This window comes from Phytomonospora sp. NPDC050363 (assembly GCF_040655735.1).
Classification (GTDB): domain Bacteria; phylum Actinomycetota; class Actinomycetes; order Mycobacteriales; family Micromonosporaceae; genus Phytomonospora.
Genome location: NZ_JBFAKK010000005.1, coordinates 54354 through 108551, shown reverse-complemented (window position 1 = coordinate 108551; position 54198 = coordinate 54354). Strand labels below are relative to the sequence as shown.

The following is a 54198-nucleotide window of genomic DNA, read 5'->3' as shown; positions in this document are numbered from 1 at the left end:
CTTTTCCCGGCACCGACTCCCGCGTGGCCTGTCCCACATCCACTGGACATCAACCTCGGTTGAGGCTGTTGGCTCACAACTCCAGCCGAGTCGCTCATCCCCGAGGAGAACCCATGCGCGCCGTCCGACTCCACGAATACGGCCCCGTCGAGAACCTCCGCCTTGAAGAGGTCCCCGACCCCGTACCGGGCGCCGGGCAGGTGCGCGTGGCGGTCACCGCCTCGGGGATGCAGTTGCTGGAGACCTGGCTGCGACAGGGGCGGCGCGTGGGTCCCCACCCCGCGCCGCCGCTGCCGGCCGTCCTCGGCGGCGAGATCGCCGGGGTCGTCGACGCCGTCGGCGAGGGCGTCGACGGACGGTGGCTCGGCCGGCGGGTCACCGCCTCGATCGAGGGCGGCGGCTACGCCGAACTGGCCCTCGCCGAGCTCGGCGACCTCCACCCGCTGCCCGACGGCCTCGGTGAGGCGGAGGCCGTCGCGATGATCAGCACCGGCGTCACCGCGCTGGCCGTGTGGGACCTCGCCGACGCCGGACCCGGCGACGTCGTGCTCGTGACCGCCGCGGCCGGCGGCATCGGCGGGATCCTCCTCCAGGTCGCCAAGGCCGCCGGGGCGACCGTCATCGGCCTGGCCGGCGGCGAGACGAAGACCCGCCTGGTCCGCGACGCCGGCGCCGACCTCGCCATCGACTACCTCGCGCCCGGCTGGCCCGGCGGCATCGAAGGGAAGGTGACCGTCGCGCTCGACGGCGTCGGCGGCGAGATCGCCCAGAAGGCGTGGAACCTCGCCGACAAGGGCGTCTCCTTCGGCGCGGCCGCCGACTCCGGCGACATCAGCCGCCCGCTGCCCCCGCACGTGACCTCACTGTTCACCAGCCCTCTCATGGCCGAGTTCGGCGACCCCGAAGGCCTGCGCCGCCACGTCGACCGCGCACTGCGCACCGCCGCCGACGGCGACATCCGCCCCGCCGTCACGACCTTCGCGCTCGCCGACACCGCCGCCGCGCAGCGGGCCCTGGCGAACCGCGAGACGACCGGCAAGGTCGTCCTGCTCCCCTGAGGCGACCGGCGACGCGGCCGGGGCCAGGACAAGCCCTAACGCCTTCCCCGCCGCTCCGCCCGCCGCTGCGCCTCCGAGGCCAGCCGGTCGGCGCGCGTGACCCGCTCGCCGACGGTCAGGCTGAGGTAGATCGCGCCCAGCGGACCCGCCACCCACAGCGGCCACGGGTACCAGGTACCCGCACCGGTCAGCAGCGTCAGCACCCACACCAGCGAGGTGATCGACACCGGGATCATCCACGAGATCCACAGCCACTTGATCCACTGCGGCGTCCCGGTCAGCAGCTCGCTCGGATCGACCGACACCATCCTCGGCCGCACGACCTCCACACCACCGTCGGCCACCCGCGGCAGGTCGGAGATGATCGGCGCGAGCTCCCCGACGGTCTTCGCCTCGTACGCCTGCCGCAGCCGCTCGTCGTACTCGCCGAGGGTCAGGCGGCCTTCGTCGATGGCGACCTTCAGCAGCTTGCTGACCAGTTCGCGGTCGGCGTCCGAGATCCGCAGCTTGTCGTTGCTCTCCACCATTGCTCCGAGGGGTTCAGTCATCGCTCTTGGCGACGTAGGCGATGGTGCGGACGATCATGACCAGCGAGACGATCCCCACCGGCCAGACGAACCAGAGATCACCGTCGCTCTCGAAGCCGTCGGCGGCGACGCCGATGAACCACAGGCCCGTGACCAGCACGGACATGCCGAGCCAGCCGGTCCAGCCCTTGCGGACCGCACGGCGCTCGCGCTCGCGGCGGCGGGCCTTCTTCTCCGCGCCGGGGTCGAGCGCGAGCAGCGGCGAGGGCGTGATGGCGGACTTCGCCGATGGGGCCGGCGGCGGCAGGTCGGACAGCAGCGGCTTGAGGTCGGCGTAGGTCTGGGCGCCGTAGGCCTGCGAGACGCGCTCGTCGAACTCGTCGAGATTGAGGCGGCCCTCGTTGAGCGCGGTCCGCAGACGTTCGACGACCTGTTCCCGGTCGGCGTTGGACGCGCGCATGCGCTCACTGTCCACTGTGTTCACCTCGTGCGTCTGTCCCATGGTGGGTCAAGAATGCCATCGGTGGGACGCCGGTTGCGAGCCCGGAGCCGAGATTGGGGGGTTACCCCTACCCACTATTTCGCGGCGGAGGTGACCAGGTCGCCGAGCCGCGCTACCCCGCCGTCGGTCGCGGTGAGCACCCACACACCGTCGGCGCACAGGCCGACCGAGTGCTCGACGTGCGCGGCGAAGGAACCGTCGGAGGTGACGACGGTCCAGGCGTCGTCCAGCTCGACGGTGTCGGGAGAGCCCAAGGTGATCATCGGCTCGATGGCCAGGGCCATGCCGGTCTTGAGCTTGGCGCCCTGACCGGGCTTGCCGTAGTTGAGGATGTGCGGGTCCTGGTGCATCTCGGTGCCGATGCCGTGCCCGCCGTAGCCCTCGACGATGCCGTAGGGGCCGGCCGCGCGGACCGAGGTCTCCACGGCGTGCGAGATGTCGGTGAGGCGTCCGCCGACGCGCGCCGCGGCGATGCCGGCCCACAGCGCGTCCTCGGCGGCGGCGACCATCGCCAGGAGTTCGGGGGCGACCTCGCCGACCGGCAACGTGATCGCCGCGTCGCCGTGCCACCCGTCGAGGATCGCGCCGACGTCGACGGAGATCAGGTCACCGTCGGTCAGCACCTGCTCGGCCGAGGGGATCGCGTGCACGACCTGCTCGTTCACCGAGGAGCAGATGGAGGCCGGGTAGGCCCCGTCGCCCAGGTCGTAGCCCAGGAACGACGGGACCGCGCCGTGGTCGCGGATCACGGTCTCGGCGATGGTGTCGAGATCCTTCGTGGAGACGCCCGGCTTCGTGGCCTCGCGCAGGGCGTCGTGGACGGCCGCTACGACCAGTCCCGCCTTGCGCATCAGCCCGATCTGCTCGGGCGTCTTGATCTCGATGTGCTCCCTGCGCCACCCCACCGTGAAATCCCCGTCTAACCGTCGTAGGAACGCAGGACGTCGAGGGCGCGGGTCGTCACGTCCTCGACCGGACCGGTCGCGTCGATACCGGCCAGCTTCGCCTGGGCGCTGTAGAAGCCGACCAGGGGAGCCGTCTTGTCGGCGTACTCGCGCAGCCGGTTGGCGACCGTCTCGGGCTTGTCGTCGTCGCGCTGGTAGAGCTCACCACCGCAGCGATCGCAGACGCCGTCGACGGTCGTCGGGTCGAACTCCAGGTGCCAGGTCTTGCCGCAACCGCGGCAGGTCCGGCGGCCCGAGAGCCGCCGGATGACCTCGTCGTCCTCGACGACCAGTTCGAGCACCAGGTCGAGCTGGGTGCCCAGGTCGGCCAGGAGCTTGTCGAGGGCCTGCGCCTGCGGGACGGTGCGCGGGAACCCGTCGAGGAGGAAGCCGTCGGCGGCGTCCTCTTCTGCCAGGCGGTCGGCCACCATGTTGATGGTGACCTCGTCGGGCACCAGGCCCCCGGCGTCCATGTAGCGCTTCGCCTCGATCCCCAGGGGCGTCTTCCCGGCCACATTGGCCCGGAAGATGTCGCCCGTGGAGATCTTCGGTACGGACAGCTGCGCGGCGATGAACTCCGCCTGCGTGCCCTTACCGGCGCCCGGGGGCCCTACGAGTACCAGTCGCATCCAACCACTCTCTCGGTCAACAACCCGCGCTAACGAAGGAAGCCCTCGTAGTTGCGCTGCATCAGCTGGCTCTCGATCTGCTTGACCGACTCCAGACCGACACCGACGATGATCAGCACGGAGGTGCCGCCGAACGGGAAGTTCTGCAGGACCTGGCCGCCGCCGAGCCAGATCAGCGCAAGGTTGGGCAGAATCGCAATGATGCCAAGGTAAAGGGACCCTGGCAATGTGATCCTGTTCAAGACGTACTCGAGGTACTGCGCGGTCGGCTTACCAGGGCGGATACCGGGAACGAACCCGCCGACCTTCTTCATGTTGTCGGCTACCTCGGTCGGGTTGAACGAGATGGCCACGTAGAAGAACGTGAAGAAGATGATCAGCAGGAAGTAGACCGTGATGTGCACCCAGCTGCTGGGCATCACCAGGTTGTCGTTGACCCACGTGGCGAACTTGCCGGGGGTGCTGTCGAGCTGCGTGATCAGCGACGGGATGTACAGCAGCGAGGAGGCGAAGATCACCGGGATGACCGAGGCCTGGTTCACCTTCAACGGAATGTAGGTGGACGTGCCGCCGTACATTCGCCGGCCGATCTGCCGCTTGGCGTACTGCACCGGAATGCGTCGCTGCGACTGCTCGACGAACACCACGAGGGCGATGATCGCGATACCGATGGCGATGATCGCACCGAAGACGAACCAGCCGGCCGACTCCTTGATGTTCATGCCCTCGGTTGGGAGGCGCGCGGCGATGTTGGTGAAGATCAGGATCGACATGCCGTTGCCGACGCCCCGATCGGTGATCAGCTCACCGAACCACATGATGACGGCGGTGCCGGCGGTCATCGTGGTGACCAGAACGGTCAGGGTGAGCCAGTCCGGGATCTGCTCGTTGACCGGGACGACCTCGCGCGGGCAGTCGGCGAACATCTGCCCACCGCGAGCCAGCGCGACGTAACCGGAGGCCTGGAGGACCGCCAGGCCCAGCGTCAGGTACCGGGTGTACTGGGTGATCTTCGCCTGGCCGGGCTGACCCTCCTTCTTGAGGGTCTCCAGCCGGGGGATCACCACCGTCAGGAGCTGAAGGATGATGCTCGCGGTGATGTAGGGCATGACGCCCAGCGCGAACACCGACAGCTGGAGGAGGGCGCCGCCGGAGAACAAGTTCAGGAGTGTGAACACATCCGTCGTCTTGTCCTCGGTGGCGAGGTTTAGGCAGTACTGGGCGTTCTCATACGACACGCCAGGACTGGGGAGCTGGGCCCCGAACCGGTACAGCGCGAGGATGAAGAGCGTGAACAGGATCTTCTTACGCAGATCGGGGGTCCGAAAGGCGCTGAAGAAGGCGGAGAGCAACTCATTCCTCCTGCGCGGCGGGGCCTGGGGGCCAGGCAGTGGCGTCGGTCACGGGCATTGGACGCAGCGGCCGCCGAAAACGGCCGAACATCCGCGAACTTGTGACGGGGTGCACAAGCCCGGCTTTACTGTCGCAGGACTTTAACAGCCCCGAGGTACGACCGGGGGCTCCCCTTCGTGTCAACGAAAGGGAACCCCCGGTGATTGTCTTCACTTCATCGTCGCTAGCTAGTTGTTCTTCTTGTCGACCACGGTGACCGAACCGCCGGCGGCGGCGATCTTGTCCTTGGCCGAGGTCGAGAACGCGTGCGCGCTGACCTGCAGGGTCACGCCGTCGAGCTCACCGGAGCCGAGCACCTTCACGGGCAGGCCCTTGCGGACCGCACCGGAGGCGACGAGCTCGTCGGGGCCGATCTGGCCGCCCTTGGGGAACAGCTCGGCCAGCTTGTCCAGGTTCACGACCTGGTAGGTGACCTTGAACTTGTTCTTGAAGCCCTTGAGCTTCGGCAGCCGCATGTGGAGGGGCATCTGCCCACCCTCGAAGGCGGCCGGGACGTTCTTGCGGGCCTTCGTACCCTTGGTACCGCGGCCGGCGGTCTTGCCCTTCGAACCCTCACCGCGACCCACGCGGGTCTTGGCGGTGTTCGAGCCCGGAGCCGGGCGCAGGTGGTGGATCTTGACCGTCATGGTTAGTCGACCTCCTCAACCGAGACGAGGTGCGTCACGGTCGCGATCATGCCCCGGATCTCCGGACGGTCTTCCTTGACGACCACGTCACGGATCCGCTTGAGGCCAAGGCTGCGCAGCGTGTGCCGCTGGTTCTGCTTGTTGCCGATCACCGAACGAAGCTGGGTGACTTTGAGTCGAGCCATCTCTTCCGCCTCCCCGCTACTGCTCGACGCCGGCCATGGCGCGCAGCATGGCGGCCGGGGCGACGTCCTCGAGCGGCAGGCCGCGGCGCTTGGCCACGTCCTCGGGCGATTCCAGGCTCTTCAGCGCCTTCACCGTGGCGTGCACGATGTTGATCGAGTTGCTCGACCCGAGGCTCTTGCTGAGGATGTCGTGGATACCGGCGCACTCCAGCACCGCGCGAACCGAACCACCGGCGATGACACCGGTACCGGCCGAGGCGGGCTTGAGCATGACGACGCCGGCGGCGTCCTCACCGATGATCGGGTGCGGGATCGTAGCGCCGATCCGCGGAACCTTGAAGAAGTTCTTCTTGGCCTCTTCGACACCCTTGGCGATCGCCGCGGGCACCTCCTTGGCCTTGCCGTAGCCGACACCCACGGTGCCGTTGCCGTCGCCCACCACGACCAGCGCGGTGAAGCTGAACCGGCGACCACCCTGGACGACCTTGGCGACGCGGTTGATCGAAACTACGCGCTCGATGTGCGGCGTTTTCTCCGCGGCACCGCCGCGACCGCCGTCGCGACGGTCACGGCGTCCGCGGCCTTCGCCGCCACCCGCCGTTCCGCCGCCCGTGCGCTGCTGAGCTGCCATCAGGCACTTACCTCTCTGCTACTCAAGTGCTATAACGCCAGCGAAGGTCGCTGACTCGCTTCCCTCGAAGAGGGATGTGGACGGCATTCGTGCCCCGTCCACGTGGCCGCGAAGACTCTACCGGCCACGCCGGAAGACGTGACAGCGGGTGCCGCCGCGATGGGCGGAGAGTCCCGGGCCGATCCGGATCCGGCCCGAAGGCCGCACCGGGAAGCCATGGGGTCCGCGGCGAACCGCGAACCATGCAGTTGTCGACGATCCTGCCCGACACCGCGAACCGAACTACCGTTCGGCACCCGGCCCTGAACCGGCCGAAGCGGATGGGGTGAGTCTCCACCCCATCCGCACACAGCCGAGGACGCGCGGCCCGAAGGCCGCACGCGACCTCTAGAAGCTCAGTCCACCCTCGCGGGCGGCGTCGGCCAGAGCCGCGATCCGGCCGTGGTAGCGGTTGCCGCCACGGTCGAAGACGGCCTTGTCGAAACCGGCCGACTTGGCGCGCTCGGCCAGCAGTTCGCCGACCTTCTTCGCCTGGGCGGTCTTGTCGCCGTCGAAGCCCTCGAACGTGTCGTCGAGCGACGAGGCCGAAGCCACCGTGTGGCCCTTCGAGTCGTCGATGAGCTGCGCGACGATGTGCCGGATGGACCGGGTGACCACCAGGCGCGGACGCTCGGCGGTACCGGACATGTTCTTACGGACCCGGAAGTGACGACGGTCGCGGGCAATGCGGCGAGTACCGCTGATGCCCCCGGAGTTGCGACGCTTGGCGAGCGTGGCCGACATTTACCTACCTGCCTTCCCCGCCTTGCGGCGGATGTGCTCGCCGACGTACTTGACGCCCTTGCCCTTGTACGGCTCCGGCGGCCGGATCTTGCGGATGTTGGCGGCGACCTCGCCGACCTGCTGCTTGTCGATGCCCTCGATGTGGAAGAGCGTCGGGCGCTCGACCGAGAAGGTGATGCCCGCGGGCGCCTTCACGAGGACGGGGTGCGAGAAGCCCAGGGCGAACTCGAGGTCCGACCCCTTCAACTGCACGCGGTAACCGGTGCCGTTGATCTCCAGGCTCTTCTTGTACCCCTCGGTCACACCGACGACCATGTTGGCCACCAGGGTGCGCGACAGACCGTGCAGGGCACGGGACTGGCGCTCGTCGTTGGGGCGCTCGACCTGCAGCTCGCCGTTGTCGGCCTTGCTGATGGTGATCGGCTGAGCCAGAGTGTGCGACAGCTCGCCCTTCGGGCCCTTGACCTTGACGAAGGCGCCTTCGATGGCGACGTCGACTCCGGAAGGGACCGGGATTGACTTACGTCCGATGCGCGACATGTGCTCGCAGCCTCCTTTACCAGACGTAGGCGAGGACTTCCCCGCCCACCCCACGCTTGCGAGCCTGCCGGTCGGTGAGGAGGCCGTCGGACGTGGACACGATGGCCACGCCCAGGCCGCCCAGCACGCGCGGCAGCTCAGTCGACTTGGCGTACACCCGAAGACCGGGCTTGGAAACACGGCGGATGCCGGCGAGGCTCCGCTCGCGGTTCTGGCCGAACTTCAGGTCGACGACCAGCGTCCTGCCAACCTTGCCCTCGGCCGGGTCCTCGACCTTCCAGCCCGCGATGTAACCCTCGGCCTTGAGGACCTCGGCGATGTTCGCCTTGATCTTCGAGTGGGGCATCAGGACCTGGTCGTGGTACGCCTGGTTGGCGTTGCGCAGACGCGTCAGCATGTCTGCGATCGGGTCGGTCATTGTCATTGCTGTACTTACCCTTCTCGCCCCGGTTCCCTCAGCCGTTCGAGACGGCGCTGTCGGGCCTGTGGTGAAGTGTGGTGTCGCCCGGAGTGATGAGCCACCCCGGATTGGGCCGCCCCGGGCCCGCCGCGCAGCTCCCGCCGAAGCGGTCGTGCGCGGCCGGGACCGAAGCGATGTCTTTCCTGGTTACCAGGAGGCCTTCCACACACCGGGCAGCTCGCCCCGGTGCGCCATGCTTCGCAGGCAAACCCGGCACAGGCCGAACTTGCGGTAGACGGCCTTCGGACGCCCGCACTTGGTGCAGCGGGTGTACGCGCGAACCGCGAACTTCGGCTTCTGCGCGGCCTTGTAGATCAGCGCCTTCTTCGCCATCGTCACTTCTCCTTGTACGGGAAGCCGAGCAGCTTGAGCAGCGCGCGGCCTTCGTCATCCGACTTGGCCGACGTCACGACGGTGATGTCCATGCCGCGAACCCGGTCGATCTTGTCCTGGTCGATCTCGTGGAACACCGACTGCTCGGTGAGCCCGAAGGTGTAGTTGCCGTTGCCGTCGAACTGCTGGTCCGACAGTCCGCGGAAGTCGCGGATACGGGGCAGCGAGATGGACAGCAGACGGTCCAGGAACTCCCACATCCGGTCGCCGCGGAGCGTGACCTTGGCACCGATCGGCATGCCCTCGCGCAGCTTGAACTGCGCGATGGACTTGCGCGCCCGGCGAAGCAGCGGCTTCTGGCCGGTGATGGTGGTGAGGTCGCGCACGGCGCCGTCGATGAGCTTGGAGTCGCGCGCGGCGTCGCCCACACCCATGTTGACGACGACCTTCACGACACCCGGGATCTGCATCGGGTTGGCGTAGCCGAACTGCTCCTTCAGCGAGCCCGCGATTTCCTCGCGGTAGCGCTGCTTGAGGCGCGGCAGTGTCTTCACGTCACTCATTAGAGGTCCTTACCCGTGCGACGGGAGATACGGACCTTGCGGCCGTCATCGCCACGGCGGTATCCGACGCGGGTCGGCTGGTTGTCGGCATCGAGCACCTGGACGTTCGAGACGTCGATGGCCGCTTCCTGCGTGATGATGCCGCCGGTCTTGGAGCCGCGCTGGGTCTGCGAGACCCGCTCGTGCTTCTTGACCCGGTTGACACCCTCGACGAGAACCTTGCCGGTCCGCGGGTAAGCCTCGATGACCTGACCCTCGGCGCCCTTGTCCTTGCCGGCGATGATCCGTACCCGGTCGCCCTTTTTGATCTTCATTGGTTACAGCACCTCCGGCGCGAGGGAGATGATCTTCATGAAGCGCTTGTCACGCAGCTCGCGGCCCACCGGGCCGAAGATGCGCGTCCCGCGCGGTTCCCCGTCGTCCTTGATGATGACGGCGGCGTTCTCGTCGAAGCGGATGTACGACCCGTCCGGGCGTCGCTTCTCCTTGGCGGTCCGAACGACGACGGCGCGAACGACGTCACCCTTCTTGACACCGGCACCCGGGATGGCGTCCTTGACGGTGGCCACGATGAGGTCGCCGATGCCCGCATAACGCCGGCCCGAACCACCGAGCACGCGGATGCACAGGATCTGCCTGGCACCGGTGTTGTCGGCGACGCGAAGTCGCGACTCCTGCTGAATCACGTCGGCTCCCTACTTGGCTTTCTCGAGGATCTCCACGACGCGCCAGCGCTTGGTGGCCGACAGCGGACGGGTCTCCATGATCTGGACCCGGTCGCCGACGCCGCACTGGTTGTGCTCGTCGTGTGCCTTGTACTTCTTGGTACGGCGAAGAACCTTGCCGTACAACGGGTGCTTGACCCGGTCCTCGACCTCGATGACCGCGGTCTTGTCCATCTTGTCGCTGACGACAAGGCCCTCGCGGACCTTGCGTCGCGCACGCGTTCCCTGCGTACTCATGAAGCCTCAACCTCCGTCGGCGCGACGGACAGGCCCAGCTCGCGCTCGCGCATGATCGTGTAGATCCGGGCGATGTTGTGGCGCACGACCTTCAACCCCCGGTTGTCGTCGAGCTGGCCGGTCGCGGCCTGCATCCGCAGGTTGAACAGCTCCTGCTTGCATTCCTTCAGCCGCGCGAGCAGCTCTTCGTCGGCGAGCTCTCGCAGCTCGCCGGCAGCGACAGTCGCCGCCATCAGACCTCACCCACTTCGCGCGTCACGATCCGGCACTTCATCGGGAGCTTGTGCATCGCACGGCGAAGTGCCTCGCGCGCGACCGTCTCGTTCGGGAACGACAGCTCGAACATGACCCGGCCCGGCTTCACGTTCGCGATCCACCACTCCGGAGTTCCCTTACCGGAACCCATGCGGGTCTCGGCGGGCTTCTTCGTGATCGACTGGTCCGGGAAGATGTTGATCCAGACCTTGCCGCCACGCTTGATGTGGCGGGTCATCGCGATACGGGCCGATTCGATCTGCCGGTTCGTCACGTACGCCGGGCTCAGAGCCTGGATGCCGTACTCACCGAAAGTGACCTTGGTGCCGCCCTTGCTCTTACCCGAACGCTTCGGGTTGTGCGGCTTACGGAAACCCTTCGGGGGCTTACGTGGCATAAGCATGGCTGCTCAGCCCTCCTGCTTCGTTTCACCGGAGGCGGCGCGGCCGGCCTCGGTGCCTGTTGCGGTCGTGCCCGACGCGCTCGAGCGCAGACGGCCCGGACGGTCGCCGCCGCCACCGCGACGCGCACCCCGCTCGGGACGCTCGCCGGCGCGGCGCTGCGGACGCTGCTGCTGGTCGCCATCGCGACCGGGAACACCCTCGCCCTTGTAGATCCACACCTTCACGCCGATCTGGCCGAAGTTGGTGCGGGCCTCGAACAGGCCGTAGTCGATGTTCGCGCGCAGCGTGTGCAGCGGAACGCGGCCTTCGCGGTAGAACTCGGAGCGAGACATCTCGGCGCCGCCGAGACGGCCACCGCACTGGACGCGGATGCCCTTCACCATCGGGTTGCGCATGGCCGACTGAATGGCCTTGCGCATCGCGCGGCGGAAGTTGACCCGGCTGGCGAGCTGTTCGGCGATGCCCTGCGCGACGAGCTGGGCGTCCGACTCGGGGTTCTTGACCTCGAGAATGTTCAGCTGCACCTGCTTGCCGCCGGTGAGCTTCTCCAGCTTGCCGCGGAGACGCTCGGCCTCGGCACCCTTGCGGCCGATGACGATGCCCGGACGCGCGGTGTGGATGTCGACGCGAACCTTTTCACGGGTGCGCTCGATGTCGACCTTGGCGATGCCGGCGCGCTCAAGTCCAGTCGACATGAGCTTGCGGATCTTGACATCCTCGGCCACATAGTCGCTGTAGAGCTTGTCGGCGTACCAGCGCGACGTCCAGTCGGCACTGATGCCGAGCCGGAACCCGTGCGGGTGAATCTTTTGGCCCATTACTCGGCCGCCTCCTTCTTAGACGCCTTCTTCTCGTCGGCGTCCTCGGCGGTCGCCTCGATCGTGTCGTTCTCAGTCGCCTCGGTGACCTCGGCGGCGGCCGGGGCCGCGCTCTCGGTCGCCGCACGACGCGGGCGGCGGGGAACGGTGACGGAGCCTTGGCCCGCCGCGACGCTCTCCACCACGATCGTGATGTGGCTGGTCCGCTTGCGGATCCGGTACGCACGCCCGTGGGCACGCGGCCGGTACCGCTTCATCGTCGGGCCCTCGTCAACGCGGGCCTCGGCGATGAGCAGCGACTCGGGGTCGAGCCGCTCGTTGTTCTCCGCGTTGGCGATCGCGCTGGCGACCACCTTGTACACGGGCTCACTCGCCGCCTGGGGGGCGAACTTCAGAACCGTCAGCGCCTCGGTCGCGGGAAGGCCACGAACGAGGTTGACGACACGACGCGCCTTGTTCGGCGAGACGCGGACGTGCCGTGCAACGGCCCGTGCGCCAGGCGCCGGAATGGCGTCATTGCTTGCCATCGAAATCCCCTTGCTCGTTACCCGCGCCTAGCGGCGGCGGCTCTTGCGGTCGTCTTTGTCGTGCGAGCGGAACGTCCGGGTCAGCGCGAACTCGCCGAGCTTGTGCCCGACCATCGACTCGCTGACGAAGACCGGTACGTGCTTGCGGCCGTCGTGGACGGCCAGGGTCAGACCGATCATCTCGGGGATGATCGTCGACCGGCGCGACCAGGTCTTGATGACGTTCTTGCTGTTCGTCTCGACGGCCTTCTCAACCTTCTTGAGAAGGTGGTCGTCGATGAACGGACCTTTCTTCAAGCTGCGTGGCATAACCTGCTACCTACCTCATCGCTTCCGGTTCACGTAGCGGCGCCGGACGATGAGCCGGTCGCTCGGCTTGCGCTTGGATCGCGTACGACCCTCCGGCTTACCCTGCGGGTTCACCGGGTGGCGGCCACCTGAGGTCTTACCCTCACCACCGCCGTGCGGGTGGTCGACCGGGTTCATGGCGACACCACGAACCGTGGGACGACGTCCCTTCCAGCGCATGCGGCCGGCCTTGCCCCAGTTGATGTTCGACTGCTCGGCGTTGCCGACCTCGCCGACCGTGGCGCGGCAGCGCGTGTCGACCAGGCGGATTTCACCGGACGGCATGCGAAGGTGCGCGTACTGGCCTTCACGGGCGAGCAGCTGGATCGAAGAACCCGCGGAGCGGGCCATCTTCGCGCCGCCGCCCGGGCGCAGCTCCACCGCGTGGATGGTGGTACCCACGGGGATGTTGCGCAGCGGGAGGTTGTTGCCCGGCTTGATGTCCGCGCCGGGGCCGTTCTCGATCTGCGCGCCCTGCTTCAGGTCCTTCGGCGCCAGGATGTAGCGCTTCTCACCGTCGGCGTAGTGCAGCAGCGCGATGCGCGCGGTCCGGTTCGGGTCGTACTCGATGTGCGCGACCTTGGCCGGGATGCCGTCCTTGTCGTGACGACGGAAGTCGATCAGACGGTACTGGCGCTTGTGTCCGCCACCGCGGTGCCGCGTGGTGATGCGGCCGTGCGAGTTGCGGCCACCGCTGGACGTCAGCGGACGCAGCAGCGACTTCTCGGGGGTGGAGCGGGTGACCTCGACGAAGTCGGCGACGCTCGACCCGCGACGACCGGGGGTCGTCGGCTTGTATTTGCGGATGCCCATTTCTGCGAAGCTCCCTAACCGGCCGCGGCGCCGAAGATTTCGGAGAGAGCAGTGCTGTCTCCGTCAACGGTCACGATCGCGCGCTTGGTGTCCTTGCGCTTGCCCCAGCCGGTGCGGGTGCGCTTGCGCTTGCCCTCACGGTTGAGAGTGTTCACGCTGGCGACCTTCACCTCGAAGATCTCCTGGATGGCGTTCTTGATGTGCGTCTTGTTCGCACCCGTGTGCACCAGGAACGTGAACTTGTTCAGCTCGGTGAGGCCGTAGCTCTTCTCCGAGATGACCGGCGCGAGGATGATGTCGCGCGGGTCCGAGGTGTCGATGCCACTCATGCCGCGGCCTCCTCGTCCTTCTCGTCGCCGTCGCCGGCGTCCTGCTTGCCCCTGTTGACGAAGCTGTCGTAAGCACCCTTGGTGAAGACCACGTCGTCGTTGACGAGCACGTCGTAGGTGTTCAGCTGGTCGACGACCAGGATGTGCACCGAGGGCTCGTTGCGCAGGCTCATCCAGGTGACCTCGTCGAAGCGGTCGAGGACGACCAGCACGCGACGGGACTCGGTGATCTTGCGCAGCGACGCGATCGCGGTCTTCGTCTTGGGGGTCTCACCCTCGACGAGCGCCGAGACGACGTGGACCTGGCCGTTGCGGGCCCGGTCCGACAGGGCGCTGCGCAGGGCGGCGGCCTTCATCTTCTTGGGCGTCCGCTGCGAGTAGTCGCGCGGCTGAGGGCCGTGCACGACGCCACCGCCGGCGAACTGCGGAGCGCGGGTCGAACCCTGACGGGCGCGGCCGGTGCCCTTCTGGCGGTACGGCTTCTTGCCACCGCCGGCCACCTCGCCGCGGGTCTTCGTCTTGTGCGTGCCCTGGCGGGCCGCCGCGAGCTGCGCGACGACGACCTGGTGCATCAGCGGGATGTTGACCTGGCGGTCGAACACCTCGGCGGGGAGATCCACGGTCTCGGTCGACTTCTTGTCACCGACCGGGTTCTTGACGTCTACCTGGAGGCTCACTTGCTAACACCACCCTTGGCGAGCGAGGTCTTCGCGGCCGTGCGGATCAGCACGAGGCCGCCCTTGGGACCGGGGAGCGCGCCCTTGATCAGCAGCAGGTTGTTCTCGGTGTCCACCGCGTGGATGGTCAGGTTCTGCACGGTCTGGCGAACGCCACCCATGCGGCCTGCCATGCGCATGCCCTTGAAGACACGGCCAGGGGTGGCGCATCCGCCGATCGAACCCGGCGAGCGGTGCTTGCGCTGCACGCCGTGTCCGGCGCCGAGGCCGCTGAAGCCGTGACGCTTCATGACACCGGCGTAGCCCTTGCCCTTGGTGGTTCCGGTGATGTCGACGAGTTTTGTCTCGGTGAACTTGTCCACCGTGATCTCGTCGCCCGCGGCGTAATCGCCGGCGTCGGAGGTGCGCATCTCCACCGCGTGGCGGCGGGGCGCGGTCTCGGACTTGGCGTAGTGGCCGCGCAGTGGCTGCGTGACCTTGCGGGGGTCGATCGCGCCGAAAGCGAGCTGCACCGCGGAGTACCCGTCCGTGTCGGGGGTGCGCACCTGCGTCACCACACACGGGCCGGCCTGCACGACGGTGACGGGGACGACGCGGTTGTTCTCGTCCCAGACCTGGGTCATGCCGAGCTTGGTGCCCAGGATGCCGTTGACTTGCCTATCCATCGCCTCTGGTCCCTACAGCTTGATCTCGATGTCGACACCAGCGGGGAGGTCGAGGCGCATCAGCGAGTCGACCGTCTTGGGTGTCGGGTCAAGGATGTCGATCAGGCGCTTGTGCGTGCGCATCTCGAAGTGCTCACGCGAGTCCTTGTACTTGTGCGGCGAACGGATCACGCAGAAGCGGTTGACCTCAGTCGGGAGCGGCACAGGCCCCGCGATGTTGGCACCGGTACGCGTAACCGTCTCGACGATCTTTCGCGCCGAGGAGTCCACGACCTCGTGGTCGTAGGCCTTGAGCCGAATGCGGATCTTCTGTCCCGCCATGGTTCCTTTACTCTCATCCCACTCGTTTCAGGGCCCTTGTCCGGTCCCCGAGGTCGGGCGTGTCGCGGTCTGCGGGCAGTCTCGTCCCTGGGCATGCCAGAGCCAGATGCCGCTTGTGCGTTTTCCTCAAGCCTCGCGCCAAGACGCGCGGTGCGGCTCGGACACGTGCGTTTTAAGCGCAGTGGTGCCCACCGCCCCGCAGGGCGCAACCTGTTCATTATGCCGTACGCCGGGGACCGCGCCCACTCCGGGGTGCGTTCCCCGGCGTACGTCACACCGAATCGTTGAATCCGGTGCGTGCGTCGTGCTGCCGAACTACTTCAGGATCTTCGTGACCCGGCCGGAACCGACCGTGCGGCCACCCTCGCGGATCGCGAAGAGGAGACCGTCCTCCATGGCGATCGGCTGGATCAGCTCGACCGTCATGGAGGTGTTGTCGCCGGGCATGACCATGTCGGTGCCCTCGGGGAGGGTGACGACGCCGGTCACGTCGGTGGTGCGGAAGTAGAACTGCGGGCGGTAGTTGTTGAAGAACGGCGTGTGACGGCCGCCCTCATCCTTTGAAAGGATGTAGACCTGACCCTCGAAGTTCGTGTGCGGGGTCGAGGTGCCGGGCTTGATGACGACCTGGCCGCGCTCGACGTCCTCACGCTTGATGCCGCGAAGCAGCAGGCCGACGTTCTCACCTGCGCGCGCGTCATCGAGGGTCTTGCGGAACATCTCGATGGCGGTGACCTTGGTGGTCAGCGCCTTCTCCTTGATGCCGATGATCTCGACGTCCTCGTTGGGGAGGAGCACACCGCGCTCGACACGACCGGTGACGACCGTACCGCGACCGGTGATCGTGAAGACGTCCTCGACGGGCATGAGGAACGGCTTCTCGGTCTCACGCGCCGGCGTCGGGATCGAGCTGTCGACGGCGTCCATGAGCTCGCCGACCGACTCGGCCCACTTCGCGTCGCCCTCGAGCGCCTTCAGCGCCGAGACCTTCACGACCGGGGCGTCGTCGCCGGGGAACTCGTAGGTGTCCAGCAGCTCGCGGACCTCCATCTCGACGAGCTCGAGGATCTCCTCGTCGTCGACCATGTCGGCCTTGTTCAGCGCCACGACGATGTACGGGACACCGACCTGGCGAGCAAGGAGCACGTGCTCCTTGGTCTGCGGCATCGGACCGTCGGTCGCCGAGACCACCAGGATCGCGCCGTCCATCTGCGCGGCACCGGTGATCATGTTCTTGATGTAGTCGGCGTGACCGGGGCAGTCAACGTGCGCGTAGTGCCGTTCCTCGGTCTGGTACTCCACGTGCGCGATGGAGATCGTGATGCCGCGCTGCTTCTCTTCAGGCGCCTTGTCGATCTCGTCGAACGGGGTGTACGGGTTGAGGTCCGGGAACTTGTCGTGCAGGACCTTGGTGATGGCCGCCGTCAGCGTCGTCTTACCGTGGTCGATGTGACCGATGGTGCCGATGTTGACGTGCGGCTTAGTCCGCTCGAACTTCGCCTTCGCCACTGTCGTCCTCCTGTGGACATCTTGTATCTACGTCGAATTACCTGAGGTCACAGCCCTTGGATCTGTTCGATCCGTGGCCGTGCGGGTTATGCAGTACTGCTCGCCGGTGAGCGGCGGCCGGTCGCCCGACCACCCCCACCACGCTTTCGGTGGTGACCCACCCGACTGCGACGCCGGGAAGGCCGCTGTTCGGTTTCTCCGCCCCGACCCTGCCAACAACCCGTTTCGGGGTCGTCACCGGGGTCGGGACGAAGTCACTCGAAAGCTCTGTTACTCGCCCGTCGCCTTGGCGATGATCTCCTTGGCCACGTTCGCCGGAACCTCGGCGTACGAGTCGAACTGCATGCTGTAGCTCGCCCGGCCCTGGGTCTTCGACCGCAGGTCGCCGACGTAGCCGAACATCTCGCTGAGGGGGACCAGGGCCTTGACGGTACGGGCGTTTCCACGCTCGCCCATCTCCTGGACCATCCCCCGGCGGGAGTTGAGGTCACCGATGACGTCACCCATGTTCTCCTCGGGAGTGGTGACCTCAACGGCGAACATGGGCTCGAGCAGCGCCGGGTCGGCCCTGCGGGCCGCTTCCTTCAGCACCTGCGCGCCGGCGATCTTGAAGGCCATCTCCGAGGAGTCGACCTCGTGGTACTGACCGTCGAGCAGCTCGAGCTTGATACCCACGAGGGGGTATCCGGCGAGGATGCCGTACTGCATCGAGTCCTGGGCGCCGGCGTCCACCGACGGGATGTACTCCCGCGGGATACGGCCACCGGTGACCTTGTTCTCGAACACGTACGTCGGTCCGTCGCTGGTCATCTTCAGGGGCTCGATCGCCACGATCACTCGCGCGAACTGACCCGAACCACCGGTCTGCTTCTTGTGCAGGTACTCCACCTTGTCGACCCGCTTGCGGATCGTCTCGCGGTAGGCCACCTGCGGCTTTCCGATGTTGGCCTCGACGTTGAACTCGCGGCGCATGCGGTCCACCAGGATGTCCAGGTGAAGCTCGCCCATGCCGGAGATGACCGTCTGGCCGGTCTCCTCGTCGGTCTTGACGCGGAAGGTCGGGTCCTCTTCGGCGAGCCGCTGGATCGCCGTCGAGAGCTTGTCCTGGTCGGCCTTCGACTTCGGCTCGATCGCCACCGAGATGACGGGCTCGGGGAACGTCATCGACTCCAGGATCACCGGGTTGGCGCTGTCGGACAGCGTGTCACCGGTGGTGGTGCCCTTGAGGCCCTGGACGGCGATGATGTCACCGGCCTGCGCGAACGTGCGCTCCTCGCGCTTGTTCGCGTGCATCTGGTAGATCTTGCCGACGCGCTCCTTGCGGTCCTTGGTCGAGTTGATGACCTGGGTGCCCGGCTCGACCCGGCCCGAGTAGACGCGAACGTACGTCAGCTTTCCGAGGTGCTTGTCCGTCTGGACCTTGAAGGCCAGGCCGGAGAAGGGCTCGGAGACGTCCGACTCACGCTTGTCGGGGGTCTCGCCGTCCATCTTCGTACCGGTGATCGCCGGGACGTCGATGGGCGCGGGGAGGTAGTCGATGACCGCGTCGAGCAGGGGCTGGACGCCCTTGTTCTTGAACGCGGTACCGGTCAGGACGGGGTTGGCGTTGCCGGCGATCGTGGCCTTGCGGATCGCGGCCTTGATCTCGGCGGTCGACAGCTCCTCACCCTCGAGGAACTTCTCGGCGATCTCGTCGTCGAGGTCCGCGAGGCCCTCAAGGAGCTTCTCGCGGTACTCGGCGGCCTGGTCGGCGAGCTCGGCCGGGATCGGCTCGATCTCGTAGTCCTCACCGATCTGGGTCTCGCCACGCCACACCAGGGCACGCATCTCGACCAGGTCGACGACCCCGATGAAGTCCGCCTCGTTGCCGATCGGCAGCTGGAGGACGAGCGGGTTCGCGCCGAGGCGCTCCACCATCATGTCGACGCAGCGGAAGAAGTTCGCACCGGTGCGGTCGAGCTTGTTGACGAAGCACATCCGCGGGACGTTGTACTTGTCCGCCTGACGCCAGACGTTCTCGGTCTGCGGTTCGACGCCGGCGACACCGTCGTACACGGCGATCGCACTGTCGAGGACGCGCAGCGACCGCTCGACCTCGACCGTGAAGTCGACGTGGCCGGGCGTGTCGATGATCTGGATGGTGTGGTCTTTCCAATGGCAGGTGATGGCGGCGGAGGTGATGGTGATACCACGCTCCTGCTCCTGCTCCATCCAGTCCATCGTCGCGGCGCCGTCGTGGACTTCGCCGATCTTGTACGTGATGCCGGTGTAGAACAGGATCCGCTCAGTCGTCGTCGTCTTACCGGCATCGATGTGCGCCATGATGCCGATGTTGCGGAGCTTCGCCAGGGCGCTGTCGGCCTTAGCCACTGTCTTGTCCTGATTCTCTAGTCGTGTAACTCACTGGCCGCCCACTACCAACGGCTCGGTCAAATTTCTGATCGCGCTCGCCGTTGGTGCGGGCCCTTCGTATGCACGAAGGTCGACACGAGTATGCCGCTCACGTGAGCGAGCGGCATTCCCTTTACCAGCGGTAGTGCGCGAAGGCCTTGTTGGACTCGGCCATCTTGTGGGTGTCCTCGCGACGCTTCACAGCGGCACCGAGGCCGTTGCTGGCGTCGAGCAGCTCGTTCATGAGGCGCTCGGTCATGGTCTTCTCCCGGCGGGCGCGGCTGAACTGAACCAGCCAGCGCAGCCCGAGGGTGGTCGCCCGGGACGGGCGGACGTCGACCGGCACCTGGTAGGTCGCGCCACCGACACGGCGGCTGCGGACCTCAAGGGCGGGCTTGACGTTGTCGAGGGCGCGCTTGAGCGTGACGACCGGGTCGGTCTCGCTCTTGGCGCGGGTGCCCTCGAGGGCGTTGTAGACGATGCGCTCGGCGAGCTGACGCTTGCCGCGCACCAGGACCTTGTTGATCAGCTGCGTGACCAGGACCGAGTGGTAAACCGGGTCGGCAGCGAGCGGACGGCGCGGAGCCGGGCCTTTACGAGGCATTGTTAGCTCTTCTCCTTCTTCGCGCCGTAGCGGCTGCGGGCCTGCTTGCGGTCACGAACACCCTGGGTGTCGAGCGATCCGCGGACGATCTTGTAGCGGACACCGGGAAGGTCCTTCACACGGCCGCCGCGCACGAGCACGATCGAGTGCTCCTGCAGGTTGTGTCCCACGCCGGGGATGTAGGCCGTGACCTCGAAACCGCTCATGAGTCGCACGCGGGCGACCTTGCGCAGCGCGGAGTTCGGCTTCTTGGGAGTGGTCGTGTACACGCGAGTGCACACGCCGCGACGCTGAGGACATCCCTTCAGCGCCGGGGTCTTGCTCTTACTGGCCTTGGCCTTGCGGCCCTTGCGGACCAGCTGCTGGATCGTTGGCACCGGGTTTCTCGTCTCCCTTCGGCTCCTCGTGGCATCCTGCCGGAGCCGAGCCGTCTTCTCCTGGTTGTTTCGATCTACCTGTGTTGCCCGGACTCACACCACCTTGTCGGTGCTTGTCCGCCCCCCGCGCTCGGGCGTGTCGCCGTCGCATACCCCGAGCCGCTCTCACATGCTCGGAGTCTGGGGTTACGCCGTCCCCCGCCTGAGTGGGGAACGCACGCGAACCTGGACGCAGGGCCCAGGCACAAGGGGAGAGCGTACCCACCTTAAGAGAGGCGGGTCAAAGCGGACCCGCAGACGCCGGGTGGAGTGCGATGACTCACCCCGGTGTCCGGGTGACCGCTCGTTCACCCTTGCCGTGCCGTTCCTGTTCTGCGGTACGCGCCCGTGTCGACACGAGAGCACACCGCAGAACAGCATAACTCCCCGGCCGTGCGCGCATCCACCAGGGGTCGCGCGGCCGTCACCGGCCGCGCTGCGTCTCGCTCGCGCTCGGCGCCGGTCCGACCGGCGGGTCGCCGGGGCCCGGGTCCCCGCCGGAGAAGGCCGCGACGGCGAGAATCATCACGACGGTCAGGAACAATCCCACCCCGCCCAGGATCATTCCGGTGATCGCCGTCCCCTTGCCGACGTACTCGCCGCCCGACGACCGCACCTGCCGCAGGCCCACCACGGCCAGCGCCAAGGACGCGCCGCAGAGGAAGACGGCCAGGACCGTGAAGGCGACGCCGAAGACGGTGTCGTAGACGATGCCGATGCAGCCGACGGCGATCGCGGCCAGAATGCCGGCCACCCCCGCCAGCACCCCGCCGAGCGCCGGGCCCGAGTGGATCGGCTTGATCTGCGGGAGCATCAGCTGGTAGCCGCCGCCGCTGGAGCCGGGCGCGATCTGGCCCGTGTAGCCGTAGGGCATCGTCGGGCGCCCGATGCGCGGCGGAACCGGCGTCGGGGCCCCCATGGGCTGCTTCACCGGTGGGACCGGGGGCAGCAGCGGGTCGTGCTGCTCGTGGGCGCGGTTGCCGCCGCCGAAGACCTCGGGCCCCGGCACCGCCGTGACCGGCGCCTCCTCCGGCTTCGCCCAGGTGCCGTCCTGCTCCGCCCGACGGGCCGCGAACCACTCCGGCGAGCCCGGCTCGGGCTGCGTCGGAGGAGGCGCGAAGGGGTAGGAACTCGGCTGCGGCGGCTGCTCGTCACGCCGCTCGGGTGTTTCGCTCACCGCATCAGTCCACATCGGAGGGGAAGTCGTTGCCGCCCGGGCCGCCGCCGGCGACTCCGATCCGGTCCACCAGCCACAACAGCAGGCCCAGCAGCACCACCGCGGCGGCGATCAGCAGCGCCAGCTGCGCCAGCCACCGCCCCCGCCGCACGCGGGCGCTGCCCGTCAGGAAGCCCTTCGAGGCGACGATCTCGCCCTCGGCCTGCCCCGCCAGCCGCAAGGCGATGAACGCCGGGATCACGCCGCCGATGAACGGCGCCGTGATCACCGCGACGACGGCGAGCGCCATCGCCGTCACGGCTTTGGTCGACGGCACCGGGTCGGGATCGCGGGGATCGCGGATCGCGGCGGGAGGCGGGTGTGGCTGCACTCCCCCATCATGCCCGGCTCGGACGACGGGGTTGAAGGGATGCCGGGAGTGGGGTGGGTTTGGGGGTGGGGGCGGGAAGGGGGAGGGCGGTGGGGTGGACGGCGACAGGGGTGGGGGTGGGACGGGAGGCGGTGGTGGGACGGCAGAAATGGATGGGACAGCGCAGTGAAGTGGGGACGTGCCGGCGAGGGCCACGGTGGGGTGGATGGCTCTGCCGATTCCGTCCGGCGCGGTGAGCGGCATGGTGGGGTGACCGGGCCCGGCGGCCGACCATCCCGGTCCAGCGGGACGGGGTGCTCCTGGAGAGACTGCGGAGGGCGGGAGGGCGGGTTCCGACGCACTTTCTCCGGCGCACTTCGGGGCAGCGGGAGGCGGCTGTGCGTCCGCATTGGCGGCGAGGTCGGCGAGTGCGTCCAGTCGACCGCGGGGCCGGCGGATGCGGAGTACTCGGAGCGTCGCGCGTCGGCCTGCGGGCGGGCGCCAGCGACAGGGGCCGGCCAGGGTGGCGTCCGTGCGGCGGGACAGCGAGGAGCCGAAGGCCTTGGGCCGAGCTTCGGCGGGGAACTCGCGGCGGGTTGACCGCAGCAAGGTCGGCAGGGGGCAGCGCCAGCCGCGACGCAGAGGCCCACCTCCTCGATCACCCGCAGGTGCCGCCGAACCACATGCCGACCGCCTTCCACGCCCCCTCCCGTGGCCGCAGCACGACGGTCACCAGCGTCGGTGGGGCGTCCATCCCGTCGGCGGTGGAGTCTTTCGGCGCGTTGCCCGGGGACGGTGTGGCGTCCGCCCCCGCCGACGGACCCACCTCGGTGCCCGGCCCCACCGCCCCCGCCGGAGCCTCCAACCCCTCCCCCTCCCCGCCGTCGAAGTCCACGCACGCCGCGAACGCCCAGCCGCTCCCCCGGGCCTCGACCCCCAGCACCTCGCGCTCGACGGTCCCCCAGTCCGATCCCCCGTACTCGGCTTGCTCGCGCAGGCCTTGGCGGAGGCTCGTCAGCAGCGGGTCGGCGGCAGCCTTGGGCAGCCGGTCGTCCTCGCCGTGGTGCTGGGCGTGCTCCCAGGCCGACCAGTAGGCCTCGTAGGCGGCGGTGACTTCCGCCGGGGGTTGGGGCGGGGGTGCCGGTGTGGCGTTGGGGGTCGCCGCGCAGCCGGCCAGCAGGAGCGCGCTCGCCAGTCCCAGTCGCGGCCATCTCATGGAGTCACCACGTCTCGGGCCCGCGCGCGTTCGGCGGCCAGGGCGTCCGCGACGGACTTGAGGGCGTCGGCGTTGTCGTCGGCCAGTTCGGCTTGGTAGCCGCTCAGCAGCTCGAACCAGACCTCACCCAGTCGCGACCGGGTCTTGCACGCCACGTCGGCGGTGGCGAGGGCGCGTTCGACGTCGGTGACCGTCCTCGGCCAGTACTGGTACTGCGCCTCGCCCGGCAGTTCGTACTCGTGGCCCTTCTCCGACATGCAGGTGCTCCATTCCCCCAGACTCTCCACGGCTCGGGGGTCGGTGGCGACGGCGTCTTCGGCGGCGGCTGTCAGCGACGCGACGAGTGAGAGGTCGGGGGGTGGGCCGAAGGCTTGGTCGGCTTCGGCGGCGCAGCCGCCGTAGGGGATACCGGGGGCGGGGGGTTCGCCGGGGAGGGGGCCGAGGTAGGCGAGGCGTTGGCCGTCGGGGGTGGGGGCCTCGGTGTTGCGGGTGTCGGCGGGGGCGCGGTAGCCGTGGGCGGCGGCGTGGTCGGCGTCGAGGAGGCCGATCGACATGCCGCTGTCCCAGGGCCGCGCGGTGGGCAGCGGGGGCGGCGTCCAGCCGGGGTGGCCGAGGCGGGTCATGCACTCGGCCGCGAGGGTGTCGCGGGCGCTCTCGACGAGGCGGAGCCCGGCGAGGTCGTGGCGGTAGGCGGCCAGGGGCAGCGCGGCGGCGGGGTCGGCCGGCACGGAGAGGCCCGACAGGGAGGGACCTGCCGGGGAGGGCCCGGGCGGAGCTGCGCAGCCGGTGAGGAGGGCGCATGAGGCGAGGAGTGCGGCGAGGGTGTTCGCCGCGCGTTCGGGCGCCGGTCGCAAGGGTTTTCACCTCCGTGCCGCGCGACGATTTATTCCGACGGTGGAAAGGTCGGCGGCGAGACCTTTCCCGCGCGAAAGAACTGTGCGCGAAGAATGCGCGAATGGACCGGCTCGGCGCCTTCGTGATCAGTGCAGACCGCTGAGCAGATACGACGGAAAAGGGTGCGCGCACGAGGCGCGCACCCCCTTGGTACTAGCAGTGCGGGATACCGCCGCTCCACCAGATCACCGAGTCGTGCGAGTAGCCCCGCACGCCCGTCGCCCGGTTGCGGTGGTAGTTCCATTCGCCGTTCCAGCAGTACACGTCGGCGCCCTGGCCGATGTAGCCCAGGCCCAGCGGACCGCCGCTACCGGGGTTCGCCCAGATCCGGGCGCCGTTGACGCTGTAGTCGCCCGACGCGGCCGAGGCCTGCCCGGCGATGCCGATCGACGCCACGGCGACGGCCCCGACGGCCAGTGCCTTGAGACCGACTTTGGACGGTAGAATCGCACGCAGTTTCCCCATTAGGCGCTCCTTGTGAGTAGGGGAACGACGGTCGCGGCGTCGCACCGCCGCGGCCGTTCTCTCTCGATGGGTTCCAAGCTACGTAACGACCGCGATCAATTCAAGGCCGTACCCGAGCTTGACGGATTCCCGCCATTGCTACGGCCCCCGGCAATGTGTCATCCTCCCAATGACAGCGATTTACACCCGAGGGGGTTTCCCAATGGCGGAAAGGGCAGGTCAGCGGCCGAACTCGCGGCAGCTCAGGATCTTGCTCCTGCTTCACGAAGGACATACCGACCAGCAGATCGCCGAGCAGCTCTACCTGGGGATACGCACCGTCGAGCGGGAAATCGGCCGGCTCATGGAGTTGGCCGGAACGCGCACGCGGTTCAGTCTCGGCGCCACCGCTTCCCGACTGGGCTGGCTGCATTCGCCCACGCCCGCGGTGACCGGTCGGTAAATGTGATGGACGTCATAGCCGCGGGGGCAAGTGTTCACCGGAGAACAATCGGCGGCTGAAACATCGGACAACGCACTCGGCCTCGCGCGAATTGCCGCGCGGGGCCCTTTTCTCGACTGGGCATCAATGCACGGGACAATTCCTCGACGAATGGCGCCCGGCATATCGCGGTCGCGGGCCGCCCTCAAGGCGCCTCATACCCGCCGGCCTGCCAAGCGCCCGCACCTCGCCCCTGCCCCGGCCGGGACAACGCGCCCGGGCCGGCGGGCCGCCGCACGAAGGAGGGGCCCGCGGCGCCCCTCCCCGCCGTCGCGGACCCCTGACCTCGCCGGTCGCCCGCCCGATCAGGATGGCACCGGCGACCCGCGGCACCAGATTATGCGCGCCCCCGCGCCCGGGCGCGGGTTCGAAACCTCGTGGCGCATAGCCGCCAGAGGCCCGGCCCACATCACATTTAAATGCATCGATGCTGACGGGTAGTTGACTGTTTCCCGTGCCGCCCGTGTGGCATTCACCGTTGTGCGGGGACATCCGGCATGGAATTATCCGCCTCGGCGGGGCGCAATTGCCGGTCCGAACGCGATGATGGGGTCGGTGGATCGCGGGATACGGGGTGAGAAGGATGCGGGGAGTCAGTTCGGCGGCCGCGGTGGTCGGTACGGAACCGCTCGACGACCGGCGGGGCTTCACAGAGGGGGTACGGCTCAACGACAGGCAGCGCCTCATCGTCGGCATGCTCGCCGAAGGCGCGTCCGACACGCAGATCGCGCGCCGGCTCTACATCGGCCAGCGGACGGTTCAGCGCGAGGTCGCCGCCCTGATGGCGGTGGTGGGGGCGGCGTCGAGGTTCGCGCTCGGCGCGGAGGCCGCCCGGCGCGGCTGGCTGTAGAAACGCCTCAGGGCGCCCCTCCCGAAGGAGGAGCGCCCTGAGGCGTTGACCAGGAGGACCTAGAACGTCCCGCCCGTCGCAGCGGATTCACACCCACCGCGCCGAACGATCGGCTCCGGCCTCGGGGACCTAGAACGTCCCGCCCGTCGCAGCGGATTCACACCCACCGCGCCGAACGATCGGCTCCGGCCTCGGGGACCTAGAACGTCCCGCCAATGTCGAAGTCGTCCAGCGGAACCGCGGCGCCGCCGCCCGGACCGAACCCGAAGCTGCTGGGCTCGTCGTAGCCGGACATCGAGTAGACGCGGGCCTTGGCCTCCTCGGTCGGCTCGACCCGGACGTTGCGGTACTTGGCGATGCCCGTACCGGCCGGGATGAGCTTACCGATGATGACGTTCTCCTTGAGACCGATGAGGTTGTCGCCCTTGGCGTTCATCGCGGCCTCGGTGAGCACTCGGGTGGTCTCCTGGAAGGAGGCCGCCGACAGCCACGAGTCGGTCGCGAGCGACGCCTTGGTGATCCCCATCAGGACCGGACGGCCGGAGGCCGGCTCCTGTCCCTCGGCGACGATGCGGCGGTTCTCGGTCTCGAACCGCGCGCGGTCGGTCAGCGAGCCCGGCAGGAACTCGGTCGCGCCGGAGTCGATGACGGTGACGCGCTTGAGCATCTGCCGCACGATGATCTCGATGTGCTTGTCGTGGATGAGCACACCCTGCGACCGGTACACGTGCTGCACCTGGTCCACGAGGTGCATCTGCACCTGACGCGGGCCGAGGATGCGGAGCAGCTCGTGCGGGTCGATGGTGCCCTCGTGGAGCTTCTCGCCGACCGCGACGGGGCCGCCGTCGTGGACGCGCATGCGCACACGGCGGGAGACCTTGTCGTAGACGACCTCTTCGCCACCGTCGTCCGGCACGATGATGATCTTCCGCGACTTGTCGCTGTCCTCGATGCGGATCCGGCCGGCGACCTCGGCGATCGAGGTCTTGCCCTTCGGAACACGCGCCTCGAAGATCTCCTGAACACGCGGCAGACCCTGCGTGATGTCGTCACCGGCCACACCACCGGTGTGGAAGGTGCGCATCGTCAGCTGGGTACCGGGCTCACCGATCGACTGAGCGGCGATGATGCCGACGGCCTCACCGATGTCGACCTGCTTGCCGGTCGGCATCGAACGGCCGTAGCAGAGGCCGCAGACGCCCAGCGCCGACTCGCAGGTCAGCACGGAGCGCACCCGGACGTCCTTGACGCCGTTGGCGACGAGTTCCTCGATCATCGGCGCCGACAGGTCGGTGCCCTCGGCGACGATGACCCGGCCCTTGGCGTCGGTGACGTCCTCGGCGATCGTGCGCGCGTAGACGGAGGTCTCCGCGTGCTCGTGCTTGATGATCGAGCCGTCCTCGTGGACCTCGGCGATCGGCAGGCGGATCGCCCGGTCGGTGCCGCAGTCCTCTTCGCGGACGATGACGTCCTGCGACACGTCCACCAGACGACGGGTCAGGTAACCCGAGTCGGCGGTACGCAGCGCGGTGTCGGCCAGGCCCTTGCGGGAACCGTGGGTCGAGATGAAGTACTCCAGCACCGACAGGCCCTCACGCAGCGAGGACTTGATGGGGCGCGGGATGATCTCGCCCTTCGGGTTGGCCACCAGACCACGGATCGCGGCGATCTGGCGCAGCTGAAGCATGTTGCCTCGGGCGCCGGAGTTGATCATCTTCCACAGGGGGTTCTCCTGCGGGAGCGAGTGGTCGAGCTCCTTGGCGATCTCGTTGGTCGCCTTCGTCCAGATCTCGATCAGCTCGCCGCGGCGCTCCTCGGCGGTCATCAGACCACGCTGGTACTGCTTCTCGATCCGCTCGGCGTCCTTCTCGTAGCGCTCCAGGATCTCCTGCTTGCGCGCCGGGGGGACGACGTCCTCGATGCCGATGGTCACGCCCGACCAGGTGGCCCAGTGGAAACCGGCCTCCTTGAGCGCGTCCAGCGACGCCGCGAGCTGCACCTTGGGGTACCGCTCGGCGAGGTCGTTGACGATGTCGGACAGCTGGCCCTTGCGCACCTCGTAGTTCACGAAGCGGTAGTCGACCGGCAGGGTCTCGTTGAACAGGACCCGGCCCAGCGTGCTGTCGAGCAGCAGCGGCGAGCCCGGCTCCCAGTCCTCGGGGGCCTCGAAGGGCTTGTTGCCCGGACCGTTGTCCACGGTGAAGACACCGTCGAGCAGGATCCGGATCGGCGACTGGAGGTGCACCGCGCCCGCGTCGTGCGCCATGAGCGCCTCGGCGAGGGAGCTGAAGATCCGGCCCTTGCCCGCGACGTCTTCACGGCCGTGGGTCAGGTGGTACAGACCGATGATCATGTCCTGGGTGGGCATGGTCACCGGGCGGCCGTCGGACGGCTTGAGGATGTTGTTGCTCGACAGCATCAGGATCCGGGCCTCGGCCTGGGCCTCGGCCGACAGCGGCACGTGGACCGCCATCTGGTCACCGTCGAAGTCGGCGTTGAAGGCGGTGCAGACCAGCGGGTGGATCTGGATGGCCTTGCCCTCGACCAGCTGCGGCTCGAAGGCCTGGATGCCCAGACGGTGCAGCGTGGGCGCACGGTTCAGCATGACCGGGTGCTCGGTGATGACCTCTTCAAGGACGTCCCACACGACCGGACGGGCACGCTCGACCATGCGCTTGGCCGACTTGATGTTCTGCGCGTGGTTGAGGTCCACCAGGCGCTTCATCACGAAGGGCTTGAACAGCTCCAGGGCCATCTGCTTCGGCAGGCCGCACTGGTGCAGCTTCAGGCGCGGGCCGACGACGATGACCGAACGGCCCGAGTAGTCGACGCGCTTGCCGAGGAGGTTCTGACGGAAGCGGCCCTGCTTGCCCTTGAGCATGTCGGACAGCGACTTGAGGGGACGGTTGCCGGGACCGGTGACCGGGCGACCGCGCCGGCCGTTGTCGAACAGCGCGTCCACGGACTCCTGGAGCATCCGCTTCTCGTTGTTGACGATGATCTCGGGCGCGCCGAGGTCGATCAGCCTCTTGAGACGGTTGTTCCGGTTGATGACCCGGCGGTACAGGTCGTTGAGGTCGGAGGTCGCGAAGCGGCCACCGTCCAGCTGCACCATCGGCCGCAGCTCCGGCGGGATCACCGGAACGCAGTCGAGGACCATGCCCATCGGCGAGTTGCCGGTGGTCGAGAAGGCCGCGACGACCTTGAGGCGCTTGAGGGCGCGGACCTTCTTCTGGCCCTTGCCGCTGCGGATCGTCTCGCGCAGGGACTCCGACTCGTCGTTCAGGTCGAGGTTGGCCAGAAGCTCCTTGATCGCCTCGGCACCCATCCCGCCCTTGAAGTAGTCGCCGAAGCGGTCGTAGAGCTCGCGGTAGAGCAGCTCGTCACCGATGAGCTGCTTGGAGTCGAGCTTGCGGAAGGTGTCCATCACCTCTTCGAGGCGGTCGATCTCCCGCTGGGCCTTGTCGCGCAGCTGGCGCATCTCGCGCTCGCCGCCCTCCTTGACCTTGCGGCGGACGTCGCTGCGGGCGCCCTCGGCCTCAAGTTCGGCGAGGTCGGCCTCCAGCTTCGAGGCGCGCTTCTCCAGCTCGGAGTCGCGCAGGTTCTCCAGCTGGCGCTTCTCGGCGGCGATCTCGTTCTCGATCGTCGACATGTCGCGCGTGCGCGCCTCGGCGTCGACCGAGGTGATCACGTACGCGGCGAAGTAGATGATCTTCTCGAGGTCCTTCGGCGCGATGTCGAGCAGGTAGCCCAACCGCGACGGGACGCCCTTGAAGTACCAGATGTGGGTGACGGCGGCGGCCAGCTCGATGTGGCCCATCCGCTCACGGCGAACCTTCGCACGCGTCACCTCGACGCCGCAGCGCTCGCAGATGATGCCCTTGAAGCGGACGCGCTTGTACTTGCCGCAGTAGCACTCCCAGTCACGGGTCGGGCCGAAGATCTTCTCGCAGAAGAGTCCGTCCTTTTCCGGCTTCAGGGTGCGGTAGTTGATCGTCTCCGGCTTCTTGACCTCACCGTGCGACCACTGACGGATGTCCTCTGCTGTGGCCAGACCGATCCGAAGCTCATCGAAGAAGTTCACGTCGAGCACTAGGTTTCAATCCCCTTGTTGTTGCTCTTGCTGTGATTAGGGTCTTGGGTGGGGCCGGGGGTTGAACCCGGCCCCATCGATCTGGCCGCCTAGGCGCCTTCCAGGTCGACGCTGCTCGGCTCGTGCCGGGACAGGTCGATGCCGAGCTCCTCCGCCGCGCGGAAGATCTCGTCGTCGGTGTCGCGCATTTCGAGCGCGACGCCGTCACTGGAGAGCACCTCGACGTTCAGGCACAGCGACTGGAGTTCCTTCAGCAGAACCTTGAACGACTCCGGCACACCCGGCTCGGGGATGTTCTCACCCTTCACCACGGCCTCGTAGACCTTCACGCGCCCGACGACGTCGTCGGACTTGATGGTCAGCAGCTCCTGCAGGGCGTAGGCGGCGCCGTAGGCCTGCATCGCCCAGCACTCCATCTCACCGAAGCGCTGGCCGCCGAACTGGGCCTTACCGCCCAGCGGCTGCTGCGTGATCATCGAGTACGGACCGGTCGAACGCGCGTGGATCTTGTCGTCGACGAGGTGGTTGAGCTTGAGGATGTACATGTAGCCCACCGCGATGGCGTCCGGGATCATCTCGCCGGAGCGGCCGTCGAACAGGCGCGCCTTGCCGTTTCCGCCGACCATGCGCTGGCCGTCGCGGTTGGGCAGGGTGTTCTCCAGAAGCCCGACGATCTCGTCTTCCTTGACACCGTCGAAGACCGGGGTACCGACGTTGCTGTTGGCCGGGGCCTCGCTGGCCCCGATCGCGTGCAGCGCCTTCTTCCAGTCGGCGTCGTCGCCCTCGATCTTCCAGCCGCGCGTGGCGATCCACCCGAGGTGGACCTCCAGGACCTGGCCGATGTTCATTCGGCCGGGCACGCCCAGCGGGTTGAGGACAACGTCGACCGGGGTCCCGTCCTCAAGGAACGGCATGTCCTCGGCGGGCACGATCTTGGAGATCACGCCCTTGTTGCCGTGGCGGCCGGCGAGCTTGTCACCGTCGGAGATCTTGCGCTTCTGGGCCACGTACACGCGCACCAGTTCGTTGACGCCCGGGGACAGCTCGTCGCCGTCGTCGCGGGAGAAGGTGCGAACGCCGATGACCGTGCCGGTCTCGCCGTGCGGAACCTTCAGCGAGGTGTCGCGCACCTCGCGCGCCTTCTCGCCGAAGATCGCGCGCAGCAGACGCTCCTCGGGGGTCAGCTCGGTCTCGCCCTTGGGCGTGACCTTGCCGACGAGGATGTCGCCGTCGCGGACCTCGGCGCCGATGCGGATGATCCCGCGCTCGTCGAGGTCGGCGAGCATCTCCTCGGAGACGTTCGGGATGTCCCGGGTGATCTCCTCGGGGCCGAGCTTGGTGTCACGGGCGTCGACCTCGTGCTCCTCGATGTGCACCGAGGTGAGCTCGTCCTCCTGCACGAGGCGCTGCGACAGGATGATCGCGTCCTCGTAGTTGTGACCCTCCCACGACATGAACGCCACGAGGAGGTTCTTGCCGAGCGCCATCTCACCCTTTTCGGTGGACGGGCCATCGGCCAGGACCTGACCGCGCTCGACGCGGTCGCCCTCGTTGACGACGGGGATCTGGTTGACGCAGGTGCCCGCGTTCGACCGGCGGAACTTGTGCAGCAGGTAGGTACGGCGGTGGCCGTCGTCCTGGTGCACGGTCACGTAGTCGGCGCACAGGTCCTCGACGACACCGGCCTCTTCGGCGACGACGACGTCACCGGCGTCGACGGCGGCACGGTATTCCATGCCGGTACCGACGACCGGGGACTTCGGCCTGATGAGCGGCACGGCCTGCCGCTGCATGTTCGCGCCCATGAGGGCACGGTTGGCGTCGTCGTGCTCAAGGAACGGGATCATCGCGGTGGCGACCGAGGTCATCTGCCGCGGCGAGACGTCCATGTAGTCGACCACTTCGGCCGTGACCAGGTCGGCCTCACCGCCCTTACGGCGGACGAGGATCCGGTCGTCGGCGAAGGAACCGTCGGCGCGCAGCGGCGTGTTCGCCTGCGCCTTGATGTAGCGGTCCTCCTCGTCGGCGGTCAGGTAGTCGATCTGCTCGGTGACCTTGCCGTCGACGACCTTGCGGTAGGGCGTCTCGATGAAGCCGAACGGGTTGACCCGCGCGAACGACGAGAGCGCGCCGATGAGGCCGATGTTCGGGCCCTCGGGCGTCTCGATCGGGCACATGCGGCCGTAGTGCGACGGGTGGACGTCACGGACCTCCATGCCGGCGCGGTCACGCGAAAGGCCACCGGGGCCGAGCGCGGACAGGCGGCGACGGTGGGTCATGCCCGCGAGCGGGTTGACCTGGTCCATGAACTGCGAGAGCTGCGAGGTTCCGAAGAACTCCTTGATCGCCGCCACGACGGGACGGATGTTGATCAGGGTCTGCGGCGTGATGGCCTCGACGTCCTGCGTCGTCATGCGCTCGCGGACGACGCGCTCCATCCGGGACAGGCCGACGCGGACCTGGTTCTGGATGAGCTCGCCGACGGTGCGCAGGCGGCGGTTGCCGAAGTGGTCGATGTCGTCGGCCTCGTAGCCCTCTTCGCCGTTGTGCAGGCGAACGAGGTACTCGATGGTGGCGACCAGGTCCTCTTCGGTCAGCGTGTTCGTCTGGACCGGGTTCTCGGAGTGGAACTTCTTGTTCAGCTTGTACCGGCCGACCTTGGCCATGTCGTAGCGCTTGGGGTTGAAGAACAGGTTCTCCAGCAGCGCCTGCGCGTTGTCCTTGGTCGGCGGCTCGCCCGGACGGAGCTTGCGGTAGATGTCCAGCAATGCCTCGTCCGTGCCGGCGACGTGGTCCTTCTCGAGCGTCGCCATCATGATCTCGGACCAGCCGAAGCGCTCGCGGATCTGCTCGCCGCTCCAGCCGATGGCCTTCAGCAGGACCGTGACGGCCTGCCGGCGCTTGCGGTCGATGCGGACACCGACGGTCTCGCGCTTGTCGACGTCGAACTCGAGCCAGGCGCCGCGGCCCGGGATGACCTTGACCAGCGACAGGTCGCGGTCACTGGTCTTGTCGGGCTGCTTGTCGAAGTACACGCCCGGAGAACGGACAAGCTGGGAGACGACGACACGCTCGGTGCCGTTGATGATGAACGTCCCCTTCGGGGTCATCATCGGGAAGTCGCCCATGAACACCGTCTGGCTCTTGATCTCACCGGTGTTGTGGTTGATGAACTCCGCGGTGACGAACAGCGGGGCGCAATAGGTGAGGTCCTTCTCCTTGCACTCCTCGGTGGAGGCTTTCACCTCGTCGAAGCGAGGATTCGAGAAGGAGAGGGACATTGTGCCCGAGAAGTCCTCAATCGGACTGATTTCTTCGAGGATCTCGTCAAGACCGCACTTGGGCGAGGTCTCTTCGGAGACCCTGGAGCGCCAAGCCTCATTGCCGACGAGCCAGTCGAAAGACTCGTTTTGGATGGCGAGGAGGTTGGGTACCTCTAGGGTCTCTTTGATCCTCCCGAATGAAATCCGACGAGGAGCGAGTGCGCTCGTAGTGAGATTGGTCTTCGCAGGGCGGGAAGCTGCCAAGATGCGTCCTTCCGAGGACCTGTGTTGCAACGGCCGTTTAGCGCGCACCCCACACGGCCCGTGTCAAACTCCCATAACCGGACATTTAGCCGATTAAAGGGCAGTTACCCACGGGTTCAAGAGTGAGAGGGCAGCGCAAACTAGCAGTGTAGCCGAAGCACAGACGACTGTCCAAGCGCCCTCTTCAACCCCCCGGCCGGACGCCTCTTGGAACCAGTATGGCCACGCGTGAGTGGCGTTGTCTGCGCATAGCTTGCCTTGACGGAGGTCACGTCGTCAAGGGGACGGCCGGATTTGGTCACGAAGCAGTCACGGGCACTGGAGTTGCGCGAGTGGCGGGAGTGAGAGCGCCCGGCCGGTCCGCACCGAAAGTCCGCGCCGGTCAGGGGCGGGATCGTTGATTCGAACAGGTGATCGCCGCCTTTGCGGCCCCTCCCTCAAGGGCTATACGGACACCGGCGCCGACTCGGTCGCACGGGAATCGAAAGGGCGCCGATGACGCATTCGGGCCTGCCCCATCGTGCCGACGGCCGGGCCTTGGTGACCCCCGACACCTTGCGTACGTTGGCCTGACCGGGCGGCCCGTCGCCCGATCGTCACGCCGAGTGGACCCGGCGGCGTGCCACACCCCCGCTCGACTCGACGGTGACCCCGTTGTCGGCCGGATATGTTGATTTGTGCCTTTTCATGCGCTTCTTCGCTCTCGTGAGGAGAGAACGTGGACAACGCCGTCCCTCCACCGCCCCCGCCGCCCGCCTTCGGCCCGCCCGTCCCCCAGCCGCCGCGCAAGAAGCCGGTGTTCCAGCAGTGGTGGTTCATCGTCGGAGCCGTGGTGCTCCTGCTCTGCGTGTGCGGCGGAGGCATCGCCGCCCTCAACTCCGGCGACGGGAAGGACGACTCCTCGTCGAACACTCCCGCCGGCGAGGACGCCGACCCCGCCGAGGACGCCGCCGAGCCCGCCGAGGAGAAGAAGGCCGACCCCTACGACGAGGAGTACGGCACCTTCGAGACGGTCGAGGAGTCCGGCAGCGGCGACACGGTCCTGGAACTGCCCAAGGGCGCCTCGGCCGGGATCGTCACCGCCACGCACGACGGGTCGGCGAACTTCATCGTCAGCGGCCTCGACAAGGACAACGAGCCCACCGGCGACCTGCTGGTCAACGCCATCGGCGACTACAAGGGCACCGCCGCCTACGGGCTGACCGCCCTCGGTGAGGCCGTCACCCTGGAGGTCAAGGCCGACGGGAAGTGGTCGATCACGATCGCGCCCGTCTCGGCCGCCAAGGCCCTGCCCTCCCCCGCCAAGGGCGGCGGCGACGCCGTGTACCTCTACGACGGGGACGCCGCGACCTGGAAGGCCACCCACGACGGCGAGGGCAACTTCATCGTCGTGCAGTACCCGGCCGGCGGCTTCCCCAACCTCGCCGTCAACGAGATCGGCGAGTACGAGGGCACCGTCGCGGCCAAGGCCGGGCCCTCGGTGGTGACCGTCAACGCCGACGGGAAGTGGACCCTCGCGGAGTGACCCGGACGGCCGGGACCGCGCGAGGGGCGCGGTCCCGGTCCGGTCACTCGGCGGTGGGGGTCTCGGGCTCGACGGGGGTTTCCGGCTCGACGGAAGGCCGGGCGGAGGGCGCCGCAGGGAGCTCGACCAGGGGCGCGAGCGCCTTCGCGATGTCGGCGACCTCAGAGAGCTCACCGGAAGCGACGGCGATGGTGAGGTCGAATCCTTCACCACCTTCGTCGGTCGCGATGACGTAGGCACCGTTCAGCTCGCAGAACACCACCGTGGCCACCCAGGCCAGGCGCTTGTTTCCGTCGATCAGCGGATGAAACCGCGCGATCGAATGCATGAGCACCGCGGCCTTCTCCAGGAGCGTCGGATACTGCTCCTGCCCGAACAGGACGGTTCGCGGCCGCTCGGACGCCGAGGCGATCAGTCCGGCGTCACGGTAGATGACCCGGCCTTCGACGGCGAGGTCGGCGAGCAGCATCAGCTGCTCGACGGTGAGATAGCGAATCTCGGTCATGATTTGCCCAGCCGATCGAGTGTCTCGGAGTACCGGCGGACGATGTTGCGTCCGAGCTGCTCGACGATCACGTCGTCGCCGTGGCGGCGGATGTACTCGTCCACCGCGTTCACGACGAGACTGTGGAGGCTGCGGTGCTCGCGCTCGGCGAGGACCTTGGCGCGGGCGTCGATGTCTTCGGGGAGTCGCAGAGTCATAGCCATACCATCACGGTACCACTCTGGTATCAATGAAAGAGCCATGTGCGAAATCATTGCGCATTTATCCCCATCACTGCCTCGCGGGGTCGCACATTCGTTCGACTAGGATTCGAACCTCTCAATTCGCCCACCTAGGTTCGAATCATCGCGTTCCATGTACCCATGAAGATCCTCCTCATCGGCGCCTCCGGCATGGTCGGTTCGCGCGTCGCCGCCGAGGCGCTCAGCCGCGGCCACGAAGTCGTCGGCGTCACGCGCGGCGGACGGGCCGACGACCTGCCCTCCCACCCGCGCCTCACCCTCGCCGCTGCCGACGCAGGCGACGCCAAGGCGCTCGCCGGGCTCGCCGCCGGCGCCGACGCGGTGGTCGCGGCGCTGCCGCCCGCACGTGACGGGTCCCCGGCGACGGGTCCTTACCTGGCGGTGGCGGGGTCGATCATCGACGGGACGCGCCAGGCCGAGGTGAAGCGCCTGATCTGGGTCGGCGGTGCGGGCAGCCTTGAGGTCGGTGGCGGGAAGCGCCTGTTCGAGACCGAGGGTTTCCCGGAGGCGTACAAGGCCGAGGCGCTCGCGCAGGGCGAGGTCCTCGACGTGTTCCGCGAGCTGACCGACCTCGGCTGGACCTACGTCTCCCCCGCCGCCGAGATCGCGCCGGGCGAGCGCACGGGCGAGTTCCGGGTGGGCGGGGACGCGCTGCTCTCCGACGCCGAGGGCCGCAGCCGCGTCAGTGCCGAGGACTTCGCGGTCGCGCTGGTGGACACCCTGGAGAAGGGCGACCACGTGCGCGAGCGCATCACGGTGGCCTACTAGTAGGCGGTGACGGCGGCGGCCTTCCAGGTCCCGTCGACGGGGACCATGTGCAAGACGATGCGGTTCATGTCGACCTTCTCGCCGGTGATGTTGTCGTTGCGGCGGGTCTGGTTGACGTAGAGGAGCACGTCGACCGATTTCGGTGTCAACGACCAGACGCTGCCGGTGTCGACGGCGACGATTCCGGCGCCGGTGACGGGGGCGGAGACGACGGCCTTCTCCTTGGTGGCCTGTTCGCGCAGGGCGTCCATCTGCTTGCCGTAGTCCTCGGCGAAGGCGCCGGTGACGTGGGCGAGGCCGTTGTCGCGGGAGGAGTCGAAGTTGCGGTAGTCGTAGGCGATGATCGCCTGGACGGCGACGACGGCCTCGGCCTGTGCCTCGTCGACGGCCCGGTCGATGGCGTTCTCGCGCTCGAAGAGGAAGAAGGCCGAGCCGGCGACGAGCAGGACCAGGACCGCCGTGGCGGACAGGCGCAGGGCGAGGCGGCGCAGGTGGCGGAGGCCTCGCGGGCGGCGGCGCAGGACCGCGGTGCGGCTCTTCGCCACCGGGCGCGTGCCGGGTGTGGGGCGGGGTCGCGGGCGCGGGGAGGGCTTCGTGGGTGCCTTGGCCGAGCCGTCGGCGGGGGTGTCGAGGGTATCGACGCGCTGTTGGGGGATGCGCGAGGGCGCCGTCGTGCGGGGCTTGCGCTTCTGTTCGCGCAGCGAGCGCGGGACGTATTTGCCGCTCATCAGACGAACTCCAGCTTCCCGATAAGCCACTCACCGTCGACGAGGTCCATGGCGACGATGACCCGGTAGTGGACGACGCGCCCGTCGGGGGCGTTGACGTTGGTGACGCGCGCGTCGGCGGCGAGGATGACGCCGGTGGAGTCGCCGTCGGTGGGGAAGTCGGGGTTGTCGTAGACGACGGCTGCGCTGAGGATCTCCCCGCTGGAGGTGGCCTGGTTGGCCACGATCGTCTCGCGCAGGCCGGCCTTCTGCTTGGCCCATTCCTCGTTGAAGGTGCCGGTGGTGACCGACTCGATCCGGTCGAGGTCGGCGTCGACGCTCCCGGCGGCGGTGGTCATGAAGCTGCGGACGTGTTGGCGGGCGGCGGACACGGCGTCGGTGTGGGCGTCGTCGGCGCGGTTGGCGTCGAGGAATCGCCAGCCGGTGATGCCGCCGAGGGCGAGCGCGCCCGCGACGACGAGGGCGAGCACGATGTTGAGCCCGATCCAGAGCGGGCGGCGTTCGAAGACGCTGGGGTTGTCCATGTGGTTCGGGCCTCCTTAAGCCGCGAGGCCGGCCAGCAGGAGCTGGCGCCATGATTGGTCGCCGGCGAGGGCGTACTGCCCGCCGGTGCCGCCGAAGGCGATCGGCAGGCCGAGGTTGTCGACGACGAGTCCGGTGGCGGGGTCGTATCCGGCGACGGTGGTGCCGGGTGAGACGGGGGCCGGTGTCTCCGACTCGGGGTCGGGTTCGGGCTCGCCGGGGAGCGGGGCGGGGTGGATGGGGCCGCCGGTGGGGCCGGGGGCGTTCTGCCAGCCGCGCACGGCCGAGCCGTCGCCGAGTTCACCGCCGGTGCAGGTGACCGGGCCGGCGCCCTTGTTGTAGACGCACGGCGGCGGGTTGTCGAAGTTGAGGACGAGGCCGAAGTGCGCGGTGCCGTCCCCGGGGGTGACGGTGAAGGAGCCCGACACGACCGAGGGGTAGGAGATGAGCAGGCTCTCGATGCCGGGGAGGCGGCGGACGGCGACGCCGTTGACGCTGATCATGTTGCCGAGCAGGACGCCCAGTTGCGGGTCGAGGTCGCGGATGAGGCCGCTGACCTCGGTGGTCGTCGCGGGGGCTTCGGCGAGGATCGCGCGCAGGTCGCCGTCGGAGTCCTTGAGGGTCTCGGTGAACTCGCGCAGGCCCTTGGCCCACTGGTCGATGGCCTCGGCGGAGTCGGCCTGGGTGTCGAGGACGGTCCGGCCGTCCTCCAGGAGGGCGAGGGTCTCGGGGAGGTAGGTGGTGGCGTCGGTGAGGAGCACGTCGGTGGCGTCGAGGATCGTGGCGAGGGCGTCGCCGTTTCCTTCGAAGGCCTTGCCCAGCTCGTCGATGACGACGCCGAGGTCGTCGGGGTCGACGGCGGCGACGAGCGCGTCGAGGTTGGTCAGCAGGCTCTCGACGGCCAGGGGCGTGGTGACGCGGTCCGCGCCGATCGTGTCGCCGGGCTCCAGGTAGGGGGCGCTGTCGGTGGCCGGGCGCAGGTCGACGTACTGCTCGCCGACGGCCGAGCGGTTGGCGACGACGACCTTGAGGTCGCTGGGGACCTGCACGCCGCGGTCGATGTCGAGCTGGACGCGGGCGCCGCCGGGGCGCAGGCTGATCTCACCGACGCGGCCGATCTGCACGCCCCGGTAGGTGACCGAGCCGTGGGTGTAGGCACCGCCGGTCTCGTCCATGTCGACGAAGACCTGGTAGGAGCCGTCGCCGATGCCGAGGTACTTGAAGCCGACGAACAGCGCGCCGGCCAGTGACAGCACGACGAACAGGGCGATCTGGATCCGTGCGCGTCGGGTGATCATCCGGCCAGTCCTCCCAGCAGCAGTTCGGCGAGGCCGCCGATCAGGGGGTTCGCCTCGCCCGGGCCGGGTTCGGCCGTGTCGGGCTCCTCGCCGTTCGGGTCCCCTTCGCCGGGGGCGGGGTCGACCGGTTTGCCGCCGAACAGGTTGCCCAGGACACTGCCGAGGTCGAGGTCGAGGGTGATGTGCAGGTTGACGAAGTCGCCCTGGACGGCGTCGGAGACGTTGTGCGGGAAGGGGTAGGACAGGGCCAGTTCGAGGCCTTGGGGGAAGTCGTCGCCGGCGGCCACGAGCTGTTCGAGGATCGGCTGGAGCGCCTCGATCGAGCCGAGCGTGTCGTCGCGGCTGGCCTCGATGACCTGCGTGCCGACGTCGCCGAGGTTCTTGAGCGCTTCGAGTGCGGCGGTGAGGTTGTCCTGCTGCCCGGCGAGGACCTCGGCGCCCGGACCGAGGGCTTCGAGGGCGGCGCCGATGTCGTCCTTCTGCTTCGCCAGGTCGATGGCCAGCGCGTCGAGGGCCTCGATGGCGTCGACGATCTGCTCGCGCTGGGCGTCGAGGGCGGTCACGAAGGCGTCGAGCTCCCCGAGGGTGTCCTTGATGTCGGACTCGCGGCCTTCGAGGGCGTCGATGAGTTCGGTGTTGATGGTCCGCAGCTGTTCGAGTCCGCCGCCGCCGAGGGTCAGCGCGAGCGCGCCGAGGACCTCCTCGACCTCGGCGGAGCGGCGGGTGCGCTCGATGGGGATGGTGGAGCCGTCGGTGAGTTCGCCGGCGGGGGCGACGTCGATGGGCGGGCTGAGCGCGACGAACTTCTCGCCGAGGAGGCTGGTCTGGCGCAGCGCGGCGGTGCTGTTGGCCGGCAGGACGACGTCGTCGTTGACGCGGACAGTGACCTCGGCGGTCCAGCCGTCGACGGAGATGTCCTCGACGGTGCCGACGGTGACGTCGTTGACCTTCACCGAGGAGTTCTGCACGAGGTCGAGGACGTCGGCGAACTCGATGGTGACGGCGTAGCCGCCCATGCCTTCCCCGCCGGGGAGGGGCATGGAGGAGCAGGCCGTCAGCCCGAGAGCCGCGGGGAGCAGGAGGGCGGCCAGTCGCGTGCGCATCAGTTCCCCCCGGCGAGTTTGGCGAGGTCGGCGGGGAGCTGGACGCCCGCTTCGGCCAGCGCGGCGGCGAGGTTGACGCACTCGATGGGGACCTCGTCGACGGGGAGGAGCCCGGCGATGAGGTTGCACACGAACCCGGCGGGATCGTTGGCGCCGAGGAGGTTGTCGCGGGTGTCGAGGGTGCCCGAGCGCGCGTTGTAGGCGAGCTGGAGGTCCGACAGCGCGACCGGTGCGTAGTCGAGGGCGGTGATCAGGGCGTCCTGCTGGCGGGCCAGGACGCCGGTGAGCTCGGCGAGCGCGTCGACGTTGGTCACCAGGCTCTCCTTGTTGTCCTGGATGAAGCCGGTGACCACGACCAGCGCGCCGGCGAGCTTCTGGAGGGCGTCGCCGAGTTCGTCGCGCTCCTCGGAGAGGTTCCCGGCGACCTCGGCGAGCTGCTCGTTGAACAGCCGGACCTGGGCGTCGCTCTGGGCGAGGGCGGTGGTGAAGGTCGAGAGGTTCTCGATGGTGGCGAAGAGGTCGCCGCGGCCGTCGGAGACCGTCGAGAGGGCCTGGGCGAGGTTGTCGAGGCTGTCGCCGAGGGCGACGCCGTTGCCTTCGAGGTTCTCGCGCGCGGCTTCGAGGAGTTCTTGGAGTTCACCGTCGGCGGCGGCGCCCTGCGGCCCGAGGGCCGTGGCGAACTCGTTGAGCGCGGTGTAGACCTCGTCGAGTTCGAGGGGGACGATCGCGCGGTTCGGGTCGAGTTCGGCGCCGTCGGCGAGTTTCGCGCCGCCGGTGTAGGCGGGGGCGAGCTGGATGTAGCGGTCGGCGACCAGGCTGGGCGGGACGACGATGGCGCTGGCGTCGGCGGGGACGGGGTAGTCGGCGTCCCAGGACATCTCGACGAGCACGCGCGTGCCGGCGGGTTCGACCTTGACGACCTCGCCGACCTTCACGCCGAGGATGCGGACCTCGGAGCCGGGGAAGAGTCCGACGGCGCGGCTGAGGTGGACGCTGACGCGGGTGGTGTCGGAGCTCAGGCGCTGCCAGGCGAAGAAGCCGGCGATGAGCAGGACGGCGACGGCGGCGAAGACGACCGGTCGACTCCTCAGGGAGGACTTGCGGAGAGCCGCTCGCATGTCTACTCCCCTTCCTTCGGGGCGGGCGGTTCGCCGACGCCATAGGGCTGGAGAAGCCCGTCGATGTAGGAGTCGAACCAGCGGCCGTTGCCCAGGACGTTGGAGAAGGCGGTGACGAAGGGGCCCATGTTCGTCAGGGTGGCCTCCAGGTTCTCGCTGTTGGCCAGGAGCAGCTGGGTGACCACGTCGAGGTTGTCCAGCGCCGGCCGCAGCTGTTCGGAGTTGTCGATGACGAGCCCTTCGAGCTCCTCCGACAGCGCCGAGGTGGCGACCAGGAGTTCGTGGATGGCGTCCTTGCGGTTGCGGACCTCTTCGAGGAGGCGGTTGCCGTCCTCGACGAGCTTGACGAACTCGTCGTCGCGTTCGGCCAGCGCGCTCGTGACGGTCGCGGCGTGCTCCAGGAGCCCGCGCAGTTCCTCGTCGCGGGACGCGATGGTCTGCGACAGGCGCGACAGGCCGTCGATGGAGGCGTTGAAGCCCTCGGGGGTCTCTTCGAGGGTGTCGGTGAGGGTCGACATGGCCAGCGCGAGGGCGTCGGTGTCGATCTCGCCGAAGGTGTCGGCGAGGCCGTTGACGGCGTCGACGACGTCGAGGGGTGTGGCGGTACGGGCCAGCGGGATGGTGTCGCCGGGTTCGAGTTCGCCGCCTCCGGCCGGTGCGAGCGCGACGTATCGCTGCCCGAGGAGGGTCTTGAGCTGCACGGTGGCGCCGGTCTGCTCGCCGAGTCGGACGTCGCCGTCGATGCGGAAGTCGACGCGGACGTGCGGTTCGGGGGTGCCCAGACCGGTGAGGGACACGTCGGTGACCTCGCCGACCTTCACGCCGGCGACGCGGACCTCGGTGCCGGGGTTGAGCTGGGCGGCGTCGCGGAACTGGGCGGTGTAGGTCTGCCCGCCGAGGAAGCCCTTGATGTCGTTGATGCTGAACGCGCCGACGACGGCCGCGACCAGCACGATGATCGCGGTGACGCCCATCGGGACGGGGTTGCGTTCACTGAAGGACTTCACTGGCACCTGGCCTTCGGCGAGTTGAGCGTCGCCGGGTTGACCGGGCCGACGACGGGGAGGGTGATGCTGCCGTCGGCGTTGCAGAGGAAGAAGTTGAACCACGACCCGTGGGAGCCGGTGCGGGTCAGGTTGGCGTAGGTGTCCGGGAGGCGTTCGAGGGCCGTTTCGAGCGCGTCGCCGTTGGAGCCGAGGTTGGCGGCGAGTTCGCCGAGGGCGCCGATGTCGGCCTTGAGTTCGGGACGCGCGTCCGACACCAGGCTCTGCGTCTGGTCGGCGAGGGTGCCGATCGACACGATCGACTCGCCGAGGACCTCGCGGTCGTCGGCGAGGCCGCTGACGAACTCCTGGAGGCGGCCGATGGCCGTGGACAGCTCCTCGTCGCGTTCGGCGACGGTGGCCAGCACGGAGTTGAGGTTGGTGATGACGCGGCCGATGACCTCGTCGCGGTCGGCGAGGGTCGTGGTGAGCGAGCCGGTGTGCTCCAGGAGGCTGGCGAGGGTGCCGCCCTCGCCCTGGAGGACCTGGACGATCTCGTAGGAGACCTTGTTGACCTCTTCGGGATTGAGCGCCGAGAACAGCGGGCGGAAGCCGTTGAACAGGGCGGTCAGGTCGAGGGCCGGGTTGGTCTGGGCGAGCGGGATCGTCGCGCCGGGTTCGAGGCTGGTGGCCGGTCCGGGCGCCTCGGCGAGGGCGATGTAGCGCTGGCCGACGAGGTTGCGGTAGCGGATGGTCGCCTCGACGCTGCTGGGCAGGCGCCGGGTGGCCGAGTCGAGGTTGAAGGCGACCTCGGCGTAGGTCGTGGTCTCGTCCTGCTTGAGGGCGACCTCGGTGACCTCGCCGACCTTCACGCCGGCGATGCGGACGTCGTCTCCGGCCAGGACGCCGGTGACGTCGGTGAACTGGGCACGGTAGGAGACACCGCCCGGTAGGTCGAAGCCACCGAGCGACTCGGTGAGCAACGCAAGGGCGAGCAGGGTGACCACGGCGAACACGCTGAACTTGGCGGCTGCGCGTCCGGTGGGGTTGCTTCGCACGGCTCCTCCCGCCGGGTGTGTGAGGGGTTGAGGGGGGACACGCCCGGCTTATGCGTGATTCAACGACAGCCGGGTGGGGCAGGTCACGGGTTTCGAAGTTACGAGTCGGTAACAACCGGGGGTCGAGGCTGCTCGCGGGCCCGTGACGCTCGGTCCGGGTGCCGCGACCGGCGCTCGGGGGTGTGCCGCATGCTCCTGCCTCCTTTCGGTCTCGTCGTGGGTCAGCTGGTCGCGTTGACGGTCGTGCCCCTCAGCAGCGGACCCCACAGGAGAGTGGCGAGGTCGCTGAGGTCGGTGACGTTCTGGCCGGTGAAGGCGGCCACCAGCGGGTCGATGACGGCCTGCTCCTCGGCGGTGCCGGAGTAGCCCATCGTCGGGTCGAACACGGCCGGGTTGTCCTCGCCGGGCGGCTCGATCAGCGGCAGGCCCGCCGGGGGCGTCACCGTCGACTCGGCGTCGGTGAGGCCGGGCAGCTCGATGGGGAGGTTGACGCGGCTGCCGTCGTAGTCGTAGCCGTTGTCGATGGGGTGCTCGGCGCCCGGCACGTTCGGGTTCGGCAGGCCCCGGCAGTCCGGGCCGGTGCCGCCGTTCCATTCCGGCTCGTCGCGGCCCGTCTCGTACTTGCCGTTGTTGGCGACGATCTCCAGGGTGATGTGCAGGCGCCCGGTGGCGAAGGTGTCCTCGATGGCCGGCTGGATCTTCACCAGCCCGGCGAACAGGCACGGGTATTCCGGCGCGTAGGCCGCCAGGAGTTCGAGGACCGGGCGGGTCACCTCGCCGAACTGGATGAGGCGCCCCTGGTAGCGGTCGAGGAAGACGCGGGTGTCGTCGGCGAAGTCGGCGGTGGTGGTCAGGAAGGCCTTGAGCTGCGACTCCTGGTCGGTGATCGTGTTCGCGGTGACGGTGAGGTTGCGCAGCACGCCCATGAGGTCGGGCAGGGCGCCGTGGTAGTTGTCGAGGACCTGCGCGAGAAGTTCGAGGTCGGCCTCGATCGTCGGCATCTCCTCGTTGAGCTCGCGGACGTAGTCGCCGAGCCGCACGATCGTCGCGCCCAGCTGCTCGCCGCGGCCTTCGAGCGCGGTGGCCATCGCCGACAGCGTCGCCGAGAGCTTGTCCGGCGGGATCGCCCGCAGCAGCGGCAGCGCGTTGTTGAGCACCGACTCCAGCTCGACGCCCGTCGAGGTGCGGTCCTGCGTGATGACCGACCCGGGCGCGATCGCCGCCGCCGAGGCCGAGACCGGCACGAGCTCGACGTACTTCTCCCCGAACAGGGTCTTGGGCAGCAGCCGCGCCGACACGTCGCCGGGGATCTGGCGCGCCATCGCCGGATCGAGCGCCAGCCGCAGCCGCGCGCCCTCGCCCTGACTGGCGATCGTGCGGACCTCGCCGACCAGCACACCGTGCAGCTTGACGTCGGCGCCCTCGTTGAACTGGAGTCCGGTGTGGTCGGTCTCCAGCGAGACCCACGTGACCGGCGTGAAGACCTTCATATAGGCCGCGACGCACACACCCAGCAGCGCCACGAGGATGACGGCGAACGCCAGCCCCGTCAGGCGCTCCTTGACGCGAAGGGTCATGGCTACCCCACAATCCGCACGGTGGTGGTCGCGCCCCACACGGCGAGGCCGAGGAACAGGTTGACGACGTTGATCGACACCAGCGAGGTACGCACCGCGCGACCGGTCGCCACGCCGACGCCGGCCGGGCCGCCTTCGGCGTGATACCCATAAAAGCAGTGCACGAGGATGACCACAACGGCGAAGAACAGCACCTTCCCGAAGGACCACAGCAGATCGCCGGGAACCAGGAAGAGGTTGAAGTAGTTGTCGTAGGTGCCCGTGGGCTGGTCGAAGTACCAGGTGGCGATGAAGCGGGTCGCGAAGTACGACGACAGCAGCGCGATCACGTACAGCGGGACCGTCGCCAGCAGGCCGGCGATCATGCGCGTGGTCACCAGGTACGGCATCGACGGCAGGCCCATGACCTCCAGCGCGTCGATCTCCTCGTTGATGCGCATCGCCCCCAGCTGCGCGGTGAAGCCGCAGCCCACCGTCGCCGACAACGCGATCCCGGCGACCAGCGGCGCGATCTCACGGGTGTTGAAGTACGCCGAGATGAAACCGGTGAACGCGCTCGACCCGATCTGGTCGAGGGCCTGGTAGCCCTGCAGACCCACCTCGGTGCCGGTGAAGAAGGTCAGGAAGACCACCACGCCGACCGTCCCGCCCACCAGCGCCAGCCCGCCCGAGCCGAAGCTGATCTCGGCGAGGATGCGAAAGACCTCGCGCTTGTAGCGCCGCAGCGTCCTGGGGGTCGCCGCGCCGGCGCGGATGTAGAACAGCAGCTGCCTGCCCAGCAGGTCGAGGACGGTCATCACGATCCCTTCTGCGGAACGATCTGGAAGTAGATCGCGACCATCACGAAGTTCACCGCGAACAGCAGCATGAAACTGACCACGACCGAGGTGTTGACCGCCTGCCCGACGCCTTTCGGGCCGCCCTTGGCCGACATGCCCAGGTAGCAGCCGATCAGCGCCGCCAGGACCCCGAAGACCAGCGCCCGCAGCTCCGCCGACACCAGGTCGGCGACCTGACCCAGCGCGGCGAAACTCGCCAGGTACGCGCCGGGCGTGCCGTCCTGGAGCATCACCGTGAACACGTAACCGCCGGCGATGCCGACCGCCGAGACCACCCCGTTGAGCAGGACCGCCACGACCGCGCCGGCCAGCACCCGCGGCACGACGAGGCGCTGGATCGGGTCGATGCCCAGCACGCGCATCGCGTCGAGCTCCTCGCGGATCTTGCGCGCGCCCAGGTCGGCGCACATCGCCGCCCCGCCGGCGCCCGCGATCAGCAGCGCCGTCACGATCGGCCCCGCCTCGCGGACCACCGCGATCACGCTCGCCGCGCCCGCGAAGGACTGCGCGCCCAGCTGCTTGGTCAGCGAACCCAGCTGGAGCGCCACGACGGCACCGAAGGGGATCGCGACCAGCGCCGTCGGCAGGATCGACACGCTGACCAGGAACCACGCCTGCTGGATCGTCTCGGCGAACTGGAACGGCCGCCGGAACAGCCCGCGAAGCGTGTCGAGGCAGAACGCGACGAACTCACCGGTCGCCCGAAAGACCCTCACGGCCCCTCCCGGTGCTCGCCTCGGTAGTCGTCGACGCCGAGCCCGTCGGCGTCGCCGGCGGCGTCCTTCTCCTCGGCCATGCCGATCGGGCCCTCACGGCGAGCGTTGAGGAACTGCCGCAGGACCGGGTCGTTCGAGGCCAGGATCTCCTCGCGCGGCGCGAAGGCGATCAGCTTGCGCAGGTAGAGCATCCCGATGTGGTCGGGGATCGTGCGCGCGGTGTTGATGTCGTGCGTGACGATCAGGAAGGTCGCGCCGGTCGTCGCGTTCAACTCGGAGATGAGCTCACCGAGGAAGGCGGTGCGGACCGGGTCCAGGCCGGAGTCGGGCTCGTCGCACAGGATCAGCTCGGGGTCGAGGACCAGCGCGCGGGCCAGGCCGGCCCGCTTGCGCATGCCGCCGGAGATCTCGGCGGGGAACTTGTCGCCGTCGCCCTTCATGCCGACCAGGTCGAGGCGGTCGTCGACGATCCGGCGGATCTCCGCCTCGGTCTTGCGGGTGTGCTCCCGCAGCGGGAAGGCGATGTTGTCGTAGAGGTTCATCGACCCGAACAGCGCGCCGTCCTGGAAGAGCACCCCGAGGCGACGGCGGACCGCGTAGAGATCGCGCTCCCGGAGGGTCGTGATCTCGTCCCCGTCGATGCGGATCGAGCCCCGGTCGGGTTTGAAGAGGCCGACCAGCGTCTTGAGGAAGACCGACTTGCCGGTGCCCGAGGGCCCGAGCAGCACCGAGATCTCCCCGGGCGGCAGGTCGAAGGTCACGTCGGACCAGACGGTCTGCTTCCCGAAGGATTTGGTGAGGCCTTCGATCTCGACGGCAACGCCCACAGCGTCCTCCCCGCCGGGCGTGACGAGGGGTTCGAGGGGGCACGTCCGGCTGTGTGAGATTAACGACGGTGAATACGGCGACGGAACGGGTGATTACATAACGGGTCAGTAACAACTACGAGACCCGTTGGTAATGGCGGGATAGGTGATGGTTTCAGGTGGTTTCCCGACGGGAGAGGGTGACGGTGTGTGATCGGGGAGCGGTGTCCGGCCTGTCTCCGCACCGGCCCGCGCCTCTGCCGGCCCGCCGTGATCACGCGGACCGAAAGCGGCGTTGACCTGTCAAGACCGAATAATGGGAGGCGAGGCTGCACGCGCACGCCCTTCCACTCGGGAACCCGGAGCACTCCGCCATGAAGTACACCGTCTCGATCGAGATCGCCCTGCCGCGAGAGAAGGTGGCACAGCTGCTCGCCGACCCCGCGCACATCCCGAAGTGGCTGCGGGGCATGGTCCTGCACGAGCCGGTGAGTGGAGTGCACGGGCAGGTCGGCACCAAGTCCCGGGTCGTGATGCGGACGGGGCAGCAGGAGTTCGAGGGCATCGAGACCATCACGCGCCGGGAACCGGCCGACCTGCACGGGATCCCGAAAGAGCAGGTCGTTCACTTCGACCGCGAGATCGCCGGCGAGGGCATGTGGAGCGTCACGCGCGACCGGCTGACCGAAGCCGGCCCGGAGACGACGCTCTGGGAGAGCGAGAACGAGTACCGGTTCAGCGGTGTGATGATGCGGCTGGTGGGACTGCTGATGCCCGGCGCCTTCCGCAAGCAGTCGCGCCAGCACATGGAGGACTTCAAGGCCTTCGCCGAGCACGGAAAGGACGTCCGCGAGGTGACGGACTGATCTGGCCGTCGCCTCGGGGGCGCGAACCCGTTGAGGACCTCCATGTGTTCTCCGTCACATTCCACGCCGCGTTGGGCTCCCGAACCCATTCAAGGTGTGCACCGCCCCCGACGAAAGGAAACAGGATGCGCGCCCTCGGAAGGCTCGGCGACCGGATCGTCGCCCGTCTGGTCCCGTCAGGAATCGCCAAGGCGAACCCGATCTGGGTCTACCAGTACCGCTGCGACGGGGTCCGCAAGCAGCGTCGCGTCTGCCGCGACTACGACGGCGAGTACCTCACGTGCGAACCGTGGGTGACCATCGGAAGCTGCGGCGGCGTCTGACCGCGCCGAGGCGGTGACGCCCCCGTCAGGGTGTCACCGCCGTCGCCGTCCGCCGGGCACCGGCCACACCGACTCACCCGTCGCCCGGCGCTTACCCGCTCGCCGCGCCGCCACCGGCGAGCCGGTGGACATCCCGACTCCCGCTAAATTCGTTGAGCCCGCCCGCGGATTCGTGTTGGCTGCGGTGGCGGCACCGAACCATCGGTTCCGGTGCCGACCGATCCGCCGCAGCAGGGAGCCGAACATGCCGGACATCGTCGATCCCGCCGCACATAATCGAGCGGCCTGGGACAAGTACGTCCTGGACGGCAACGAGTGGTCGAGACCGGTGAGCGCCGAGCAGATCGAACGCGCCCGCACGGGCGACTGGTCGATCGTTCTCATCGGGCACGAACCGGTCGACCGCTCCTGGCTGCCGGCGGACCTGACCGGCAAGGACGTGCTGTGCCTGGCCTCCGGTGGCGGGCAGCAGGGCCCGATCCTCGCGGCCGCGGGAGCGCGGGTCACCGTGTTCGACAACTCGCCCCGCCAGCTCGGCCAGGACCGACTGGTGGCATCGCGCGACGGACTCGATCTGCGCACCGTCCTGGGCGACATGCGCGACCTCGGCGCCTTCGGCGACGCGGCCTTCGACGTCGTGTTCCACCCGGTCTCGAACCTGTTCGTACCGGACCTGGCACCGGTGTGGAACGAGTGCTTCCGCGTCCTGCGCCCGGGCGGAACCCTCCTCGCGGGCTTCCTCAACCCCGACTCGTACCTGTTCGACCACGAGGCCCTCGACGAGCGCGGCGAGCTGGTCGTCGTCCACAAGCTGCCCTACAGCGACATCACCCACTACTCCGCCGAGGAACGCGCCGCGAAGTTCGGCGCGGACGCCGCTCTCGAATACGGTCACACCCTCACCGACCAGATCGGCGGCCAGCTCGCCGCCGGGTTCGCCGTCACCGGCTTCGCCGAAGCGCCCCACCACTGCGACGCATCCGCCGAATACATGTCGGGCTACTTCGCGACCCTGGCGGTCAAGCCGGGCTGACCCGGCCGCGGGGCCGGCCGAGCCGACCGTGTCCCCGCATGGCCGAGTCGAGCGCTGTCCCGGCCCGGCGTTCACGCCGAGCACTCACCCCCGCGCCAGGACCTCTCCGTGCGGCACGAGGAACCAGCCGTCGGCCGCCGCGCTCCACTCCCGCCAGGCCCGCGACATCTCCCGCAGCTCCTCGCGCGTCACACGAGCCTCGGCGACGGCCTGCTCGGCCACCGCCGAGCTGAGGATCCGCTCGGCCCACATGCCGCCCCACCAGTCGCGGCCCTCGGCGTCGGCGTAGCACCAGACCGACGCGCCGGCCTCGGCCTCCTCGAAGCCGGCCTCGCGCGTCCACGACAGCAGCCGGCGTCCCGCGTCGGGTTCCCCGCCGTTGGCGCGGTGCACCGAGCGGACCAGGTCGAGCCACCGCTGGAGCACTTCCGAGGCGGGAAACCAGGTGAAGGCCTCGTAGTCGGCGTCGCGGACGGCGACGATCCCGCCCGGCTTCACGACCCGCCGCATCTCCCGCAGGGCCCCGACGGGGTCGGCGACGTGCTGGAGCACCTGGTGGGCGTGCACGACGTCGAAGGTGTCGTCGGGAAACTCAAGGGCCATCACGTCGCCGCCGGTGAGCTCTACGTTCGCCAGCCCCTCCACGGCCGCCGACGCCGACTCCAGCACACCGGCCGCGTCGATGCCCACGACCCGGCCCGGCGCGACGGCGCGCGCGAGGTCGGCGGTGATGGTGCCGGGCCCGCAGCCCACGTCGAGTACCGAAATCCCCGGCTTGAGGTGCGGCAGCAGGTAGGCGCAGGAGTTCTCCGCCGTGCGCCACTGGTGCGAGCGAAGGACCGTCGAGTGGTGTCCATGCGTATAGGTCATGCCCCGAACCCTAGAGGGCATGACCACATCGCGGGAATTGGATCCCAGTCTATGAAACGTTGCCCGACACGTACATGACCTGGCCCGTGACGAAGCCGGCCTCCTCGCCGGCGAAGAAGGCCACCGCGTTCGCGATGTCCTCCGGCCGCCCGACCCGGCGAACGGCGATCGACTCCGCCGCGATCCGCTGGTGCTCCTCGAAGTCGCGCCCCAGCCTGCGGGCCGTCTTGGCCGTCATCGCGCTGACGATGAAGCCCGGCGCGACCACGTTGGCCGTCACACCCGCCGGCCCGAGTTCGGCCGCCAGCGCCTTCGTGAAGCCGATGATCCCGGCCTTGGCCGCCGAGTAGTTCACCCTCCCGGCGTGCCCGAGCGCCGAGATCGAGGAGATGTTGACGACCCGCCCCCACCCCGCCTCGACCATGTACTTCTGCACCAGCCTGGTCGTGAAGAAGGTCCCGCGCATGTGCACGCCGAACACCTCGTCCCACTCCTCGGTGGTCATGTCGCCGATCTCGGCGTCGCGCGCGTAGCCGGCGTTGTTCACCAGGATCGTCGGTTTCCCGAGTTCGGCGACCGTGCGCTCGACGGCCGCGGCCACCGCGCCCTCGTCGGAGACGTCGGTGGGAATCGCCAGTCCGCCGACCTCGACGGCCGTCGCGGCCAGCGCCTCGGCGTCGAGGTCGAGCATGGCGACGGTGTGTCCCTCACGCGCGAACCGCGCGGCGGTCGCCGCTCCGATCCCGCGGGCGGCACCGGTCACGATGGCGATGGCCATGGGGTTTCCTCCTCGATCGAATCCGGGTCGCCCACTCTAAACGCGAAAGGGCGGCACACCCGGAGGTGTGCCGCCCTTTCGGCGTCTAAAGAGACGGAACTACTTGAGCGAAGCCGTCGCGCCGGCACCCTCGAGCTGCTCCTTGGCCTTCTCGGCCGTCTCCTTGTTGACCTTCTCGAGGACAGCCTTGGGGGCGGCCTCGACGAGCTCCTTGGCCTCCTTGAGGCCCAGGCTCGTGAGGGCGCGCACCTCCTTGATGACCGCGATCTTCTTCTCGCCGGCCGACTCGAGGACGACGTCGAACTCGTCCTGCTCAGCCTCGGGCTCGGCGGCCGCGCCGCCGCCGCCGCCACCGGACATCACGACCGGAGCCGCGGCGGTGACCTCGAAGGTCTCCTCGAACTGCTTGACGAACTCGGAGAGCTCCAGCAGGGTCATTTCCTTGAAAGCGTCGAGGAGGTCCTCGGTGCTCAGCTTCGCCATTACGGCTTCCTTTCGGTTCTTATTACGTCTTGGTCTTGCCTTGAACGGTGGTGAGAACTAGCCGTTCTCGCGCGCTTCGTGCTTGTCGCGGAGCGCCGCGACGACGCGGGCGGCCTGCGACAGCGGGGCCTGGAAGAGCCCGGCAGCCTTGGTGAGGTTGCCCTTCATCGCGCCGGCGAGCTTGCCCAGCAGCACCTCGCGGGACTCGAGGTCGGCGATCTTCATGACCTCGGCCGCGTCGAGCGCCTTGCCGTCCATGAATCCGCCCTTGATGATCAGGGCGGGGTGGTCCTTGGCGAAGTTCTTGAGCCCCTTGGCCGTCTCGACCGGGTCACCGGTCGTGAACGCCAGGGCGGTCGGGCCGGAGAACAGATCGTCGAGGCCGGTCATGCCCGCCTCTGCGGCGGCAAGCTTGGCCAGGGTGTTCTTGGCGACCCGGTACGACGACCCCTCGCCCAGCGAGCGGCGGAGCGCGGTGATCTGCGTGACCGTCAGACCGCGGTACTCGGTGACGACGGCGGCGGTCGAGCTCTTGAGCTGCTCGGAGATCTCGGCGACAGCGGTCGCCTTGTCTTCGCGAACTGGTTTGTCCGTCATGTTCCTCCTCTCGGAGACGATCGGGAAAACCGGCGGCGAGGAGAGGACAACGAAAAACCCCGGCGCAAGGGGCGCACGGGGCGAAGGCCGGCAAGCGGCCGTACACTCGTGTCTCCCTGCGCGGGCCGTTCGCGATCTCTCGCGACTCCTTGGGCCGACTCTTGATCTCTCAAGGCCGACGACCGGCGGTCTTCGGGTTACTGGAACGAGCAACTCTAACACGAGCCGTTCTACCTGCTCGCGGGCCCCCTGTGGCGCAGGTGCAGTGCGACGCACACCACCGATCCGGCGGCCAGCAGGGCCGCCGCCGCGAGCAGCCACGCCCCCGCGCCCGGACCCTCGGGCACCGGGAGCGCCGGTTCGGCGACGAGCTCCTCCGGCACGTCGAGCGGGTAGTGGTCACTCGGCGCCAGCGTCGCGGCCAGCGCCTCGTAGGCGTTGACCGCGCCGAAACCGAAGCCGGGATCGCGCCCGGGACTGCCCTCGTCGTGCGCTGTCCGGATGAGGCGGTTGACCACGTCGGCGGCCGACGCGTCGGGGTACCGCGAGCGGATGAGCCCGGCGACACCGGCGACCAGCGCCGCCGCCCCCGACGTGCCCGAGCCGCGCTCGCAGCCGCCCTCGGCGGTCAGGTGCGGCAGATCCTCGGCGGGGGCGCTGAGCACGACCGGCCCGCCGGTCACCGAACCCGACCACACCGAGCCGTCGCGCGCCAGCCCCGATACCGCGACCACGCCGGGAATGGAGGCCGGCTCCCCGACCCGGACCTCCAGCTCACTGCGGTTTCCCGCCGCCGCGACCAGCACCACGTCGTGGGCGATGGCGTGCTCGATCAGCTGCTTCTTCCAGGGCGCGTCGCCGGTGGGTTTCCCCGACAGCGACAGGCTCACCACCTTCGCGCCCTGCCCGATGGCCCAGCGCACGCCCGCGTAGACGTTCTCCGGGTCGAGCGTCCCGTCCTCCCCGCGCGTGACCCGCACGGGCAGGATCTCCGCCAGCGGCGCCACTCCGAGCGGGGCGCCGTCGCCGGAGCCGATGCCCGCGATCAGGCCCGCCATGGCCGTGCCATGACCGGAGAGGTCGACGTCACCGGGCTTGGCCGGGTCCACGACGCCCGTGCGGTCGACCGTCGCGCCGGGAAGCACCCGGCCCCGCAGGTCGGGGTGGTCGGCGTCGACACCCGTGTCGATGACCGCGATCGTCACCCCGTCGCCCTTGGCCAGGCGCTGCGCCTGCGCGGCGCTCATCGCGCCGAAGTACCAGTCGGCGCGGACCTCCTCGGCGCCGCGCGCCGGCGCGGCCGCGGGCAACGTCAGGAGCACCGTCGCCGCCACCGTCGCGACGCGGACGAGACTGCCGCGCATGGGATACCTCGAAGGTCGGAAGAGCCGTTGGTCGCCGACCATTGTGTAACACGTCCGGCCCGGTGCCAACACGCGAAAAGGCCGCGCCCCTCACGGGACGCGGCCTTTGACGAGCTGAACGCCTAAGCCTCGACGGCTTCGCGGATCTTCGCCGGGTCGACCGGGATGCCCGGGCCCATGGTCGTGGACACGGTCACCTTCTTGACGTACTTGCCCTTGGCCGAGGACGGCTTCAGGCGGTTGACCTCGTCGGCGACCGCGGCGTAGTTGTCCGCGAGCTGCTCGGCGGTGAAGCTGGACTTGCCGATGATCAGGTGCAGGTTGGCGTGCTTGTCGACGCGGAACGCGATCTTGCCGCCCTTGATCTCGTTGACGGCCTTGGCGACGTCCACCGTGACGGTGCCCGTCTTCGGGTTCGGCATCAGACCGCGCGGACCGAGGATCCGGGCGATGCGGCCGACCTTGGCCATCTGGTCCGGGGTGGCGATGGCGGCGTCGAACTCCAGCCAGCCGTCCTGGATCCGCTTGATGAGCTCGTCGCTGCCGACCTCGTCGGCACCGGCGGCCACGGCCGCCTCGGCCTTCTCGCCCGTCGCGAAGACGATGACCCGGACGACCTTGCCGGTCCCGTGCGGGAGGCTGACGGTGCCGCGCACCATCTGGTCGGCCTTACGCGGGTCGACGCCCAGACGCATGGAGACCTCGACGGTCGCGTCGAACTTCGTCCCGGTGGTCTCCTTCGCGAGGGTGGTCGCCTCGAGAGGGCTGTAGAGCTTGTTCTTGTCGACCTGCTCGGCCGCCTTGCGGTAAG

At 68.6% G+C, this 54198-nt stretch carries 64 protein-coding genes (1 of these 64 cut by a window edge); 8 read left to right on the top strand and 56 right to left on the bottom strand.

All coding sequences use genetic code 11. The features are described from left to right. The first annotated feature begins 113 nt into the window (after positions 1-113). The gene (locus tag AB0I28_RS15045) at positions 114-1058 is read left to right on the top strand and encodes a zinc-binding dehydrogenase (protein WP_357493466.1); all 945 of its coding nucleotides are present in this window, start codon (positions 114-116) and stop codon (positions 1056-1058) included. 35 nt (positions 1059-1093) lie between these two features. Here AB0I28_RS15045 and AB0I28_RS15040 read toward each other — a convergent pair whose 3' ends face one another. The 35 genes from AB0I28_RS15040 to AB0I28_RS14870 form a co-directional block, all read right to left on the bottom strand. Next, on the bottom strand, positions 1094-1606 hold the full coding sequence (locus tag AB0I28_RS15040) for a DUF1707 domain-containing protein (RefSeq protein WP_357493465.1): 513 nt from the start codon (positions 1604-1606) through the stop codon (positions 1094-1096). Next, the gene (locus tag AB0I28_RS15035) at positions 1599-2087 is read right to left on the bottom strand and encodes a DUF1707 domain-containing protein (protein ID WP_357493464.1); all 489 of its coding nucleotides are present in this window, start codon (positions 2085-2087) and stop codon (positions 1599-1601) included. Before AB0I28_RS15035 ends, AB0I28_RS15040 begins: the two co-directional genes overlap by 8 nt. Positions 2088-2161: 74 nt before the next feature. Next, entirely contained in the window at positions 2162-2992 is an 831-nt protein-coding gene (gene map / locus AB0I28_RS15030; protein ID WP_357493463.1) for a type I methionyl aminopeptidase, read from the bottom strand. 14 nt (positions 2993-3006) lie between these two features. Further along, positions 3007-3660 (bottom strand): adenylate kinase, encoded by a 654-nt coding sequence (locus AB0I28_RS15025; protein ID WP_357493461.1) that lies wholly within the window; start codon positions 3658-3660, stop codon positions 3007-3009. Positions 3661-3689: 29 nt separating this feature from the next. Beyond that, entirely contained in the window at positions 3690-5012 is a 1323-nt protein-coding gene (gene secY / locus AB0I28_RS15020; RefSeq protein WP_357493459.1) for a preprotein translocase subunit SecY, read from the bottom strand. Positions 5013-5240: 228 nt separating this feature from the next. After that, on the bottom strand, positions 5241-5699 hold the full coding sequence (gene rplO / locus AB0I28_RS15015; RefSeq protein ID WP_357493457.1) for a 50S ribosomal protein L15: 459 nt from the start codon (positions 5697-5699) through the stop codon (positions 5241-5243). A 2-nt stretch (positions 5700-5701) separates the two neighbouring features. Beyond that, positions 5702-5884, bottom strand: coding sequence for a 50S ribosomal protein L30 (gene rpmD / locus AB0I28_RS15010; protein ID WP_357493455.1), 183 nt, complete (start codon positions 5882-5884; stop codon positions 5702-5704). A gap of 16 nt (positions 5885-5900) precedes the next feature. Next, entirely contained in the window at positions 5901-6515 is a 615-nt protein-coding gene (rpsE, locus tag AB0I28_RS15005; protein WP_184790196.1) for a 30S ribosomal protein S5, read from the bottom strand. Positions 6516-6902: 387 nt separating this feature from the next. Further along, the gene (gene rplR / locus AB0I28_RS15000) at positions 6903-7298 is read right to left on the bottom strand and encodes a 50S ribosomal protein L18 (protein WP_357493453.1); all 396 of its coding nucleotides are present in this window, start codon (positions 7296-7298) and stop codon (positions 6903-6905) included. Beyond that, complete coding sequence (gene rplF / locus AB0I28_RS14995; RefSeq protein ID WP_357493451.1) at positions 7299-7838, bottom strand: 50S ribosomal protein L6; 540 nt, start codon at positions 7836-7838, stop codon at positions 7299-7301. Between the two features lie 16 nt (positions 7839-7854). Continuing rightward, positions 7855-8262 carry a 30S ribosomal protein S8 gene (rpsH, locus tag AB0I28_RS14990; protein ID WP_357493449.1) on the bottom strand — a complete coding sequence of 136 codons (408 nt, stop codon included), beginning with the start codon at positions 8260-8262 and terminating at the stop codon, positions 7855-7857. 183 nt (positions 8263-8445) lie between these two features. Then, a complete protein-coding gene (locus tag AB0I28_RS14985; protein ID WP_357493448.1) occupies positions 8446-8631 on the bottom strand; it encodes a type Z 30S ribosomal protein S14 in 186 nt (61 codons plus the stop codon). Positions 8632-8633: 2 nt separating this feature from the next. Continuing rightward, the gene (gene rplE, locus AB0I28_RS14980; RefSeq protein WP_357493446.1) at positions 8634-9194 is read right to left on the bottom strand and encodes a 50S ribosomal protein L5; all 561 of its coding nucleotides are present in this window, start codon (positions 9192-9194) and stop codon (positions 8634-8636) included. Beyond that, positions 9194-9508: a 50S ribosomal protein L24 gene (gene rplX / locus AB0I28_RS14975; protein ID WP_357493445.1), complete on the bottom strand. Its 315-nt coding sequence runs from the start codon at positions 9506-9508 to the stop codon at positions 9194-9196. Before rplX ends, rplE begins: the two co-directional genes overlap by 1 nt. A gap of 3 nt (positions 9509-9511) precedes the next feature. Further along, positions 9512-9880, bottom strand: a complete 369-nt coding sequence (gene rplN, locus AB0I28_RS14970; RefSeq protein ID WP_285661966.1) for a 50S ribosomal protein L14 — start codon at positions 9878-9880, stop codon at positions 9512-9514. Positions 9881-9889: 9 nt separating this feature from the next. After that, positions 9890-10156, bottom strand: coding sequence for a 30S ribosomal protein S17 (gene rpsQ / locus AB0I28_RS14965; RefSeq protein ID WP_357493443.1), 267 nt, complete (start codon positions 10154-10156; stop codon positions 9890-9892). Beyond that, on the bottom strand, positions 10153-10389 hold the full coding sequence (gene rpmC / locus AB0I28_RS14960; RefSeq protein WP_357493441.1) for a 50S ribosomal protein L29: 237 nt from the start codon (positions 10387-10389) through the stop codon (positions 10153-10155). The genes rpsQ and rpmC overlap by 4 nt, the downstream gene beginning before the upstream one ends. Further along, entirely contained in the window at positions 10389-10814 is a 426-nt protein-coding gene (gene rplP / locus AB0I28_RS14955; RefSeq protein ID WP_357493439.1) for a 50S ribosomal protein L16, read from the bottom strand. Before rplP ends, rpmC begins: the two co-directional genes overlap by 1 nt. 6 nt (positions 10815-10820) lie before the next feature. Next, on the bottom strand, positions 10821-11633 hold the full coding sequence (gene rpsC, locus AB0I28_RS14950) for a 30S ribosomal protein S3 (RefSeq protein WP_357493437.1): 813 nt from the start codon (positions 11631-11633) through the stop codon (positions 10821-10823). Beyond that, positions 11633-12160, bottom strand: coding sequence for a 50S ribosomal protein L22 (rplV, locus tag AB0I28_RS14945; RefSeq protein ID WP_357493435.1), 528 nt, complete (start codon positions 12158-12160; stop codon positions 11633-11635). The genes rpsC and rplV overlap by 1 nt, the downstream gene beginning before the upstream one ends. A gap of 27 nt (positions 12161-12187) precedes the next feature. After that, positions 12188-12469, bottom strand: coding sequence for a 30S ribosomal protein S19 (gene rpsS, locus AB0I28_RS14940; RefSeq protein WP_357493433.1), 282 nt, complete (start codon positions 12467-12469; stop codon positions 12188-12190). A 15-nt stretch (positions 12470-12484) separates the two neighbouring features. Beyond that, on the bottom strand, positions 12485-13321 hold the full coding sequence (gene rplB / locus AB0I28_RS14935) for a 50S ribosomal protein L2 (RefSeq protein WP_357493432.1): 837 nt from the start codon (positions 13319-13321) through the stop codon (positions 12485-12487). A gap of 14 nt (positions 13322-13335) precedes the next feature. Then, positions 13336-13650 (bottom strand): 50S ribosomal protein L23, encoded by a 315-nt coding sequence (rplW, locus tag AB0I28_RS14930; protein ID WP_357493430.1) that lies wholly within the window; start codon positions 13648-13650, stop codon positions 13336-13338. Beyond that, positions 13647-14327 carry a 50S ribosomal protein L4 gene (gene rplD, locus AB0I28_RS14925; protein WP_357493428.1) on the bottom strand — a complete coding sequence of 227 codons (681 nt, stop codon included), beginning with the start codon at positions 14325-14327 and terminating at the stop codon, positions 13647-13649. Before rplD ends, rplW begins: the two co-directional genes overlap by 4 nt. Then, positions 14324-14992: a 50S ribosomal protein L3 gene (rplC, locus tag AB0I28_RS14920; protein WP_357493426.1), complete on the bottom strand. Its 669-nt coding sequence runs from the start codon at positions 14990-14992 to the stop codon at positions 14324-14326. Before rplC ends, rplD begins: the two co-directional genes overlap by 4 nt. Positions 14993-15004: 12 nt before the next feature. After that, positions 15005-15313: a 30S ribosomal protein S10 gene (gene rpsJ, locus AB0I28_RS14915; RefSeq protein ID WP_184790214.1), complete on the bottom strand. Its 309-nt coding sequence runs from the start codon at positions 15311-15313 to the stop codon at positions 15005-15007. Positions 15314-15628: 315 nt separating this feature from the next. After that, positions 15629-16822 carry an elongation factor Tu gene (gene tuf / locus AB0I28_RS14910; RefSeq protein WP_357493425.1) on the bottom strand — a complete coding sequence of 398 codons (1194 nt, stop codon included), beginning with the start codon at positions 16820-16822 and terminating at the stop codon, positions 15629-15631. A 270-nt stretch (positions 16823-17092) separates the two neighbouring features. Next, on the bottom strand, positions 17093-19192 hold the full coding sequence (gene fusA / locus AB0I28_RS14905; protein ID WP_357493423.1) for an elongation factor G: 2100 nt from the start codon (positions 19190-19192) through the stop codon (positions 17093-17095). Between the two features lie 154 nt (positions 19193-19346). Further along, positions 19347-19817: a 30S ribosomal protein S7 gene (gene rpsG / locus AB0I28_RS14900; RefSeq protein ID WP_357493421.1), complete on the bottom strand. Its 471-nt coding sequence runs from the start codon at positions 19815-19817 to the stop codon at positions 19347-19349. 2 nt (positions 19818-19819) lie between these two features. Then, positions 19820-20194 (bottom strand): 30S ribosomal protein S12, encoded by a 375-nt coding sequence (rpsL, locus tag AB0I28_RS14895; protein WP_184790218.1) that lies wholly within the window; start codon positions 20192-20194, stop codon positions 19820-19822. Between the two features lie 463 nt (positions 20195-20657). Further along, the gene (locus AB0I28_RS14890) at positions 20658-21410 is read right to left on the bottom strand and encodes a hypothetical protein (RefSeq protein ID WP_357493419.1); all 753 of its coding nucleotides are present in this window, start codon (positions 21408-21410) and stop codon (positions 20658-20660) included. Between the two features lie 4 nt (positions 21411-21414). Continuing rightward, a complete protein-coding gene (locus AB0I28_RS14885) occupies positions 21415-21780 on the bottom strand; it encodes a hypothetical protein (protein ID WP_357493417.1) in 366 nt (121 codons plus the stop codon). A 637-nt stretch (positions 21781-22417) separates the two neighbouring features. Next, entirely contained in the window at positions 22418-22975 is a 558-nt protein-coding gene (locus AB0I28_RS14880) for a hypothetical protein (RefSeq protein WP_357493415.1), read from the bottom strand. Continuing rightward, positions 22972-23829, bottom strand: a complete 858-nt coding sequence (locus tag AB0I28_RS14875) for a hypothetical protein (protein ID WP_357493414.1) — start codon at positions 23827-23829, stop codon at positions 22972-22974. The genes AB0I28_RS14880 and AB0I28_RS14875 overlap by 4 nt, the downstream gene beginning before the upstream one ends. A gap of 193 nt (positions 23830-24022) precedes the next feature. Then, the gene (locus AB0I28_RS14870; protein WP_357493412.1) at positions 24023-24334 is read right to left on the bottom strand and encodes a hypothetical protein; all 312 of its coding nucleotides are present in this window, start codon (positions 24332-24334) and stop codon (positions 24023-24025) included. A gap of 250 nt (positions 24335-24584) precedes the next feature. Between AB0I28_RS14870 and AB0I28_RS14865 the strand changes: the two genes are divergently transcribed. Continuing rightward, a complete protein-coding gene (locus AB0I28_RS14865) occupies positions 24585-24776 on the top strand; it encodes a hypothetical protein (protein ID WP_357493410.1) in 192 nt (63 codons plus the stop codon). Between the two features lie 622 nt (positions 24777-25398). Further along, positions 25399-25665 carry a helix-turn-helix transcriptional regulator gene (locus AB0I28_RS14860; RefSeq protein WP_357493409.1) on the top strand — a complete coding sequence of 89 codons (267 nt, stop codon included), beginning with the start codon at positions 25399-25401 and terminating at the stop codon, positions 25663-25665. Between the two features lie 199 nt (positions 25666-25864). Here AB0I28_RS14860 and AB0I28_RS14855 read toward each other — a convergent pair whose 3' ends face one another. Together AB0I28_RS14855 and AB0I28_RS14850 are read right to left on the bottom strand one after the other, a co-directional pair. Next, the gene (locus AB0I28_RS14855) at positions 25865-29758 is read right to left on the bottom strand and encodes a DNA-directed RNA polymerase subunit beta' (protein ID WP_357493407.1); all 3894 of its coding nucleotides are present in this window, start codon (positions 29756-29758) and stop codon (positions 25865-25867) included. An 89-nt stretch (positions 29759-29847) separates the two neighbouring features. Then, the gene (locus AB0I28_RS14850; protein ID WP_357493405.1) at positions 29848-33285 is read right to left on the bottom strand and encodes a DNA-directed RNA polymerase subunit beta; all 3438 of its coding nucleotides are present in this window, start codon (positions 33283-33285) and stop codon (positions 29848-29850) included. A gap of 718 nt (positions 33286-34003) precedes the next feature. Between AB0I28_RS14850 and AB0I28_RS14845 the strand changes: the two genes are divergently transcribed. Next, complete coding sequence (locus AB0I28_RS14845; protein WP_357493404.1) at positions 34004-34810, top strand: hypothetical protein; 807 nt, start codon at positions 34004-34006, stop codon at positions 34808-34810. 43 nt (positions 34811-34853) lie between these two features. On the opposite strand, the gene AB0I28_RS14840 is transcribed toward AB0I28_RS14845, so the two are convergent. After that, on the bottom strand, positions 34854-35315 hold the full coding sequence (locus AB0I28_RS14840) for a type II toxin-antitoxin system death-on-curing family toxin (protein ID WP_357493402.1): 462 nt from the start codon (positions 35313-35315) through the stop codon (positions 34854-34856). After that, the gene (locus AB0I28_RS14835) at positions 35312-35512 is read right to left on the bottom strand and encodes a hypothetical protein (protein ID WP_357493401.1); all 201 of its coding nucleotides are present in this window, start codon (positions 35510-35512) and stop codon (positions 35312-35314) included. The genes AB0I28_RS14840 and AB0I28_RS14835 overlap by 4 nt, the downstream gene beginning before the upstream one ends. Before the next feature lie 165 nt (positions 35513-35677). On the opposite strand from AB0I28_RS14835, the gene AB0I28_RS14830 reads away from it, so the two are divergent. Continuing rightward, on the top strand, positions 35678-36325 hold the full coding sequence (locus AB0I28_RS14830; RefSeq protein WP_357493399.1) for an NAD(P)H-binding protein: 648 nt from the start codon (positions 35678-35680) through the stop codon (positions 36323-36325). Here AB0I28_RS14830 and AB0I28_RS14825 read toward each other — a convergent pair. The 11 genes from AB0I28_RS14825 to AB0I28_RS14775 form a co-directional block, all read right to left on the bottom strand. After that, the gene (locus tag AB0I28_RS14825) at positions 36322-37053 is read right to left on the bottom strand and encodes a hypothetical protein (RefSeq protein ID WP_357493397.1); all 732 of its coding nucleotides are present in this window, start codon (positions 37051-37053) and stop codon (positions 36322-36324) included. The two genes, AB0I28_RS14830 and AB0I28_RS14825, sit on opposite strands and share 4 nt — an antisense overlap. Further along, positions 37053-37577 (bottom strand): hypothetical protein, encoded by a 525-nt coding sequence (locus tag AB0I28_RS14820; protein WP_357493395.1) that lies wholly within the window; start codon positions 37575-37577, stop codon positions 37053-37055. The genes AB0I28_RS14825 and AB0I28_RS14820 overlap by 1 nt, the downstream gene beginning before the upstream one ends. 15 nt (positions 37578-37592) lie before the next feature. Then, positions 37593-38873 (bottom strand): MlaD family protein, encoded by a 1281-nt coding sequence (locus tag AB0I28_RS14815; RefSeq protein ID WP_357493394.1) that lies wholly within the window; start codon positions 38871-38873, stop codon positions 37593-37595. Continuing rightward, positions 38870-39976: an MCE family protein gene (locus AB0I28_RS14810; protein WP_357493392.1), complete on the bottom strand. Its 1107-nt coding sequence runs from the start codon at positions 39974-39976 to the stop codon at positions 38870-38872. The genes AB0I28_RS14815 and AB0I28_RS14810 overlap by 4 nt, the downstream gene beginning before the upstream one ends. Then, positions 39976-41094, bottom strand: coding sequence for an MCE family protein (locus tag AB0I28_RS14805; RefSeq protein WP_357493390.1), 1119 nt, complete (start codon positions 41092-41094; stop codon positions 39976-39978). Before AB0I28_RS14805 ends, AB0I28_RS14810 begins: the two co-directional genes overlap by 1 nt. Before the next feature lie 2 nt (positions 41095-41096). Continuing rightward, positions 41097-42101, bottom strand: a complete 1005-nt coding sequence (locus AB0I28_RS14800; protein WP_357493389.1) for an MCE family protein — start codon at positions 42099-42101, stop codon at positions 41097-41099. Next, a complete protein-coding gene (locus AB0I28_RS14795) occupies positions 42098-43135 on the bottom strand; it encodes an MCE family protein (protein ID WP_357493387.1) in 1038 nt (345 codons plus the stop codon). The genes AB0I28_RS14800 and AB0I28_RS14795 overlap by 4 nt, the downstream gene beginning before the upstream one ends. A gap of 221 nt (positions 43136-43356) precedes the next feature. After that, positions 43357-44712 carry an MCE family protein gene (locus AB0I28_RS14790; protein WP_357493385.1) on the bottom strand — a complete coding sequence of 452 codons (1356 nt, stop codon included), beginning with the start codon at positions 44710-44712 and terminating at the stop codon, positions 43357-43359. Positions 44713-44714: 2 nt separating this feature from the next. Further along, entirely contained in the window at positions 44715-45509 is a 795-nt protein-coding gene (locus AB0I28_RS14785) for an ABC transporter permease (protein WP_357493384.1), read from the bottom strand. Then, the gene (locus tag AB0I28_RS14780) at positions 45509-46267 is read right to left on the bottom strand and encodes an ABC transporter permease (protein WP_357493382.1); all 759 of its coding nucleotides are present in this window, start codon (positions 46265-46267) and stop codon (positions 45509-45511) included. Before AB0I28_RS14780 ends, AB0I28_RS14785 begins: the two co-directional genes overlap by 1 nt. Continuing rightward, entirely contained in the window at positions 46264-47094 is an 831-nt protein-coding gene (locus tag AB0I28_RS14775; RefSeq protein ID WP_357493380.1) for an ATP-binding cassette domain-containing protein, read from the bottom strand. Before AB0I28_RS14775 ends, AB0I28_RS14780 begins: the two co-directional genes overlap by 4 nt. A gap of 353 nt (positions 47095-47447) precedes the next feature. Here AB0I28_RS14775 and AB0I28_RS14770 point away from each other — a divergent pair, with 353 nt between their 5' ends. The 3 genes from AB0I28_RS14770 to AB0I28_RS14760 all read left to right on the top strand — a co-directional run bounded on the left by AB0I28_RS14770 (position 47448) and on the right by AB0I28_RS14760 (position 49295). Beyond that, complete coding sequence (locus AB0I28_RS14770) at positions 47448-47939, top strand: SRPBCC family protein (protein WP_357493378.1); 492 nt, start codon at positions 47448-47450, stop codon at positions 47937-47939. A 125-nt stretch (positions 47940-48064) separates the two neighbouring features. Further along, positions 48065-48262 carry a hypothetical protein gene (locus AB0I28_RS14765; protein ID WP_357493377.1) on the top strand — a complete coding sequence of 66 codons (198 nt, stop codon included), beginning with the start codon at positions 48065-48067 and terminating at the stop codon, positions 48260-48262. A gap of 244 nt (positions 48263-48506) precedes the next feature. Beyond that, complete coding sequence (locus tag AB0I28_RS14760) at positions 48507-49295, top strand: class I SAM-dependent methyltransferase (protein ID WP_357493375.1); 789 nt, start codon at positions 48507-48509, stop codon at positions 49293-49295. A gap of 84 nt (positions 49296-49379) precedes the next feature. Here the strand turns inward: AB0I28_RS14760 and AB0I28_RS14755 are convergent, their stop codons facing one another. From AB0I28_RS14755 to rplA, 6 genes are all read right to left on the bottom strand, one after another. Further along, entirely contained in the window at positions 49380-50165 is a 786-nt protein-coding gene (locus tag AB0I28_RS14755; protein WP_357493374.1) for a methyltransferase domain-containing protein, read from the bottom strand. A gap of 49 nt (positions 50166-50214) precedes the next feature. After that, positions 50215-50943: an SDR family NAD(P)-dependent oxidoreductase gene (locus AB0I28_RS14750; RefSeq protein WP_357493372.1), complete on the bottom strand. Its 729-nt coding sequence runs from the start codon at positions 50941-50943 to the stop codon at positions 50215-50217. A gap of 99 nt (positions 50944-51042) precedes the next feature. Beyond that, the gene (gene rplL, locus AB0I28_RS14745; protein WP_357493370.1) at positions 51043-51426 is read right to left on the bottom strand and encodes a 50S ribosomal protein L7/L12; all 384 of its coding nucleotides are present in this window, start codon (positions 51424-51426) and stop codon (positions 51043-51045) included. A 57-nt stretch (positions 51427-51483) separates the two neighbouring features. Beyond that, positions 51484-52023 carry a 50S ribosomal protein L10 gene (rplJ, locus tag AB0I28_RS14740; protein WP_357493369.1) on the bottom strand — a complete coding sequence of 180 codons (540 nt, stop codon included), beginning with the start codon at positions 52021-52023 and terminating at the stop codon, positions 51484-51486. 230 nt (positions 52024-52253) lie between these two features. Continuing rightward, positions 52254-53387 carry a S8 family serine peptidase gene (locus AB0I28_RS14735; protein WP_357493368.1) on the bottom strand — a complete coding sequence of 378 codons (1134 nt, stop codon included), beginning with the start codon at positions 53385-53387 and terminating at the stop codon, positions 52254-52256. Between the two features lie 122 nt (positions 53388-53509). Further along, on the bottom strand, positions 53510-54198 hold the 3' portion of the coding sequence (gene rplA, locus AB0I28_RS14730) for a 50S ribosomal protein L1 (protein WP_357493366.1). The gene runs 16 nt beyond the window's last position; the window shows 689 of its 705 coding nt (coding positions 17-705); the start codon falls outside the window, past its right edge; its stop codon occupies positions 53510-53512.

Bases quoted from the DNA above. Each gene is read 5' to 3' on its own strand.
- AB0I28_RS15045 (WP_357493466.1), top strand. From the start codon at position 114: ATGCGCGCCGTCCGACTCCACGAATACGGCCCCGTCGAGAACCTCCGC.
- AB0I28_RS15040 (WP_357493465.1), bottom strand. From the start codon at position 1,606: ATGACTGAACCCCTCGGAGCAATGGTGGAGAGCAACGACAAGCTGCGG.
- AB0I28_RS15035 (WP_357493464.1), bottom strand. From the start codon at position 2,087: ATGGGACAGACGCACGAGGTGAACACAGTGGACAGTGAGCGCATGCGC.
- AB0I28_RS15025 (WP_357493461.1), bottom strand. From the start codon at position 3,660: ATGCGACTGGTACTCGTAGGGCCCCCGGGCGCCGGTAAGGGCACGCAG.
- rplO (WP_357493457.1), bottom strand. From the start codon at position 5,699: ATGACGGTCAAGATCCACCACCTGCGCCCGGCTCCGGGCTCGAACACC.
- rpmD (WP_357493455.1), bottom strand. From the start codon at position 5,884: ATGGCTCGACTCAAAGTCACCCAGCTTCGTTCGGTGATCGGCAACAAG.
- rpsE (WP_184790196.1), bottom strand. From the start codon at position 6,515: ATGGCAGCTCAGCAGCGCACGGGCGGCGGAACGGCGGGTGGCGGCGAA.
- rplR (WP_357493453.1), bottom strand. From the start codon at position 7,298: ATGTCGGCCACGCTCGCCAAGCGTCGCAACTCCGGGGGCATCAGCGGT.
- rplF (WP_357493451.1), bottom strand. From the start codon at position 7,838: ATGTCGCGCATCGGACGTAAGTCAATCCCGGTCCCTTCCGGAGTCGAC.
- rpsH (WP_357493449.1), bottom strand. From the start codon at position 8,262: ATGACAATGACCGACCCGATCGCAGACATGCTGACGCGTCTGCGCAAC.
- AB0I28_RS14985 (WP_357493448.1), bottom strand. From the start codon at position 8,631: ATGGCGAAGAAGGCGCTGATCTACAAGGCCGCGCAGAAGCCGAAGTTC.
- rplE (WP_357493446.1), bottom strand. From the start codon at position 9,194: ATGAGTGACGTGAAGACACTGCCGCGCCTCAAGCAGCGCTACCGCGAG.
- rplX (WP_357493445.1), bottom strand. From the start codon at position 9,508: ATGAAGATCAAAAAGGGCGACCGGGTACGGATCATCGCCGGCAAGGAC.
- rpsQ (WP_357493443.1), bottom strand. From the start codon at position 10,156: ATGAGTACGCAGGGAACGCGTGCGCGACGCAAGGTCCGCGAGGGCCTT.
- rpmC (WP_357493441.1), bottom strand. From the start codon at position 10,389: ATGGCGGCGACTGTCGCTGCCGGCGAGCTGCGAGAGCTCGCCGACGAA.
- rplP (WP_357493439.1), bottom strand. From the start codon at position 10,814: ATGCTTATGCCACGTAAGCCCCCGAAGGGTTTCCGTAAGCCGCACAAC.
- rpsC (WP_357493437.1), bottom strand. From the start codon at position 11,633: ATGGGCCAAAAGATTCACCCGCACGGGTTCCGGCTCGGCATCAGTGCC.
- rplV (WP_357493435.1), bottom strand. From the start codon at position 12,160: ATGGCAAGCAATGACGCCATTCCGGCGCCTGGCGCACGGGCCGTTGCA.
- rpsS (WP_357493433.1), bottom strand. From the start codon at position 12,469: ATGCCACGCAGCTTGAAGAAAGGTCCGTTCATCGACGACCACCTTCTC.
- rplB (WP_357493432.1), bottom strand. From the start codon at position 13,321: ATGGGCATCCGCAAATACAAGCCGACGACCCCCGGTCGTCGCGGGTCG.
- rplW (WP_357493430.1), bottom strand. From the start codon at position 13,650: ATGAGTGGCATCGACACCTCGGACCCGCGCGACATCATCCTCGCGCCG.
- rplC (WP_357493426.1), bottom strand. From the start codon at position 14,992: ATGGATAGGCAAGTCAACGGCATCCTGGGCACCAAGCTCGGCATGACC.
- rpsJ (WP_184790214.1), bottom strand. From the start codon at position 15,313: ATGGCGGGACAGAAGATCCGCATTCGGCTCAAGGCCTACGACCACGAG.
- rpsG (WP_357493421.1), bottom strand. From the start codon at position 19,817: ATGCCTCGTAAAGGCCCGGCTCCGCGCCGTCCGCTCGCTGCCGACCCG.
- AB0I28_RS14880 (WP_357493415.1), bottom strand. From the start codon at position 22,975: ATGAGATGGCCGCGACTGGGACTGGCGAGCGCGCTCCTGCTGGCCGGC.
- AB0I28_RS14870 (WP_357493412.1), bottom strand. From the start codon at position 24,334: ATGGGGAAACTGCGTGCGATTCTACCGTCCAAAGTCGGTCTCAAGGCA.
- AB0I28_RS14860 (WP_357493409.1), top strand. From the start codon at position 25,399: ATGCGGGGAGTCAGTTCGGCGGCCGCGGTGGTCGGTACGGAACCGCTC.
- AB0I28_RS14840 (WP_357493402.1), bottom strand. From the start codon at position 35,315: ATGACCGAGATTCGCTATCTCACCGTCGAGCAGCTGATGCTGCTCGCC.
- AB0I28_RS14835 (WP_357493401.1), bottom strand. From the start codon at position 35,512: ATGACTCTGCGACTCCCCGAAGACATCGACGCCCGCGCCAAGGTCCTC.
- AB0I28_RS14830 (WP_357493399.1), top strand. From the start codon at position 35,678: ATGAAGATCCTCCTCATCGGCGCCTCCGGCATGGTCGGTTCGCGCGTC.
- AB0I28_RS14825 (WP_357493397.1), bottom strand. From the start codon at position 37,053: ATGAGCGGCAAATACGTCCCGCGCTCGCTGCGCGAACAGAAGCGCAAG.
- AB0I28_RS14820 (WP_357493395.1), bottom strand. From the start codon at position 37,577: ATGGACAACCCCAGCGTCTTCGAACGCCGCCCGCTCTGGATCGGGCTC.
- AB0I28_RS14815 (WP_357493394.1), bottom strand. From the start codon at position 38,873: ATGATCACCCGACGCGCACGGATCCAGATCGCCCTGTTCGTCGTGCTG.
- AB0I28_RS14810 (WP_357493392.1), bottom strand. From the start codon at position 39,976: ATGCGCACGCGACTGGCCGCCCTCCTGCTCCCCGCGGCTCTCGGGCTG.
- AB0I28_RS14805 (WP_357493390.1), bottom strand. From the start codon at position 41,094: ATGCGAGCGGCTCTCCGCAAGTCCTCCCTGAGGAGTCGACCGGTCGTC.
- AB0I28_RS14790 (WP_357493385.1), bottom strand. From the start codon at position 44,712: ATGACCCTTCGCGTCAAGGAGCGCCTGACGGGGCTGGCGTTCGCCGTC.
- AB0I28_RS14785 (WP_357493384.1), bottom strand. From the start codon at position 45,509: ATGACCGTCCTCGACCTGCTGGGCAGGCAGCTGCTGTTCTACATCCGC.
- AB0I28_RS14770 (WP_357493378.1), top strand. From the start codon at position 47,448: ATGAAGTACACCGTCTCGATCGAGATCGCCCTGCCGCGAGAGAAGGTG.
- AB0I28_RS14765 (WP_357493377.1), top strand. From the start codon at position 48,065: ATGCGCGCCCTCGGAAGGCTCGGCGACCGGATCGTCGCCCGTCTGGTC.
- AB0I28_RS14760 (WP_357493375.1), top strand. From the start codon at position 48,507: ATGCCGGACATCGTCGATCCCGCCGCACATAATCGAGCGGCCTGGGAC.
- AB0I28_RS14755 (WP_357493374.1), bottom strand. From the start codon at position 50,165: ATGACCTATACGCATGGACACCACTCGACGGTCCTTCGCTCGCACCAG.
- AB0I28_RS14750 (WP_357493372.1), bottom strand. From the start codon at position 50,943: ATGGCCATCGCCATCGTGACCGGTGCCGCCCGCGGGATCGGAGCGGCG.
- rplL (WP_357493370.1), bottom strand. From the start codon at position 51,426: ATGGCGAAGCTGAGCACCGAGGACCTCCTCGACGCTTTCAAGGAAATG.
- rplJ (WP_357493369.1), bottom strand. From the start codon at position 52,023: ATGACGGACAAACCAGTTCGCGAAGACAAGGCGACCGCTGTCGCCGAG.
- AB0I28_RS14735 (WP_357493368.1), bottom strand. From the start codon at position 53,387: ATGCGCGGCAGTCTCGTCCGCGTCGCGACGGTGGCGGCGACGGTGCTC.